A 57671-nucleotide genomic window follows, 5' to 3' on the forward strand; every position below is an offset into this window, starting at 1 on the left:
TTGATTAGCGTCCGGATTATCAATGATTTGTGCATCTTCTACAAGAGATTGGTTATAGTTGATCTTTAAAGTCCAATTTAGTTTTGTCTCATTTTTAGGGTCCTGTACTCCTGACTTGGTAACATATTGATCATTTTTACCACCGTTTGGAATGCTAACTTCACTTTTCAAATCTTTTGATACAGGCACACCATTGTCAGACAGCTTAGCTGTATTGTAAATCGTTCCATTCTCGACCACTTGATCCTTTAAGCTGGTGCTGAATTTAATCAAATAAGGCTTAGCAATTTTTTCATTAAAGCTTATTTTCAACAATTTAGTCGTTTTATTGTAATCTACAGAATATAGTTTGGGATTAGAGCTGGCAGTAACAGTGACTTCTTTTCCTACTTTAGGGTTACCACTGCTTTCTATCGAAAGTTCATAAACCTTTATAGATCCCTCTATCAACTGCTGTTTATCTTCTAACGTATCAACAAGCACAGCTTTATCAAGCTCTTTGCTATTGTAGTTAATCCCTATTTCCCAAGAAATCTCTTTGGTTTGAGCGTCATAGGAACCGTTTTTGTAGCCATTATTCTTTGCTTTTGAATCAGGATAGAATGTATCCTCAACCGTGATGGTTTTCGTTTCTGTAGGTTTGGACGGGTCATTCCATACAACAGAAGCTCTATTCAAAAATTTCACTTCGTTCTTAACCCAATCATATACAGTCCCATTACTATTCTTCAACCAATCATTATTGAAATACGTTTTGTAAGTAATTGTATAAGTCTTATCTATTGATGAGTTGAATTTCACGGTAAAACCTTCTGTAGGTTTTGAATCATCAAGAGTATACATAGAAGAGTCCACTAGTTTACCGCTATCATCTTTGATAACAAACCCAACATCAGTAAATTTCAAACCTCTGTTAGGGAAGGTATCCGTAATCACTACATTATTCATTACTTTTTTATCACTATTAATTTTTATTGTCCAGCTTATAGTTTTATCAGCGTAATTAGCCTGTCCAACCTTCTTGGAGATAATATCTTGATTAAGTGTCCCGCTCGCAGGCTTGTCATTAGTAACACCATTAACTATAGTAGTAACAGTATTTGAAACCTTTGTTGCTTCTTCGATGCGATCTTTCGCCCGGGTCTGATACTCGATCTTGTAAGCATTCGAAATATTATTATTAAATGATAATTCGAAATTTTTCAGCCCTGCTTTCGGAGCTAAAGTATTCTCAGATACTGTGTAGTCAGTTACTAAAACTTTATCAGGATTATCTTTAGACTTAGTGAAATCTAATTTATATACCTTCAGAGAGCTAGGTACAAACTGTTGAGAGTCCGTATAATAATCGAACAATTTGGCATCTGCTTTAGAGATCGATTTTTCACCATAATTGTACTCAATCGCCCAATAAGTGTCCTGTGTCACGGAATTATAACTGAGAAAAGATTTCTTCAATAATGCTCCATGATTAAGAGATACACTTGCATTATCTGAAAAAGGTCCTGTATTATTCCCCTTGAAAGTTGCCGTGTTTACAAAAGTGGTTTTAGTATCATCAATAACATCCGTAACGTATTCAATACGGTATGCTTCCGTAATAGGTGTATTAATATCAGGGGTAATAAACTTTACCTCTAGGGTGTTCCCCACTAGAGTTGCAGAATATTGACTATTGTTTAAAGGAGCACCCGGAGATACAGTACCGTTTAACGCTACATTAAGCTTACTGACCTTGATATCACTTATATCAGTTAAAGCTAAACCCGTAGGGATTACATCAGTTACAGCAGCTCCATATACACTATCCATAACTTTGTTCACATCAACAGTCCATTTAATCTGTTTGGCATTATAATTTCCTTGATTAGTGCCTACCGCAACTCCATCTTTGTCAATAGTAGAACTAACCTCAGGTTTAAATTGAACTGTAAACTCCTGCTCTGCACCACCATTTATCGGAAACTTAATCGTATAGGGTATAGTATCCGTAAACTTTGTTGTGTCAAAACGAGTCTCCACTTCAATTGCACCTTTGACATCGAAATATTCTCCGACTTCACCGGTGAATGTTAAGGTAACTTTGTTAGGACTCCCTTTTATAATGTCGTAATGCCCCAGTTCTTGCCCTTCAATCATAATCTTTTTATTCAAAAAGTCTTTCTCGAGCACAAACCCTTCTGGTAGTTCAAATGTAAAAGTATCACCTGCAACATAATCACTTCCATCTGGAACCGCCCAGTTATAGTTCAACTTCACGGTGGAGCTCAGCTTGTAAACAGAATCTGTGACCTGTACCCCATTCTCATATACAGACATCGTCACACTTGTAATGATATTAGCACTGTTCTCAATCGCCTTTGCTTTGACCTGAGAATCGAAGCCAAAAGCATTGAAAAACTGCGTACTAAGAAGTATTACTACCATCCATAAACCAATTTTCTTTTTCCACATAAAACGAAAGTCCTCCTTCTTCCTATAAAAGTACTTACTCGACTATTTCTAAGTTGTTTGTTCTCCAAATACTTCAATAATCTCCCTTCGATTGTAATTTGCCGACATGAACAATTTCTGAACAGATCTGAAATTTCGCCAGAATTGGCTCAATTAGCAAATTTTTTGAATAACAAAAAAGCCCTGACAGTGAGTTCACTGTCAGGGCTTCCTCTAAGTATTAGTAAATTTCTGCACAATATAATTTCACTTATATACTTGCGTGGTCACGTTTGGTGTAAGTTTTACGCTTCTCTAGAAGCTTGTTAAGCGCATCAATATAAGCACGGGCACTCGCTTCCAGAATATCGGTACTAAGTCCACGGCCCTGTGCAGCAACTTCACCCTGCGACAGTACTACATGAACCTCGCCCTGTGCATCTTTACCACGGGAGACGGATTTAATGGAATAGTCCCCAAGGGTAACTTCCTCACCCGTGGCTTTATCAATAGCATTGTAGATGGCATCTACAGAACCATTGCCTTCTGCCTCTGCTACAATAGGCTCCGCTTCCGGACCATCGATAATCACCTTAGCAGTTGGAACAGCTTTATTACCGTAAGTAACGTAAATCGTCTGAAGTCTGAATACTTCTGGCGTATCAATTAGTTTCTCTTCAATTAATGCCAAAATATCTTCATCCGACACTTCTTTTTTCTTATCCGCCAAGTCTTTAAACCTTGAAAAAGCTGTATTAAGCTCTTCTTCAGATAAATCATACCCTAGATCACTTAGCTTATCGCGGAAAGCATGGCGTCCAGAGTGCTTACCAAGTACCAGTTTGCTCTCTTTAAGTCCAATGGTCTCCGGTGTCATGATCTCATAAGTGGTTTTCTCTTTCAGCATTCCGTCCTGGTGAATACCCGATTCATGAGCAAATGCATTAGCTCCTACAATCGCCTTATTCCCTGGGACTACCATACCTGTCAACTTGCTGACCAAGCGACTTGTGCGAGAAATCTCGGACAAAGTTAAGGATGTTTTTGCGCCAAAGAATTCAGCGCGTGTCTCCAGCGCCAATGCCACTTCTTCAATCGCTGTGTTCCCGGCACGTTCACCGATACCGTTGATCGTTCCTTCGATCTGATCTGCACCATTCTGAATCGCAGCCAGCGTATTTGCTGTAGCCATGCCAAGATCGTTATGACAATGAGCACTAAGCTGTACGCGTTCAATATCAGGCACATTCTCTTTTAGATATTTAAAGATAGCTCCGTACTCCGAAGGATTCAAGTAACCTACAGTATCCGGGATATTAACAACATTAGCCCCTTCCCGGATAGCCATGCCGACCATTTCAGCCATGAAATCATACTCCGTACGGCCCGCGTCTTCTAATGAAAACTCGAGCTTAGGGAAATATTTCTTAGCGTATCGGATAGCAGACTGTGCAGTTTCCAACACCTGAGCCTTATCCATCCGCAGCTTATGCTGCCGGTGAATAGGAGATGTAGCTAGAAAAATATGAATACAAGGGTCCTGCGCTCCCTGTAGTGCTTCTTTTACAGCATCAATATCTGTCTCTCTAGAACGAGAAAGGCCGATTACCGTGACGTTCTTCACAGCTCTTGCCACCGCATTAACAGAAGCTAGATCACCTGGAGAAGCTGCAGGAAAACCCGCTTCCATGCGATCAATTCCCAGCTTCTCTAACTGGTAAGCGATCTCCACTTTCTCACGCGTGTTGAGGTTCACACCTGGTGACTGCTCTCCATCTCGCAGTGTCGTATCGAACACATAAATTTTCCGCATGCTAAGCACCTCCCAAAGATTGTGCTGAAACTCTCAAATGCGGCTCGCAAAGTCACGGCCGCATTTGAAGGTAACACTATTTAATCATAAGTATGAATATGATTATTTCTTAATCCAGTGCATCATTTCACGCAATTGGCTACCTACAACTTCTACTGGGTGAGCAGCTTCGTTGCGGCGAGTAGCGGTAAGGAAAGCACGTCCGGATTGGTTCTCAAGGATAAAGTCACGAGCGAATTTACCTTCTTGAATATCTGTCAGAACAGCTTTCATTGCTTTTTTAGTATCTTCAGTTACAATGCGTGGTCCAGTTACATAGTCACCATATTCCGCAGTGTTACTGATGGAATCGCGCATGCTGGACAATCCGCCTTCGTATACCATGTCAACGATCAGTTTCAATTCGTGCAGACATTCGAAGTAAGCCATTTCAGGAGCATAGCCTGCTTCTGTCAAAGTTTCGAATCCAGCTTTGATCAGTGCGGATACACCACCACAAAGTACTGCTTGTTCGCCGAACAAGTCGGTTTCGGTTTCTTCGCGGAAAGAAGTTTCGATAACTCCTGCACGTGTACAACCAATACCTTTTGCATAAGCAAGACCGATTTCTTTCGCTTTACCTGTTGCATCTTGTTCGATAGCAATCAAGCCAGGAACGCCGAAGCCTTCAACATAAGTACGACGAACCATGTGACCTGGAGATTTTGGTGCTACGAGCAGCACGTCCGCATCTTTAGGAGCAACGATTTGTCCGAAGTGTACGTTAAAGCCGTGGGAGAACATCAAAGCTGCGCCTTTTTTGAGGTTTGGTTCCACTTCATTTTTATATACGGATGCTTGAGTTTCATCTGGCATTAAGATTTGCACAACATCTGCACGGGATACTGCTTCAGCTACTGGCAATACTTCAAAACCGTCATTTTTCGCAGTTTCAAAAGATTTACCTTCACGAAGACCGATGACAACTTGAAGACCACTGTCACGTAGGTTTTGTGCTTGGGCATGTCCTTGGCTTCCGTACCCGATTACCGCAATTGTCTTTCCTTTTAATACACTAAGTTCTGCATCCTGTTCATAGTACGTTGTAACTGCCATTGTCAATATCCTCCTTTAATTTGAGACCCATCATAAAGAGCGGGTGCTTCAAGAGAACTGGATTCGTCGATTAGATCAAGCTGCTCCTCAAGCTCCCGCTCTTTAGCGGGAATGTCATTCATATCATATCAGATTAATGCAATCAAGCAGTAATCCGTTAAAGTCGCAAAATAAACTATTTAAGAGTTGCCACGTACCATAGCCGTAACACCTGTGCGAGACAGCTCTCTGATTCCATAAGGCTTCAATAGCTCGATCATCGCGTCAATCTTCTGTGTCTCCCCAACTACCTGCACCAGTATAGTGGTGCTGCCGATATCGACAACTGAAGCACGGAAAGTCTCAACTACACCCAAAATTTCCGGACGCTCACTTGGATCAGCATTCACTTTAATCAGAGCCAGCTCGCGTGCAACCATCGGCTTAGCTCCAAGATCAACAACTTTGATAACATCAATTAGCTTATAGAGCTGCTTCTCGATTTGTTCAAGGGTATGCTGGTCGCCAAGAGTAACGATAACCATCCGGGATAATCCAACCTCTTCGGACTGGCCGACTGTAATACTCTCAATATTAAATCCACGGCGACCGAACAAGCCTGACACCCGCTGAAGCACACCTGGCTGGTCATTTACGAGTACAGAAATCGTATGTCTTGTCACTGTTATTCATCCCCCATCAGCATATGATCGATGGTTGAACCTTGAGTTACCATCGGGTAGACATTCTCGTCTTTTGGAACAACGAATTCTACCAATACTGGACCCGGTGTTTCCAGAGCTTTCTGCCATGCATCACGTGCTTCTTCCTTATTCGTCGCCCGTAGACCTTTTACACCATAGGCCTCAGCCAGCTTAACGAAATCCGGACTACCTGCAAGGTCTGTATAGCTATAACGTTTGTCATAGATAAGATTCTGCCATTGGCGAACCATTCCAAGCACTTGATTATTAATAACAACGATTTTGACAGGTATATTGTTAATCGCACAAATCGCCAGCTCTTGGGAACACATTTGCATACCGCCATCCCCGTTAATCGATACTACCAACCGTTCAGGATGTGCCATTTGCGCACCGATAGCTGATGGGAATCCGAAGCCCATCGTTCCAAGACCACCTGAAGTAATCCATGAACGCGGATGATTGAACTTGTAATATTGTGCTGCCCACATTTGATGCTGGCCAACGTCCGTAGTAACAATCGCTTCACCATTAGTGGTGTCATTAATCATTTCAATAACCCATTGTGGTTTAAGCTCTGTCTCCGAATCTTTATACCGAAGTGGCTGATCAAGCTTCGACTGCGCGATATGCGTTCTCCAAGCATCAGCCTTAGATGCACGGCCAACCTCAGGAATCAGCATTTCCAGTACAGTTTTTACATCTCCAACGATCGGAATATCAGGCGATACATTTTTTCCGATTTCTGCAGGATCGATATCGATATGCACGATCTTGGCTTTTGGCGCGAAGCCGTCCAGCCTACCCGTAACACGGTCATCGAAGCGGGCACCGATATTAATGAGCAGATCGCATTGCTGAATCGCATTGTTTGCGGTATATGTGCCATGCATACCTGGCATTCCCATCCAAAGCTCTTCAGCACTTGGGAAGGCTCCAAGTCCCAGCAAGGTTGTAGTTATTGGAATCTCTGTCCGTTTCACGAATTCGAACATAGCCTCATGTGCTCCGGAATAGATAACTCCACCACCTGCAATGATAATCGGACGTTCAGCAACCTCAATCGCACGAACCAGTTTATCAAGCTGCAGTTTGTTTGGAACTGTACAAGGGTTGTAGCCACGAAGATTTACGGTCTTCACTGGTGTGAACAACGTCTTTGCTGCCGACACATCTTTCGGTATATCGATCAATACTGGACCTTTACGACCGGTATTCGCCACATGGAAAGCTTCATGTATTACGCGAGGGAGATCCTCAACATCTCTTACAAAGTAGCTGTGTTTAGTGATTGGCATCGTGATTCCAGTAATGTCTGCTTCCTGGAAAGCATCTGTACCGATCAGGCTTGAGAAAACGTTACCTGTGATTACGACCAATGGAGTGGAGTCCATATATGCTGTAGCAATACCTGTTACAAGGTTTGTTGCGCCAGGACCCGAGGTTGCGATACACACCCCTGGTTTGCCACTTGCTCTAGCGTAACCGTCAGCTGCATGAATCGCTCCTTGCTCATGACGTGTTAACACGTGATTGAAATCCGTAAAACCGTACAATGCATCATAAATGTACAATACAGCTCCACCTGGATATCCGAATACTGTGTCTACACCCTCCAATACAAGGCTGCGGAGTAGTATTTCCGAACCGGTAATAACTTCCGGCTCCATCCATTTTTCTTTTAGCTGCTCTGTAGACCGTAATTCCGGTATTTGCGCGCTCATCAGTATTCCTCCTCCGATATTTAACATTCATTATGCAAATGACGGACCGTCCTCTATACATCAGCAAATAGTTATTTATAAAACAAAAAAACCTTCCGCCTCCCACGCACAGTATTAGCGCGTGAGGGACGAAAGGTTGATCTTCCGTGGTACCACCCATGTTTGCATTACATCTCGCGATGCAACGCCTTATCAGGTATACAAAAATCCATCGATGTAGGCAAGGGCCCTAATCTCTGTAACCTGAAGTCCGTAACGCGGACTAAACGATTCCCCCTAATAATTCCACCACTCTAGCCAGTGGACCTTTCAGGGAAACAGCTCCGAGGTGAGCTCGTATATAAGGGATTTCGGTGGAGGTTGCAGCAAATCCTCACACTCTCTGAGCAAAAGAGCCCTTAAAACTTCGTCCTCATCATTGCCGATACATGTATGTTCGTTAAAATGTTTAGACACATTATATGATTCCTATCACGGATAGTCAATACCCTTATTTTTAAAATCGTCACAACTCCTGCTTCTACCCTCTCGGAACGCCTGCCCCTCTCCCAACATATGATGTACGACAATGCGTGGAAAGGGGACGCTCTATGATTCGTTATCGTCGACCGAAGCAGGATGACGTTGTTATTTTTGATTTAATCGAGCGACAGCTCGTTCCATTATCTCATCTGCCGCAAACTGAAATCACTAAAATCAAAAAGGATTTACCCCGTCGTCTAGGACACGGAATCACACTTGTCACCTGTCCCGACTATGAAAGCGATCCAAACGGGTTTGTCCATTTCTTGCTGCATGGTGATTTACTCTACATCGATATGCTAGCCATTGCACCAGATGCTCGGCGAAAACACTTGGGAAATATGCTTATGGATCGGGCAGAAAGATTTGCACTTTCTCGCGGTTGTCATCGTTCTAAGGTATCTGTCGATCTAGGGAATGCAGCAGCGCTAGCCTTTTATCGAAAATTGGGCTACAGCGTAGCCCGTTATCAATCGCTAAGTTTTTGTTACGAGCTTGAGAAACGATTCTCCTAGCCAAAGCAGCACTTATCGGAACTCAAAAGAATCCAAAAGGTGAATATGGTGTGCCTCCGTACCCATAACCTCCATAAGGAGTTCCATATCCGTAACCGCCACCATAAGGTGTAGCTCCACCATAGCCTCCTCCATAGCCACCGCCATAACCTCCACCATAAGCATAAGGGGCAGTACCAATGGCGAGCAAATCAAACAACACTAATGGAATGATTGCTTTAGTTTGTACTTTTTTACCACTTACACGTTGCAAAATAAGACGATTTCCTGATACACGAAGCAACTTTCCTGTAACCTGTGTGCCATCTTTTTTCACAGCGATGATCTGTTTACCTATGAGCCTCATAACCTGCTTTTTCGTAACTGGCTTAGTCATAATATCCCCTCCAAAAAGTTTTGCATGCCTCTGATTCCCGCCATCTTCAAAACAGTTTATTCGCACAAAAGTACCTTCGCCTGTACACTTGCCCTTACCTCTTAATGTTTATCCATATCGATCCTAACAAAAAAAGCCGTATCTCCGGAAAAGTCCGGAAATACGGCTTGATAATGATATAAGCAAAAAATCGAAAAGATCTAGCGTTTACCAGGATCGTAAGGCTGACCTAATGCCTTAGGAGCAGCGGAACGACCTACAGCACCCACCAATACAATGATCGTTAATACGTAAGGAATCATAAAGATAAACTCTTGTGGAATGTCCTTTGACCATTCAAACAATTGTACGTAGTTACGGATCGCTTGAGAGAATCCGAAGAATACAGCAGCGCCAAAGGCACCAAGCGGATTCCACTTACCAAAGATCATCGCTGCAATAGCGATAAAACCTTGACCTGAAATCGTATTATGTCCAAAGGTTCCGGTTGTAGTTAGAGTGATTGTAGCACCACCGATACCAGCCAGCAATCCACTCAGCATTACGCCGATATATCTCATCCGCTTCACCTTGACCCCTAAGGTGTCTGCAGCACTAGGATGTTCACCTACTGCGCGTAAACGCAGTCCAAATGGCGTTTTAAACAAAACGAAATAAATAACAATAACCAGCACAATGGCCAGATAAGTGGTCGGATAGGAATTAAATATCCCTTCACCGATCACTGGGATTTTGGAGAGTCCAGGAATTGAAACCTTGTTAAACCCATCGATTAGTGGAGTTTCAGCAGATCCATCAAACAGCAGCTTTACCATGTAGAGCGTACTGCCTGCGGCTAAAAAGTTAATAACCGTACCACTGATCGTCTGATCCGATTTAAAGGTAATAGCTGCAACTGCATGAATTAGTGAACCAATTACCCCGACGGCCATAGCACATAGTACGCCAATCCAAGGAGCCCATTCACCCATCCCAGCATCTTGAGCATAATAACCGCCCACTGCTGCGGCAAAAGCACCAAACATCATCAAACCTTCAAGTCCAATATTTACGACACCGGAGCGTTCAGAGAAGATGCCGCCAAGTGAGGCAAAAATAAGCGCTGTGGAAAAAACAAGCGTTGTATTAAGCAGTTGACCTAACGTCTGCAGATCCATCTATAACACCTTCTCTTTCTTGCGCTTGAAGTAAAAGGGCTTAAGCACCCAGCGCACAATCCCTTGTGCCGCAATAAAGAATATGATTGAACCTATAACGATACGAATAAGCTCTGGAGGAACATCTGCAGCAAAACTCATTCCTGCAGAACCATAAGTCAACGTACCATAGAGAATCGCAGCAAGAACAACACCAAGTGGATGTGTTAAACCAAGTAGAGCCACTGCGATACCATCAAAACCATATCCTGGTGATGCCGCGAACACAGATTGATAATGGAATACACCCAGTACCTCCCCTGCTCCGGCCAACCCTGCAAATACTCCACTTATGAACATTGCTTTTACAACGTTACGGCCAACATTCATACCTGCGTACTCGGCAGCATGAGGATTGTAACCAACAGCACGCATTTCATATCCTTGCTTAGTCTTCCATAAGTAGACATAGAAGAATACTGCTGCGGCAAGGGCAATAGCTGTTCCCCAGTGCAGACGTGCATTGTCAAATAACGAATTCAAGAACGTCATAGAAAGTGAAGCTGGAATATCCTCGGAACGATTCTGTCCCGGGAGTAACAGAAATGCTCTTACAATATAATTCGACAAGTACAGAGCAACCCAGTTTAACATGATCGTGGTAATAACTTCATTAATCCCACGTTTGGCCTTCAAGTAGCCAGCGATACCAGCCCACAGACCTCCACATAACCCTGCTATAATAACAGCAAGCGGAACCAATATGAATCCTGGCAAGGCTGCAAATTTAATGCCCACCACGGTTGCAGCTGTCATACCAATCATCACTTGTCCGTCTGCCCCGATATTAAACATCCCTGAACGGAATGCAAAGGCTACGGCTAAACCAGTGAGCATTAATGGCGTCATTTCGCGCACGGCTTCACCAAAGTTGTACAAGTTACCAAATACACGTGAGAACAGTGCGGAGTAAGCAGTTATCGGATCATAACCACCCATAAGCATAACTATTGCTCCCACAAGAAAACCAAGTACGATGGCGACAAGAGGAACGATATAGCTGTCAGTTGTGAAGATTTTTTTGAACTTATTCAACTGCCTTACCTCCCCGCTTCAAGCTGCCTGCCATCATAAGACCCAGTTCCTGGTCATTCGTATCCTGCGGGAACACTTCACCGACAATTTTGCCTTCATAGATAACAGCAATTCTGTCTGATACATTCATAATCTCGTCCAATTCAAACGAAATGAGCAATACAGCTTTTCCTTGGTCACGCTGTGCGATAAGCTGCTTTTGAACAAACTCGATAGCCCCAACATCTAGACCGCGTGTTGGTTGTGCTGCAATAAGTAATGTCGGATCTTTATCTATTTCCCGAGCAATAATCGCTTTCTGTTGATTTCCGCCGGATAGAGAACGTGCTTTGGTCTGAATTGAAGGTGTACGCACATCAAATTGCTCCACAAGACCTTCAGCATATTTATCAATGACATCATTTTGCATAAAGCCATTTTTGTTATATGGACTCTTATAGTAAGTTTCCAAAACCATGTTCTCACTTACTGAGAAATCAAGCACCAAACCATGCTTATGACGGTCCTCTGGAATATGAGACACATTCATCTCCGTAATCTTACGCGGGGATAAATTAGCTATCTCGTTCCCAGACACCTGAATAGAACCAGAATCAATTTTACGCAGACCTGTAATAGCCTGAATCAGTTCACTCTGTCCATTGCCATCTACACCAGCTATTCCGAGAATTTCTCCGGCTTTCACATCAAAGCTAAGGCCGTCCAGCACTGAGACACCATCTTTACTCTTGCTGTTCACATCCTTCAGCTCGAGTACAGTTTTGCCAACCTCAGGAGCCTTCTTATCTACCTTGAAGGTTACGCCACGTCCAACCATCTTCTCAGCTAGTTCATTCGGATTAGTCTCTGCGGTATTTACGGTATCGATTACTTTCCCGCGTCTAATAATGGTGACCCGATCAGATATTTGCATAATTTCTTTAAGCTTATGCGTAATCAGGATAATAGATTTTCCCTCTGCAACAAGCCGCTTCATAATCGCCATCAATTCCGTAATTTCTTGAGGCGTAAGTACTGCAGTCGGCTCATCAAATATGAGAATATCCGCTCCGCGGTACAGGGTCTTCATAATTTCTACCCTTTGCTGCATACCTACAGAAATGTCATGAATAACGGCATTTGGATTCACTTGCAGGCCATATTGCTCCGATAGCTTCCGAACCTGTTCCGCAGCGGATTTATAGTCAATTTTAAGGCCTTTCTTCGGCTCCATCCCAAGAACAATATTCTCGGTAACCGTAAAAGGTTCCACGAGCTTGAAATGCTGATGCACCATACCAATACCAAGCTCAATCGCTTTATTGGGATTATCAATTATAACCGGTTTCCCGTCGATTTCAATACTACCTTCGTCCGGTTGATACAATCCAAACACGATATTCATTAGGGTTGATTTACCTGCACCATTCTCACCGAGCAATGCAAGAATCTCACCCTTTTTTAAGGTTAAGCTAATGGAATCGTTAGCAACAATACCAGGAAATCGTTTTGTGATTTGCTTCAACTCTACGACAGGAGCCGCAGCACTCATGGAATCACCCTCATCACAGAATATATAACTACCATGCAGACACGGATGTACCGCCCTTTTCAAGACGGTATAACTGTGTCCAACTTATCATAACCAGTGCTTTAACAAGGAATAAGGCCAGCACATAACCGGCCTTATTCTTTGTTGCTTATTGTAATCCGACAAATAAAAGGGAGATCTTACTCGGTAGGAACTGTAATTGTTCCATCAATGATTTGTTTTTTGTAATCTTCAACTTTAGCCAAGATCTCTTCAGAAACGTTAACTTTAGATGTATCAGAGATACCTACACCATTGTCTTTCAAACCAAGAACAGTTGTAGTACCACCTTTGAAAGTACCATCGATTACTTCTTTGGAAACCTTCTTCACAGCTTCGTCAACTCGTTTGATCATGGAAGTCAAAGTTACGTCCGTACCAAATTCAATGGATTGGTCTTTGTCTACACCGATAACCCAAACTTTTGCACCGCCAGCTTTGTTACGGGATTTAGCTTCGTTAAATACGCCATTTCCTGTTGCACCAGCAGCAGGGAAGATGATGTCATTACCATCGTTATATAATGTAGCGGCAAGAGATTTACCAGTATCTGGCTTGTCATATGCACCTGCATAAGTAATTGTAACTTTAGCGTCAGGCTTAACTGCTAATACACCAGCTTTAAAGCCTACTTCAAAACGTTTGATTACTGGGCTTTCCATACCGCCGATAAAAGCTACCTTGTTAGTTTTTGTAGTCAAACCAGCAACCACACCAACCAAGAAGGAACCTTCGTTCTCAGAGAAAGTAACGGATGCTACGTTAGGAGCATCTACAACGCTATCAATAATTGCCAAGTTAGCATTTGCGTTCTCACCAGCAACCTTTTTAATTGCGTCGCCAAGATCAAAACCAATACCCCAAGTCAAGTTGTAGCCATCTTTAACGAATTGGTTAAGGTTTGGCTCATAGTCAGCGTTTGATTTACTTTGCAAATATTTAACGGAAGAACCTGTTTCTTTTTCAAGAGCTTGTAATGCTTCCCATGCGGATTGGTTAAACGATTTATCGTTTACGCCTCCGATGTCAGTAACCATACCAAATTTGAAATCAGATTTTGCGGCATTTGTTCCGCCATTTGTTCCTGCATTAGTCTCGCCATTTGCAGCATTCTTAGCGTTGTTGTTTCCGCAACCGGCCAATACTACTGTGAATGCCAGCAACATTACAAGAGATAGCTTGAAAACTTTTTTCATTGAATGTGATCCCCCTTAAAATATTGGATGTCATCTGTGTTCTACTTGGACATTCCATAGATCAAATTATAACTGCAATAAAATCTAAAATCCAGTCCATAAATGACCTCAGGTCAATAAATATTTGTACTTTTTCGTAAGTAACCGCTTTCCATGACACGACATGTTATCATCATGTTTGAATGATGTTAGAAAACCTTATTTTACTTTGTATAGTATTCCAACACATTACAAATATTATTGCACACTTATGTGTTTTCTATTATTATGATTGCTTAGTATTTGCACTGAAAGGAAGTTATCAGATATGACCGATGAAAAAAATCCACAAACGATGCCGGCTTTTAAATATTGCCGTGAATCCCGTGTCTTCAAAACCGGACGCGTTTTCCCTAATGATGTTAATAATCACAAAACATTGTTTGGCGGTAAGCTTATGAGCGGCATTGATGAAGTAGCCTCCATCTCAGCTATGCGCCATTGCCGTGCTAATGTCGTTACAGCCTCTACAGACTCTGTTGACTTCTTGAGGCCCATCCGACCTACAGACTCCGTATGTTTCGAATCCTTCGTTTCTTGGACCGGACGTACAAGCATAGAGGTATTCGTAAAGATCATTTCAGAAAACTTATATACGGGTGAGCGCGCCGTCGCCGCCACTTCATTCCTTACCTTTGTTGCAGTTGGGGAGGATGGTACTCCCACTCCAGTTCCTGCCATAATCCCAGAGACCGATGAAGAGAAATTGATCAGCGAATCAGCTAATGAACGTTCTGAGCTACGTAAAGCAAGAAGAACCATCAGTAAAAAGCTCGCTGCCGAGCTCAATACTGTGAAGTACTGGGAATAACTCTGCATTAAGCAGAGTTTTTTTCTCGTTTTTTTACGGCAGAGAAATCATTTCCTTATTTTATATACTTCATACCACACAAAAAAGCACCGCTGCATGGGCAACACGCAGGCGGTGCTTTTCGATTATATTACAACACTTACGCGTTGATTTTCTCTTTGGCAATACCAGCCAAGGAGTTGAATGCGTTAAGATCATTTACAGCCAGATCAGCCAGCATCTTACGGTTAACTTCTACACCAGCCAATTTCAGGCCGTATACAAGCTTGCTGTAAGAAAGACCGTTCAAACGAGCTGCTGCATTAATACGAACGATCCACAGTCTGCGGAAGTTACGTTTAGTTTGACGACGGTCGCGGTAAGCGTAAACCATCGATTTCATTACTTGTTCTTTAGCTGTTTTAAAAATGCGGTGTTTAGAACCGAAATAACCTTTTGCCAATTTCAATACTTTTTTATGTCTACGACGAACTACAAATCCGCCCTTAACTCTTGCCATATTAATAAACCTCCCAAAAATGTGTGATAAACTATTTCAAGTTAGCCAATCCTTGTTTCAAACGTCTTACATCCCCAGGGGCCATTACTGGATTACCGTTCAGAACGCGCTTAGCGCGTTTAGATTTGTGGGACAGCAAGTGGTTTTTGTGAGCTTTGTAACGTGTTACTTTACCAGTTCCGGTAATTTTGAAGCGGCCTTTCAGGCTGCTATGTGTTTTCATCTTAGGCATGGTGTTTCCTCCTTGAATATTATGCGGCGCCAAATTGCATGTAAGCAAGTGACTCCAGATTTATTGGGCTTTAGGAGCCAAGATCATAATCATGCTGCGACCTTCCAGCTTAGGCTGGCGCTCAACAACAGATATATCAGCCACTTCGTTCTTAACACGCTCGAGGATTTTCTGGCCGATATTCGCATGTGTAATCTCACGTCCGCGGAAACGAACGGAGCACTTTACTTTATCGCCTTCACCCAAGAACTTGATCACATTGCGGAACTTGGTTTGATAATCATGTTCCTCAATGTTAGCACGGAACCAGACTTCCTTGATATCAACGACCTTCTGGTTCTTACGGGCTTCCTTCTCTTTCTTCTGCGTTTCATAACGGAACTTGCCGTAATCCATGATGCGGCATACCGGCGGCTTAGCCTGTGGTGCTACATTGACTAAATCTAGATTAAGATCGATCGCCATTTGCAACGCTTCGCGGATCGGTTTAATTCCGATTTGTTCACCTTCCGCACCAACCAACCGTACCTCTTTGGCCCGAATTTCATCATTGATCATATGTTCCTTACTGATAACTCTCCACCTCCGGATCTTTTTAACAACTATACTGCCTTACTCCATAAAAAAGGGGTGCCGGTAACACCCGACACCCCGTGTTTGATCAACGTTCATGAACATTAACATTCATAAAGCATTGAGATCAAAACCAGCCGGCGAATATGCCAGTCAGGTGAGAAGCAGGTGCTTCTTCTTGCAATCCCTATGATTTGCGTACTTGAATACTATACACCACTCCAAACAGAGTGTCAATTCTTTTATTCAATATTCTTAAATATCTTATACCTGCTTGCTTTGCACTTCTTCAAGTCTTACGACACGTGTATGCTTGGTATGGCTCCATTGCTTGTTGTTCTGCGTGAAGAACGCATAGAACGTAATAGGATACCAAGAGATCAGGTAAATTGGGAAGAACACCAGATAAGCGTACACCTTCTTAAATTTAACCTTCTCCAAAGCCATCGCAATCCCAAAGGTCACCAGATTCAAACCGATCGCAAGAAAACCGAGCCAGACTGGCAAGCTGCCGTAAATATTAGCAATATTCGGTCCGTTAAAGAGGGCCATATCCACCCACATTACCGCCGTCATCAAGAAGGTGAGCAAAACAATGTACACATTTGCTCCGTAAAGCGCAAGGTCAAACTTCGTTAAGCTACGTTCTTTAATACTTTGCCAAAGTAATGGAAAAAAATAACGACGAGCTACAGTAAAGTGTCCTTGCATCCAGCGCAGACGCTGTCTTGAAGAGGCCTTGAAAGTTAGAGGCTTCTCATCAAATACCTTTGCGTCATAGTTGAACTTAGGATATACACCATGAGATGCACTGCGCATCGTAAACTCCAGATCCTCAACCAAGCTTGTAGCTCCCCAGCCCATCTCTTTAAGGAGATTGGTCTCGAAACACATTCCTGTTCCGCCAAGGAAGTTCGCCATATTCAAATTATGGCGTGAAAGTTGCCACAAACGGTTAATATACCAATACGACACACCATACGCTGCAGTAATCCAGGAATCTTCTGGATTCTTGGTGTCAATATAACCTTGAATAACACGCGCTCCTGAACAAAGATCATTATTCATCTCCATCAGGAATTCAGTATGTGCCAGATTATCGGCATCAAACATTACAACTGCGTCATATTGACGCTGCATGCCCCAAAGCTCCTTGAGCATCCATTCAATGGCATAACCTTTACCACGTAGATTCGGGTTAGTACGGACACAAGCGTTCATTCCGTGCTCTCTAACGATGCGAGCTGTGCCATCTGTACAATTGTCACAAATTACAAATACGTCAAACAGTTCTGAAGGATAGTTAAGCTGCTTCAGGTTCTCCATTAACGCGCCGACGACTTCTTCCTCGTTATGTGCAGCAACAAGTACTGCAAATGTTTTTTCTGGCTTATACTTTGTCTTTGTCTTTTTCTTGTGCAGACCAAATAACGAAAAGGTAAACTGATATACTGCGATTGCTGCCAAGATCACTTGGAGCGTAACAAACAGTGCGTCTGTCATGACCTTTTGATGCCCCCTTTTTTCACTCTCGGTGTTCTTTTTTTTCTCTCTAGCTTGCTTGACGTTCCTTCTGACCCTTTTGTTGCATCCCTTAACAATAGACCAAGAGTATTCTTATTCTAGGCAGACTTCACAATTTTTATATGTGTTGTTTAAAAGAATTGTATGGATTCCATTTATTTGGATCCTTATTTATCTCTTACCCTTTTAAACATGTTTAGTCCGCTTGAATCATTGTACGGCGTTAGCGGCTCTAAGTCAAAACTAGCAAATTTCTAGCAAAACTGAGCTTTTCCTTGAAATGGACTACCTTTAAAAAGTATGATTAAGATAGATCTAATGCTAAAGAACGGACTGCTCATAAGCACCTGTTATCGGTAGCCGACTGGCGGAGGGACAAGATATGAGACATTTATTCATGAAGCTACATCTCTGGGAGCGGCACCTTTTTAAATGGATCAACGGACGAATGCATAATCGTTTTCTGAACTTTTGGCTCTTCTATCTCACTCATTTGGGTGGAGCTACAAGCACAATTGTTATCAACATACTGATATGGGCATTTGCTCCTCAGCCATGGAGAACCGCTAGCCTGCAAGCAATGACGGCTCTAGCTGTTAGCCATTTGCCCGTTGCTGTCGCAAAAAAACTGTATCCACGTATGCGGCCTTATCTGGCGCTACCGGATACGAACACATTTCGTAATCCATTAAAGGATCATTCTTTTCCTTCTGGTCATACTACAGCTATCTTTGCTTCAACGGTCCCATATATGGTAGCATTTCCTGCCTTGATCGTTATTCTGCTGCCGCTGGCCTGTATTGTCGGGTTTTCACGCATTTATCTGGGATTACATTATCCATCTGATGTCTTTGCAGGCTTAGTGATCGGAACCAGTGTTGCAGCGGGCACTATAGCCTTATGGATCTGAAGTATATATGGTTAAACCGGGAAAACCTTTGAGAATAGGTGAATCAAAATTGCAAAAAAAAAGAATTTTAATACTCTCAGAAGGCTTTGGAGCAGGACATACTCAAGCAGCTTATGCGCTGTCGAGCAGTCTGCGCCAACTGTCACCTAATTTACAAACGAAGGTGCTAGAACTTGGGAATTTCCTTAATCCCAAAATGGCACCCATTATTCTGTCTGCTTACCGTAAGACGGTAACGACTCAGCCAAAGCTGATGGGGTACGTCTACCGTCACCAGAAATCATTTAATCGTCTTACCACGCTTGCCCTGCATCGTATATTTTATACGCATACAAAAAATGTTGTTATGCAATTGAAACCTGACGTTATTGTCTGCACACACTTCATTCCGGGTGCTGTAGTATCTCGTCTTAAGAGAGTGGATCCTACCCTAAAGATGCCACTCGTAACTGTTATAACGGATTATGACGCACATGCCAGTTGGATCAGTCCAGAAGTAGACCGTTATCTGGTATCAACACCAGAGGTTAAATCCAAATTGCGTATGCGAAACATTCCTTCTGCAAAAATTCAGGTTACAGGGATACCCGTACACCCTAACTTTTGGCAGCATCCTGGAAAGCAGGAGATTCGACAGCAATTCAATCTCAAGGATATGCCAACGGTACTAGTCATGGGCGGCGGCTGGGGGATCATGAACGATCAGGTTGTAAATGCCTGTCTGGCGGAATGGCGAGAGAAGATTCAGATTGTTTTCTGTCTCGGCAAGAATGAAGAGCTGCTTCAGGAAATGAAAGAAGACTCACGTTATAATCATCCTAATATATCCTTGATCGGCTTTACGCGTGAGATTGACAAGCTGATGGAGGTGTCCGATCTGCTCGTCACGAAGCCGGGTGGAATGACCTGCAGTGAAGGGCTTGCTAAAGGAATACCGATGCTTTTCTATAACCCTCTGCCCGGGCAGGAGGAGGAGAATTGCCGCTATTTTACCGCAGCAGGTTTCGGAGAGCCGATAGAGTCTTTAGACGTAGTCGTAATGTGGATGGAACGTCTATTAAACAACTACGAGGATGTGCAGAATAAGCGAAAACTTCATCTTGAGGAAATCGCCCGTTACCACCCATTGCAATGTGCTCAGAGCATTATCGAATTATTGGAATAGTTAATTTAAAAGCGGCAGCCTCCAAACCACTTGGAGGCTGCCGCTTTATTATTGAAGCACATCTTTTGGAGTAGTGCTTTGTAACTACAACCGATATTTGTCCAAACGGGTAGCTTGATACTGCTTGAGCGCTTCCGCACCTACAATGGCCTCACAACGATGGATATTCACGCCACGTCCGACAAATTTCGTCTCGTATTCCGTCATAATATGATCCACATTTATGATGCCGTCCGCATGTAGGTCTAACGAGATATTTTTCATCTGTAAACCAAAGTCCGCAAATGCATTTAATGAGAATTCAAATAGGCTTCGAGAATCTGTTTTCAAATGAATTTCACCTAAGTCGCTTAGCAGCCCCCGATATTTGTCAAGAAAACGCGGGTGTGTCAGACGACGACGAGCATGCTTACTCTTCGGCCAGGGATCACTGAAGTTAAGATAAATTCGTTCCAGCTCTCCTGGAGCAAACACTTCCTCTGCATAATCAATATTGGCGAGTGCCAATTTCAGGTTGGGCGGCGTCTCATGACCTGCCGGCTCCCATACTGCTCTAGCCTTATCTCCAGCACGGCGGATCAGCTCATCATACATATCAACGCCGATAAAATTGATATCGGGATATTTGAAGCTCATTTGGCTGATAAACTGTCCCTTGCCCATTCCGAACTCCACATGGATCGGATGATCATTCCCGAACAGCTTGGACCACTCACCTTTATAACTCCGAGGGTCAAGAATGACTAGATCGGTCTGTTCTTCCAAACTTTCACGTATTCCTTTTCTTCCGCGTAAACGCATAGGTATTCCTCCGATTATCTCTTATACGATAACTGTCACTTGCAATATTGTGCCGAAATTGTCCCGAAAAGTAAAGGGATTGGGGTAAAAAAAGAAAAAGGAATTCTCTGGCTCAGCTCTTAAATGAGCTATCCAGGGGAATTCCTTCGTTGTGTATATTTGGAATTAAGGCTCATTCTTGTCCGGTAGATTAGGATCTACTTTGTGTTTGAGCTTGTGGCAAATGTCTTTTTTTCGAATGCGCTGCGAATTTTACGCTGTGCATCTGTCTTGATCTTAGGGTTGCCGTTAAATTCCACACCTGTTAGTGCAAGGGCTTCATCTGGCGTTAAGTGGACTTCAATCGAATCTTTACCCTCAGCATATACCGTTTGAGAATTCATTGCTATCACCTCACGGTTATTATTATGGATCGGACGACACGAAATTATGAACTCCTGGCTGAATTTCTTTAAGCCACAGCAGCTTTTCACACTCTGAATATAACATACTATGTAAGCATTTTCAAGTTGAAAGCGCCTTACTTTCGGCCTATTTTTCATGCCAGTACCGGGAGTGAATGTTACGCCGAGCTCTGTTTTTTGATACAATGTATTGGATTATAAGAAACGGCTGTGTGTTCTTCTTTTATAAAGGATGCCATCCGTCTCAGAAAAATATAAGGATAAGGATAGTTATCCATGTTTATATTTTCAGAAAGGAGCTCCTCGTGTCTAATCTTCAATACACTACTCCTCCGCAGCTTTGGGGAGATAAACGTTTTCATACCTGGAATTACGAAATGCGTGAACATTTGAACACCAAGGTATTCAAAGTTATGCTTGATGCAGGCTTTACCTGTCCCAACCGTGACGGCTCCATCGCTAAAGGTGGTTGTACTTTTTGCAGTGCCAGAGGTTCTGGTGATTTTGCGGGAAGTCGCCGAGATGATCTCGTCACCCAATTTAATAATATCCGTGACAAGCAGCATCTAAAATGGCCAAATGCTAAATACATCGGATATTTTCAGGCCTATACGAATACGTACGCTCCGGTCGAAGAGCTTAGAGAATATTTCGAAGTGATTTTACAGCAGCCAGGTGTCGTTGGACTATCTATTGCTACACGGCCTGACTGTTTGCCGGATGATGTTGTCGAATATTTGGCGGAGCTAAACGAGCGCACGTATCTGTGGGTAGAGATGGGTCTCCAGACTATACACGACACCACTTCTGAGCTAATTAACCGGGCTCACGACAGCCAGTGTTATGTAGATGCTGTTGAGAAGTTGCGGCGTCACGGCATTCGTGTCTGCACCCATATCATTCACGGTCTCCCACAGGAGACGCATGAAATGATGCTTGAAACGGTATCTGCTGTGGCTCGCATGGATGTACAAGGAATTAAGATTCATCTTCTGCATCTCATGCGTAAAACACCAATGGTGAAGCAATACGAAGCCGGGTTGCTACGATTCATGGAACAGGACGAGTATGTGAAGCTCATTGCTGATTCACTCGAAATTTTGCCCCCTGAAATGATTGTACATCGTTTGACTGGAGACGCTCCTCGGGATCTCTTAATCGGACCGATGTGGAGCCTCAAGAAATGGGAAGTGCTAAATGCCATTGACGATGAGCTAGTTGCTCGTGATACTTGGCAGGGTAAGTATTGGAGGAAGAGCTAATGGGCTTTATGTCCGTTTTAAGCTTTGCTCATAAATTAATCTCTGAGCGGTTAACTTTAGGTGATCGTGCGATTGATGCCACTGTAGGTACTGGTGCTGATACGCTTTTTCTAGCCAAAACAACTGGAGCTCGCGGTGAAGTCTACGGCTTTGACATTCAAGCTGCAGCGCTGAACCTGGCTGAAGAGCGCCTGCGGCTTGCAAAAGAGGAAGCTCCCTCGCTCGCCACTGTCACCTTACTGGAACGTAGTCATGCCGAAATGGCTGAAGCTGTTCCAGCGAACTGGCATGGCACCGTTGGAGCTGTAATGTTCAATCTAGGCTACTTGCCTTCAGGAGATGCCGACAAGAACATCATTACTCAGCCGGGCAGCTCCATTGCAGCCTTGGAAGCTTCTCTCCAGTTACTGCGTCCAGGTGGGATCATTACGGCAGTTCTTTATCCCGGCCATGCAGGCGGAGATAAAGAAGCCGCTGCCGTTGAATCTTGGGCAGCAGCTGTTTCCCAAAAGGTAGCGCAAAGCATTGTTTATCGTCAGCTGCAGCGCACGGATTCACCTTATATGATTGCGCTCGAAAAGAAAAAAGGAATCCCCTCTTAAACTGTAAGCATCAAACTATTTTATATTTGGGAAGGAAGATGTAGCAATGACTCAACCATATCCTTTGAAATTTCAACCGGAGTTTAAAGAACGTGTCTGGGGAGGCCGCGCGCTGGAGAAATTCGGCCTAGATCTACCTGAAGGACATATTGGCGAAGGCTGGATGATCGCCGATCACGCGAATGGAACGTCATCGGTGGTAAACGGAGAGTTAGCCGGTCAAGGCTTAGATCAAATTCGTGAGCAGTTCGGCCATGAATGGTTCGGAAGCAAGGGGATTTCAGAAACGGGTGGAAGATTTCCTCTACTAATCAAATTGCTGGATTGCAACGACAATCTTTCCGTTCAAGTCCACCCTACAGACGATTATGAGGGATTGCCACAAGGTGAACTGGGCAAAACAGAGATGTGGTACGTGTTAGACGCCAAGCCAGGTGCCAAAATCATCTATGGTCTTAAAGAAGGCGTGGATCGTGAAACTTTGCGCGAAGCACTGGAGAAAGGCACCGTTATGGATAGCCTTCAAGAAGTATCTGTCTCTGCAGGAGACTCCTTCTATATTCCAGCCGGAACCGTTCATGCGCTATGTGCTGGTGTCGTTGTAGCAGAGATCCAGCAAAATTCCGACACTACATACCGCATTTATGACTATGACCGTCCAGGCCTGGACGGAAAACCACGTGAGCTTCATATTGAAGATTCACTTAATGTTACAGCTTATGAAGGCGCCGGGGCTACTTCGATGAAGACAGATAACGCAGTCCCTGGAGAGTGGCTGCAACTTGCCGCTTCGCCATATTTTATCGTTGAAAAAGGAATCGTAAATGGTTCATGGGACCTCACCACTACAGAAGACAGCTTCACTATTCTAGTCATCTGTGAAGGCAGCGGACATCTTACTTGGGATGGCGGCTCCCAACCTTATGCTGCAGGAGAATGCTATCTGATTCCTTCCAGTCTCGGCCGCTACGCTATCGAAGGTCATTCTACTGTGCTTCGCTCTCATTTACCATAAGTCGAGAACCTTTAGGAGGAATGGACCATGAAGGAAAATAGTTTTACCCTAACGGATCCCATAGGTGTAAATATCCATGTCTATGAATGGTTACCTGAATCCGATGTGCCAGTTAGAGGAATCGTGCAAATTTCTCACGGTATGTGTGAAACAGCTGTCCGCTATGCTCGTTTTGCGGAAGCATTAACCGGAGTAGGTTATGCAGTATATGTCAATGACCACCGGGGACATGGTAAAACCGCTGGTCAAGTTGATCTGCTTGGCGATGTTGGTGAAGACGGATTCTACTGGATGCGGCGCAATCTGCTCCAGGTGGCAGCCAAAGCACTCTCCAAACATGAAGGTAAGCCCATCTTTCTATTCGCTCATAGTATGGGTTCCTTTCTGGCTCAAAAGCTGATGTGTGAAGAGGGTAACGAAATCTATGCAGGATTTATCCTAAGCGGTACAAATGGTCCTCGCGGTATGCTGCGCCTTGGAGAATCTCTGGCTAGTGCACAGCTCAAGTTAAAGGGTGAACATCACCGAAGTGTACTACTGAACAGCTTAGTATTCGGCAGTTACAACCGTGCTTTTTCTCCCGTAAGAACTGCATATGACTGGCTGAGCAGCGATGATGCGGAAGTTGATAAGTACATTGCCGATCCATTCTGCGGAGCCATTTGTACAACACGCTTTTTCCGTGGTTTTTTCCACCTCCTAAGGGAGATCCATTCCGAGGAATCACTTAGGACATTATGTACAAGTAAGCCCATTTATATATTTGGTGGGGATAAGGATCCTGTAGGGATGAGCGGCCAAGGCATTCCTCGTCTTGCGGAGCTGTACAAGAAACGAGGGATATCGGACGTAGAGTATCGGCTCTATCCAGGTGGCAGGCATGAAATGCTTAATGAGGTGAACCGGGATCAAGTTACGGCCGATGTGCTTAACTGGTTAGAACAGCATTTCCCTTCTGAGGTTACGACTACAAGTTAAGAGAAAAACGTGGTTTATCAGTTTTATTAGACAGAAGAGCAGCGATCCTCCCGTTATTAGGGGATCGCTGCTCTTCGTTTTGGGTTGTGAGCAGCTTACATTACTCCTAGCTCCTTTCTTCCCCTCCGCTCCCGGACTCATCTGACGCTTTTGGCCAGCCATTCCTATCCCCCTTCATTTTCGGACTTAGAAGACTTTTATGGCCAATCATCACTTCCCTCCACCACTTGCGAATTCAGAAGACGCTTGCGCATGTAACAAAAAAAGACCGCCCCCAAAGGAACGATCTTTCCTCCCAACACAATCGCCTTATTACAAAGGCAACGTATAATACTGAGCGCGTTGGCTCTCGTTCTGCTGATACATTACGATTAGCAGTGTACGACCTTCGCGAACGGAAGGTGATTCAGCTACGGCTACAGCAGAGCTTGTGGTTTGGACAGACTCTTCTAAACTACTCTCTGTAACTCCCTGTATTAATGACTCAGGAGAAGGTACAGCCCCGTCGTTAGCATTGTCTGCTTCCTCTTCCTCTGAACCCCCATCCGCCCGTAGACCGCTGATGGATTCCAGCACCGCTTCAAGCGAGAACGGCAGCACTTCAAGCACCGTATATTTTTGCAGCTCTCTTTCACTGAGTCCGGCTTCTGCCAACTGCGCAGAGATTTGACCCGGATTAGCAGCGATATCCCTCAAGTAACTCGACCAATCCGACTTATCCAGCACGAAATCCCACCAGATTTTGCGAGGCTTATACTTGTGTCCTAGGAAATAATCAAGCTTCATTAGCCCAGTAATAATATCCATAGACGGAGTCCCACGATCTATCAAGAAGGACTGCAAACGGGTAAAGAGATCTTCTAGCTGATGCCCAATCTTTTGCCAGCCTCTCTCCTCCCAGTAGTCACCGAACTCCTGAAAGAAATCAAATGGTGAATCAAACACGTGACGGATCAAGTATTTGGCTGTATGGTCCATCCGGTGGCTGTTCCAGTATTTCTCCAGCACATCCTCAAGCCGCTTCAAACGAATAATATCCGAGAAGGTCATCATATGACTGCTAAGAATTTCGTAAGGGGCATGTTCCATATACGTATACTCATATTTTGCCGCCTGTGCACGCAGACCCGTCCCGCGAAGCATTTTGAGGAATCCAAGCTGCAGCTCTTCTGGCTCCATAACGAATACATCATTAAAGGTTTTGCGGAAGGTGGTGTAATCCTCCATCGGAAGCCCCGCGATCAAATCCAGATGCTGATCGATATTGCGACTTTCCTTAATCTTCATTACCGTACGAGAGAGCTTCTTGAAATTCTGACGGCGTTTAACAAGCTCGTTCGTCTCATCATTTGTAGACTGTACACCAATCTCAAATCTAAAGATGCCCGGAGGCGCATTGTTCGACAGGAAATCCAGAACTTCTGGCCGCATGATATCTGCTGTGATTTCAAACTGGAACACACAGCCTTGATGATTATCGATCAGGAATTGAAACATTTCCATCGCATAGTTGCGGTTGATATTGAAGGTGCGGTCCAAGAATTTAATGATTTTGGCACCATTTTCAATTAAGTAGAGTAAATCAGACTTCACTCGCTCAATATCATAGTAACGTACGCCTACCTCAATACTGGATAAACAAAATTGACAATTAAACGGGCACCCACGGCTTGTCTCAAAATAAACAATACGTTTGCTCAGATCTGGAATATCCTCTGGAAAACGATGCGGTGTAGGCAGCGTATTTAGATCGCTTTTGGGACGAGGTGGATTTACAATGATCTCCTCTCCCTTACGATAAGCAGCTCCGTACACAAAATGAAATTTCCGGTCGTCTCTCAGCTCCTGCAGCAGATGATGAAAGGTCTCTTCTCCATCTCCGTTGACGATGAAATCAATGCCGGCTTCTCTCTTCATCCAATGCAGCGGCTCATAAGAGACTTCCGGTCCTCCGAGAACAATCGTAACCTCAGGCATCACTTGCTTAAGAATTCCGATCAGCTTGAGCGTCTCTTCAATATTCCAGATATAACAGGAGAAGCCAATCACATCTGGCCGTTTCTGAAACAAGTCGGACACGATATTCATCACGGGATCTTTAATGGTGTACTCCACCAAATGAATATCTTTAAATTCATGCTCACTGTAAGCTTTAAGCAAACGGATCGCCAGTGAGGTATGGATATATTTTGCGTTTAGCGTGGTCAGAACGATTTTCAATGCTACACGACCTTTTCTACATTTCATTTTGAAAAAACTCTAGGAATGCCTTACCATACTTCCGGTATTTCACTTCCCCGACACCCTTTACCCTCAGCATTTCCGCTTCGGTCTGCGGGCAAACCACACTCATCTCACGCAGCGTGGCATCATTAAAAATAATATATGAGGGCACATGCTCTCGTCCCGCCAACTCTCGCCGGATCAGACGCAGCTGCTCAAAGACGGTCTCATTGACTGCCGAAGGTGACAGGTCATGCCCGCGACTACGAACTCGCGTACCAGATGCCGCACCTGCTCGTGATGGCCGCGCTACTCGCTGCATGACCTCACGCTGTCCGCGCAGTACCTCAGCAGCCAAAGGCTGGAGCCGCACTACGGGGTATTGTCCTTCAGACAAAGCAAGATATCCCTCAGAGATGAGTACATTGATGCTCTCTGAGATCTCCTTCTCTGTCCGGCTCGACATCGCCCCATGCGTTGGCAGCTTGTCAAAACCATATTGCATCACCTTCTGATTGCGAGAGCCTTTCAGCACAGAAGCCACCAACGCAACTCCATAACGTTCCCGCATACGGTGAATGCAGGAGAATATCTTCTGCGCATCTACGGTCATATCTACAAGCTCTCGTTCATCTGTACATGAGCTGCAAATGCCGCATAACTTGTCCTCATGCTCCTCCCCGAAATAATCCAGCTGGGCACTGCGCAAGCAGCGGGTAGTATAACAATAATCAATCATTTGCTGAAGCTTGCGATATTCGTTAGCTTTACGGTCCGTATCCTGCGGATTCTGCTCGATCAGGAACTTTTGCGTCATAATATCCTGTGCGCTAAAAAGCAAAATACATTCACTCGGCTCCCCGTCACGTCCAGCACGGCCCGCTTCCTGAACATAAGCTTCCATATTTTTTGGCATATTATAATGAATTACGTACCGGACATTGGATTTGTCAATCCCCATCCCAAAAGCGTTGGTGGCCACCATGACCCGGATATCGTCATATAGGAAGCCTTCCTGGCTATCTGCCCGCTCCTGATCATTCATACCTGCGTGATAGCGGCCTGCCGCTATTCCTGAAGCCTGCAGCCTTTGATATAGATCATCCACTTCTTTGCGTGTAGCCGCATAAACAATACCCGGCTGATGAGAATGCGTTGCTGTGTAATCCATGACGAATTCCCGCTTATTCTCTCCACGTAGCACAGACATCGCTAGATTATCTCTTCCGAGTCCAGTCATGAAAATACCCGGCTCGCGCAGACGCAGCAGCCGAACCATATCCTCCATAACCTCTGGTGTTGCCGTCGCTGTAAATGCAGCCAAGATTGGCCGTTCTGGCAGCTCGTTCACAAAAGGTGATACCGACAAATAGCTTGTACGGAAATCATGTCCCCACTGAGATACGCAGTGCGCCTCATCCACAGCCACACAGGAAATCGCCAGCTCAGCCATCTCCAGACGGAACCAGTCCAGCTCTAGCCTTTCGGGCGCAACATAAAGCAGCTTCAAATCGCCGCGACGGGCAGCCCGAATCCGCTCATTTACTTCTTTCCCGCTTAACGTGCTATTAATAAAGGCTGCCGGAATACCTGCCGTGGTTAACGCATCGACCTGATCCTTCATCAGAGAGATCAATGGTGAGATCACTAGTGTTAGCCCAGGAAGCAGCAGTGCGGGAACTTGATAGCAAATCGATTTCCCACCTCCCGTAGGAAGAATACCGAGTGTGTCGCGACCTTCCAGCAAGTTCTGAACAATCTTCTTCTGACCATCCCGAAAATCCGGATAACCGTAATATTTTTGCAGCTCAGCCTGCGCCTGTTCAATAGTAGGTGCTTGCATCATCATATCTCTCATAACCCCTTAAGCGTTTCTATCTTTAGTTTAGCGGTCAAAAGTGTATTGAGCAACACTCCTTAACTATGGTCACCATGTTCTTCCTTTGAAATATTTACATAAAAGGCCTTCTTTTAAGCCAAGCTTTAAGAAGAGAGATTTCATAGAAGGGTGGAGCGACCGTGCAAAATTGGAAACAAAAATATACCTCTTTTAAGCATAAGCCTGCACGCAAAGAGTCCTCTGCCCAGGACAATCGTCCGGTAAAGCCACTGGATTCCAGCCTGGAGAGCAATATAAGCTTCATTCAACAAGTCTTTGGAGAAGACAGCGATCTTATAGTCCGTAACTTCAAGGTGTACGGTAGACATGATGCGGCTATTATCTTTTTTTCTTCTGTGGTGGACCAGAATCAAATTCAGAACTATGTTTTAAAGCCATTAATGAATGTTTCCTCTGATCTCTCAGAAATTCCAAAAGCTCTAAAGGATTTACCTGATTACATCTGGAGTATGACGGTACAAGTAACACAAGGTAACCGTACTAAGGATCTAAATACTCTAGCCTCTATCTTGCTGGAGGGAAATGTAGTTCTAATCATAGATGGAATGGATCAGGCACTTTACTTCAATCTGCGTAAAATTGAGCATCGTAGCATTGAGCAACCTCAAACTGAACAAGTCATACGCGGTTCGCGTGATGGGTTTATAGAGAATTTAGAATCCAATATCTCTTTGCTTCGCTATCGACTGCAAACACCGGATTTTCGTGTAGTAACTGCCCCTCTTGGCATACGGACGCGCTCAAAAGTATCTGTTTGTTATATCGAAGGAATAGCCGATCCAGGGCTAGTTCAAAAGGTGATGAAGCGATTATCAGCAATAAATGTAGACGGCATCCTTGATGCGGGGTATATCGAGCAATTCATAGAAGATCATCCCCTTTCCCCGTTTCCACAGGTTCAGCCAACCGAACGTCCGGATAAATCTATAGCCTCTTTATTAGAAGGACGAGTCATCATCCTTGTAGATGGCTCACCATTCTGCCTCATCGTCCCGGCGCTTTTCAATCAGTTCTTTCAGACGATGGATGACTATACAGAACGTTTTGTTGTAGGAAGCCTCCTAAGAATGATCCGCCTGATCGCATTATTATTTTCCCTTTTCTTCCCAGCCTTATATGTATCCATTATCTCTTTCAATCCTGAGCTATTGCCGACAGAGTTCGCCGTAGCAATAACTGGTGCAAGAGCTGGCGTACCCTTTCCAGCCGTATTGGAAGTTCTGATTATGGAAGTCTTCATGGAGGTGCTGCGCGAAGCAACCATTCGCCTACCGCAAATGATTGGCGGGGCTCTTTCTATTGTAGGTGTGCTTGTCATTGGTCAGGCAGCCGTAGCAGCAGGTCTGGCGAGTCCCACTACCGTAGTTGTTGTTGCTATAACGACTATAGGGTCTTTTGCCACACCCGCTTACAATGCTGCTATCTCTTCAAGAATGCTTAGATTTCCATTGATCATATTGGCAGGCTGCTTTGGCCTGTACGGAGTAATGCTTGGCACTATTGTTATTGTTAACCACTTATTATTCCTGGAATCCTTTGGCGTTCCCTACATGACACCCTTTGTGCCTACGATTTGGAAAGACCTCAAGGATAGTATCGTTCGGGTACCTTTATGGTGGATGCGAAGTCGCCCAAGCTTTCTCAATACACCTGATCCTGACCTTCTTGCGAAGGATATCCCCAAAATGCATACCGATCTGATTTTTAAGGAGAAAAGTGAAGCTGATGAATAGTAACCGCCCCATAACAACGATCCAAGTCATGGCTGTAATCATCAGTACGATTATAGGAATAGGAATCTTAAGTATTCCTCGTTATATGGCTGAAGCCGGAGACAGTGGTGCACCGCTCGTAACTGCTTCTGGCGTACCTGTTGCTTTTTTGGGTTGCTGGTTTACAGCGGTTGTCTGCCGAAAATTCCCTAACGAAACGTTGTTCGTATTCAGCCGCCGCCTTCTCGGAACTTGGCTCGCAGATATTTTCTCCATGCTTATTACTTTGTTTTTTGCTTTCTCTGCCGGGATCACCATGCGCCAATTCGGAGAAGTATGTGTTGCGGTTGTCTTTAAAAAGACACCAATCGAAGCAGTAATTCTCTTAATGCTCCTACTGGTTGCCTTATCAATCCGTAGAAATATTGTAAAATTCACTTATGTACATGTTTTTTATTTACCCTTTATTCTATTATCCGTTATCGCAATTATATTGGTAGCTATGAGAAATGTTGATGTTCTGAACTTGCTACCCCTCACCGGAAATTACACCACCTTTTCAAGCTTTTCCAAAGGAACGATTACGTCCGCTGGCCTTTATCAAGGCACATTTGTCATCATCCTGCTGGTTCCTCTAATGAAAAAACCTCAACAGATCCTTAAAGCAGGCACTATTGCGCTTGGTATCATTGGATTCATTTATGTAATGATCGTTTGGGTCACTCTAGGCATGTTTGGAGCTCAGGAAACCAAATTACTGTCCTATCCAACCCTAGAAGCAGCTCGCTCCATATCCATCGGCGCAGGACTATTAGAACGGTTTGATGCTCTTTTTATAATAATTTGGGTGATTTCTATATTCACTACCATCTTTACGAACTACTACTTAGCCGCATACTCTCTGCAACAAGTGCTGCGGCACAAGGATCACCGCCTAATATCCAGTTTCTTACTTCCACTTATCTTCACTTTTTCACTTTTGCCGAGAAACATATTTCAGGTCTATACATTTGCTAGCATTACAGCGATAATCGGTTTGATTTTTTTGACTTTCTATCCTCTTTTATTATGGTTAGTCTCTTTAATCCGAAATAAAGGAGCCATTTCTCATGAATGAAAAAATTTATAAGCGTGTAGTTCTTATTTTTATTCTCTCACTCTTGTCTGGATTGCTCGCAGGTTGCTGGGACCAGCTCGAAATTGAAGATCGTGCATTGGTGCTAGGGTTATCCATTGATTCCGTCCCTCCAGACAGCAAAACAAATGATGACCAAACCACTCATCTTAAAAGCGCAAATATTAACCTACCCCAAATTCGAGTAACTGCCCAAATTGCGGTTCCGGGAAGAGTTCCACTGGGACCAGGCAGTGGGGGTGAAGGCGGAGGCGGAAATCAAAATCCAGTTTGGGTCGTAGAAGTATACGGGTACACATTAGATGACGCCATGAACAATTTGCAGCAGCAAATTTCTGATCCACGTTATCTAATTCATTTACGAGTGATTATTATTAGTGAGGACATAGCAAGAAAAAGCATGGATGACTTAAATGATTATTTGCGGCGAAATCCAGAAGTTCGTCGCCGGACCTGGCTGCTAGTGTCCGAAGGGGAAGCTGCCAAATTCATGAATATTAATCCTCCACTGCAGCGAGTGCCGACCCTTTACATCCTCTCTACCATGGAAAAAGCAGTGACATCGGGGAAATTTCCCGCTGATTATATAGGTGTATTCTGGTCAGCAGATTCCAAATGGGGCGAAAGTGGTTATCTGCCTTACGTCTCATTACATCAGGAAGACAATATCATGATTAAAGGCCTAGCTTACTTTAGTGGTGGAGTGATGGTCGGTTCGACGATTCCGATTGAGATTGGCGCATATATGTCCATGAAGGGCATTAATCCCGGGGGATACTCCGATCTTTTTTATGCTGATGAATTCGGTCCGGTGATGCTCAAGGTCAACGACCGGTTCACGAGGGTGAAAGTTCAATTCAAAGAGGGCAAACCTCTCATCACCTATAACCTCTCTTTAGAGGCGGCTCTAGATGAGCATTTACGTAGTAATATCCCTATCGATTCCAGCCGTTCTTTAGAAAAGATTGAGGATATCTTTCAAAAGAGAGTGATCGGTATTTTCAACCACCTTATCGAAGAAACTCAACAAGCACATTCCGATGTCTTTGGCATGGGTGAATATATTCGTGCATATGCTCCCTCCTACTGGAAAGCCCATGTTCGTGACAAACATGACTGGGAGCAGCAGTATTCCAATCTCAGTATTGAAGTTAAGTTGAAAACTCACATCGACAGAGTAGGTCTTAAACAAAATTAAATGACGTTTATAGGAGGCTCTACTATGCTCTATCACCAGCTAACCTACGTAATTGTTGCGCTGCTGATCTCCAGTGTTCTGTTGCTTACTGTGGATACTAAAATATATGCAGTCAATGCTATGCACCGGGAAAAGAAATACGCTAATGTGATCGGTTGGATATATTTCAGCTTATTCCTGGTGATAGGACTAGCTCAGCTATTCTATCTATAAATCGAATTCGTTTCTTGCTGCCCTTCACATAGTATTTCTTAACCGCCCATGGTATATTGAGGAGTACAATATTAAAGGACGGAGAATGCAGTCATGAACACAAGAAGAAATCCTAAAGAAACAGCCAAAAGAGGTACTCGTTCCCACAGCAATTCCCACAGCAAGCCAAATGGCAAGCTTAATCATAAAGCTAAAGCACCCGCAGCGCCCAAGTCTTTTACAGTAAATGAACCTTCTGAGCTGTTACCCTTCTTACTCCTCCATATCACAGGCCGTGGACGAAATGCTATTAAATCTATCCTCTCGCGTGGACAAGTAGCAGTAAATGGCAAAGTAGTCACACAGCATAATTTTCAATTGCATCCGGGTCAAACTGTGACGATTGATCAAGAGAAGCCTGTACAAGTAGCGGAAATGATCGGACTCACCATCGTCCATGAAGATGATGATCTAATCATTATTCAGAAGGATGCTGGACTGCTGTCGATTGCCACTGCGGAAGAAAATGAATTAACAGCTTACCGCCAGCTTATGGAGCATGTCCGCATCAGCAATCCTAAGAATCGAATTTTTGTCGTGCACCGCTTGGACCGCGATACATCTGGGGTAATGATGTTTGCCAAAAGCGAACGGATCCAGCAAGCACTGCAAACTACGTGGAAGGATACCGTGAAAGAACGTTCTTACGTAGCTCTAGTCGAAGGCGCCGTTAAAAGACCTGAAGGTACAGTGAGCTCTTGGCTAAAAGAAACCTCTACCCTGAAAATGTACTCCAGTCCTCATGAAGGCGATGGTCTACATGCGATCACACATTATAAGCTCATTCAGGCGAACCGCCACTTCTCGTTGCTTGAGGTAAAGCTTGAAACTGGACGCAAAAATCAGATTCGTGTTCATATGGCAGATATCGGCCATCCGATCGCAGGAGACAAGAAGTATGGTGCAGAGACCAAAACGGTAGGCCGTCTCGGTCTGCATGCTCGTGTACTTTCTTTTATTCATCCTACTACAGGAGAGTTAATGACCTTCGAAAGTCCAATTCCGAAGACATTCCTGAAATATACCGCACCTGCACCTACGAACTAACAAGATCACAGTGAATACCCATTCATCCTAAGGGGGCTGATTACAGTGGAGCTTACTACACTACAATCGCTACAATAACTTAACAAAGAATGGGTGATTAGCTATGACAACAGCACATCATTATGAATGTATTGAACGTTTACCCACGACTGAGGAGCATGCCTCCTTATGGGAAGCTGTCGGTTGGGGGAACGTGAATACGGAAATGACCGCAGCCTCTCTGGCTCATTCGGTGTATGGTATGGTCGTTGTACAGGAAGACAAGGTTATCGGTATGGGGCGGATCGTCGGCGATGGGCACATGTATTTCTATATACAGGACGTAGCCGTGCTTCCCGAATTTCAGGGCCAAGGCATTGGTAATGTCATTATTGAGCAGCTAATACACTATATTCGATCTCATTGTTTTTCTGGCGCGTTCGTCGGACTTTTCGCATCACATGGGAATGATACCTTTTACGAACGATACGGCTTTCAGAATCACGCCCCCGGTATGACGGGCATGTTCAAGGTCATGGAGTAACAAGCGAAAGATGCCCGGTCCATATGGTCCCTGGGCATCTTTTTCACTTCTATTTAGATCATGTTACAATATTAATAAACAAAAGAAGGTGCCATTATTGTTCCATCCTACTGTCTTCGATAATATTAAAATTGCTTTTGAGAACCAAATCTACGATTACGATAATTTTGACGGAATTCTAGTAGTTACGGATCGTTCCGACCTTCTGAATATGGCATTGATGTCCAGAGAATTTAGCCTTTCCTTCCAATTGACGGCCGGCAGGAGCGTAACCGCCGAAGTCTTTCTTACTTCATCTGTGAAAGATCTTAGCGATGAAATATTGGAAGTGCCTAACACGGATCCCGGTTGCAATCTTTCGTTACGTTTTTATATGGAGATCGAAGATATCCCTGCTGAATGTCAGGCGATCGAGAGTATTCTCAAAGCGATCTGGGGGCCTGAATTCCAGCCTGTGCAATCTTTAAGCTTCATTTATGGTCAAGAAGGTGAAACCTACAACAACTGCATCGAGCTGCGATTCAAAAGGCAAATCACAGAGGAGCAGATGGAGGACATTCCGAACCTGCTGAATCATCTGCTGCAAAGTGTAGAAGAACTGGAATCTTTCTCCGTATAATCTCTACTGTACACCGTTCGTACTTTGGAAAAAGAGGTGAGCCAGAAATGAAATTCCTGCCTGCAACTAAAAGTAACCGTTGGTTTATCTGGATGGCTGTTTATGGTGTTTTTCTGTGGCTGCTTTTTATTCTGCACAGATTCGTTATGATGGCTCATACATTGGATGTCACACTCTTGCTGCGCTTCGCACTCTTTTCCATTGTCGTATCTGGTATCGTTAACGTCTTAGCATGGTTCGGAGCTCGTCTACTCTGGTTAATCACTACAACAGGAATAATCATCGGTTCAGTAATTATGCTAAGCTACACCTATAGAGAGATGTCCGGTTGGGAGGATCTCGCGGGACTCCTTGCTTTTTTCTTTTTTACATGTGGAGGATTTGCACTCGGTTTATTGGCGGAAGCAATTCGTCTGCTGGTTAAGCAGTGGCCGAAAGCTTGAACGGAGGAGATGATCGATCGTTGTCCAATTCTTTTCTAACCAAAAATGCATTGTCCCATTCCTTAAAAGAACTAATGGAACATACGTCGCTCAATAAAATTACAGTCAAACAGCTCGTGGACCATTGCGGACTAAATCGACAAACCTTCTATTATCATTTTCAAGATATATTTGATTTACTCGGTTGGATCTATAAGACTGAGGCTGTAGAGAGCATCGCCCAGTATCGTAGCTACAGTACGTGGACGGACGGTTTTTATAGAATCTTCTGCTATATCGAACGAAATAAAACCTTTTGCTGCAACACCTTGAACTCACTGGGCAGAAATCATCTGGATGCGTATCTATACGAAGTGACGAATGATCTCATTATGGGTGTCATAAACGAACTGTCCGCCGGGATGGAGGTTAGCCACGAAGATAAACATTTCATTGCTAACTTCTATACACTGGCCTTCACAGGCCTTGTCATTCAGTGGATGAGAGACGGGATGAAGGAGCATCCGGATCACATTATCGAGAAGCTAAGTGTACTCATTGAGGGGAATTTTCTAAAAGCTTTGCACAAATATGAGAACAAACCGTTGTAACCTTTGGGTTCAGCGGTTTTTTTGTCTAAAAACTAGACACATAGACCGTAATGACTAAAATCCATACACTCTAAAAGGATTGATTATACCTTCAAAATTGGAGTTGGTTTACATTAAGAGTGTGATTATTTCAACAACAACTTGGAGGCGACCATTGTGAAAAAAGAGTACGGTAATAAACAGGTTTATTTTGTCGGTGGCGGAATTGCATCCTTAGCGGGCGCGGCTTACCTGGTCAGAGACTGTGACTTTCCGGGACAGAACATTCACATTATTGAAGAGATGAAGATTCTCGGTGGCAGCAACGACGGCGCAGGTGACGCTGAGCACGGTTATGTCATTCGCGGTGGCCGGATGCTCAACGATGAGACCTATGAGAATACATGGGATCTACTCATGTCGATTCCCTCCCTCGACCATCCTGAGAAATCCGTTAGAGAAGAGATTATAGAATTCGATACCGCCAATCCAACACATGCTAACGCTAGACTCGTTAACCGCAACGGTGAGGTGGAAGATGTATTATCCATGGGCTTCGATATGGCTGACCGGCTTGCGATGGGTAAATTGATTATTACACCAGAAGAAAAAATGGGAAAAGCTCGGATTAACGACTGGTTTGGTCCACACTTTTTCACCACGAACTTCTGGTATATGTGGGCTACTACTTTCGCCTTCCAACCTTGGCATAGCGCGGTAGAGCTTAAACGATATATGATTCGCTTCGTTCATGAGTTCCCAAGAATTCAAACCCTGGAAGGCGTAACCCGCACTCCATATAACCAGTATGATTCCATCATCTTACCTATGCACAAATATCTCGAAGGCTTTGGTGTAGACTTTACATTGAAATGTACAGTTACTGACCTACAGTTCAAAGACGGAGATGGCATTACCGTAACCCAAATGAACGTCCTGCGCCAAGGTGTCCCAGACGTTATTAACATAAGCGAAGACGATATCGTAATCGTCACGAACGGCTCCATGACTGAAGGATCAAGCCTTGGATCCATGACCTCTGCCCCACGTCTCAATGGAAAGGGTAGCTCATGGAAGTTATGGGAGAACATCGCTGCCAAAAAACCAGGTCTCGGCAATCCATCCTCCTTCGATGATCATATCGATGGTTCGAAATGGGAGTCCTTTACCGTGACCTTCCAAGATTCCAAATTCTTCGATCTTATGGAGAAATTCACTCGTAATCGTGCAGGCACTGGCGCATTGGTTACCTTTAAAGATTCGAGCTGGTTAATGTCCGTTGTCTTAGCTTTCCAACCGCATTTCCGCAATCAACCAGAGCATGTAAAAGTATTCTGGGGTTACGGTTTGTACCCTGACAACGTAGGAGACTTCGTGAAGAAGAAAATGAGCGAATGTACCGGTGAAGAAATTATGGAAGAATTAATCGGTCATCTTCATTTCGAAGAACATAAGGACGAGATCATGGCAACTGCTAATTGTATTCCATGTATGATGCCTTATATCACTTCACAATTCATGCCTAGATTAAATAGCGACCGACCTAAAGTAGTGCCTGAAGGCTCCACTAACCTTGCCTTCGTTGGCCAATATTGCGAAATTCCAGATGATGTTGTATTCACGGAAGAATACTCTATCCGAGCAGCAAGAACTGCAGTATACACATTGCTCGGCATTAACCGGCCTATCGAGCCTATCAATCAACATCAGTACGATGTCCGCACCTTGTTCACAAGCTTTATCACTTCTTTTAGATAAACACATCATAAAGAGACAAGCGCTCCCGGATAGATTCGGGGGCGCTTGTCTTTGTAGTGTGTAAAACAGAGCAGAGTTTCGGAATTAAAAAAGGAAGAAATGGAAACTTCTCCATCTCTTCTTCTCTACACTATACAAACTTTATATATTGCAAGATCCGTCCGCGCAGCCATCATCCGTGGATACTTCGGATTTTCCATTGCCAACCACCTGCAGCGTTGGTCCTGCTTGCTCCTCCGCCCACACGGTATCCAACACCTCTGTAAATACAGGTCCTGGCTGTGCACCAGATAACGCATATTTATTATTGAACACGAAGAATGGTACACCGGTAATATTAAGACGGCTTCCTTCTTCGATATCGCCTTTCACTTCAGCTGTGTAAGCATCTGTCTCCAGCATTGCGGCAACCTCTGCCTGATCCAACCCTACCTCAGCAGCAAGTGTGGCAAGTACACTACGATCTCCAAGATTCAATGAATCCGTAAAGTAGGCACGTAGCAAACGTTCGGACATTTCTGCACCTTTTCCTTTTGAGCTTGCAAAGTGACTCAGGCGATGACTATCGAAAGTATTCGTATGCTTCATCGTATCGAATTGGAAATCCAATCCCACATCTTGGGCTTGCTCAGCTAACTGAGCATTCATTGCTTTTGCTTTTTCAATCGTCATACCGTATTTGGAAGCCAGCATCTCATGAATACTCTGAGTCTCATTCAATTTTGCATGAGGATCCAGTTGAAAACTACGGAATACCACCTCTACTTGATCTCTGTTCGGGAACTGACTCAGCGCATTCTCCAAACGTCTTTTACCAATATAACAAAATGGACACGCATAATCGGACCAAATATCTATTCTCATGAAAAAAACCTCCTAATATTATTGTTCATTTGTAACTGCTGAATAAGATTGATAACTAAATATTCGTCGCTTACTATTATATAGTTAAAAACCGAAAAATACAAACTTAACTTTTATTTTCAAAAAATCTCATTAGACCTGAACCCCAACTAAAAGTATACGAAAGTGGTATATACGCTCTTCTTCAGGAACGATAGAATCAAGGTAACCATTTCGCCGGAAGACTACATTCAGATTAGCGGACGAAAGAAGTCCTGAAGGGAGATTCAAGAAATGTATGATCTATCTATAGTGATTCCTACCCGTAACCGAATTGACGACCTTACGGTGTGCATAGAGTCCATTGGCAAGCAGACACAGCTTGAGGACATCTCCATCGAGCTATGGATTGTGGACGACGGTGAGATCCCTGAGGACAGATTAACCTATTATCGTGAAATACTAACTGGGTTACCGCAGGCTAAACTACATTATCATCGCAAAACTAAGCCTGGTCTCTGGCTTTCCCGTTACGAAGCGCTTGGACTGATCCATGCAGAAATTATGCTCCACTTAGATGATGATGCAGAATTAGATGACTCCTTATATATTCGACGACTGCTAGATACTTATGCAGCCGATGATTCCATAGTTGGTGTAGGTGGTGTAGCCAAAGGCATACATAGTAGCATGCCAAGCAGGCTATTCGGTATGCTAACCGGACAAATGTCCGGATCACCAGGCAGATTGTCGGCAAGTATGTTTGCAGGCTCGCAATTCCTTTGGGGAGAGAAGAAGCATGTATTTGAAACTGATTTTTTTCACGGCTGCAATATGTCCTTCCGGCGCTCGGCACTACGTGATATTAAACCCTATCCATGGATGACAAGCTATTCCATAGCCGAAGATATTTATTTGTCTCATTTGGCCAGCCGCTATGGCAAGCTTGTGATTAATCCCGCCATGAAAATCATCCATCATGAGTCGCCAGGCTCTCGCGATAAGGCAGGCGTTGTAGCACATGCTACCGCCATCAACCACTACTATCTGCTCAACTTGCGTAAAGCTCCTTTTATGAATTATGCTGCCTTGATCTGGACACTGACTTGTCTGACGGCTAAAGCAACTCTAAAACGGAATTTCAAAGCTGTTAGCGGATATGCCAAGGGTATCCTCTTCGTATTAAATCCTCGCAAGAATAAATATAGTGAATATATGCTCGATTAAGTAGCGTCGTTTACTTCTAAATCTGTAGCACCGCTCCGAATCAGGATACGGGGCTTTTTTCTATGTCGCCCGATTATATCCCTAAATGTGTCATGAAATTAATTTCCATCAACTTGTTATCTGGGGTATGATATAAATAATGTGTTTTGTTTTAGAAACTAACTTTATGGATGGTGGAATATGTTCAAGAACAAAAAAACGACGCTGATCCTCGTTGTAATCGTCATCGCCCTCATAGCTGTCGGCGCTTGGCTAATTACTAAGGATAAGGACGATAAAACAGCGGGAACTACGGGTAGCGCAACAACATCCGGAAAAGGAGAGGAAAAGTCTCTCTCTCAAACCTTTTATATTTATGACACTGTTGTGAATATCAAAGTGTTCGGTGCTACAGTAGAACAGAAAAATATGGATGATATCCAGCAGATGCTGGAGCGAATGGATATGGAGCTTAGCCGCACCAAAGAAGGTGGTGAGACTTACGCAGTCAATCAGGCAGCAGGAAAAGAAGCGGTTGTTGTTTCTGACGAGACCCTGGATGTAATTAAACAATCCATACAATACGCAAAAGAAATGGACGGGCTATTTGATCCTACAATCGGTCCGTTAATCGATCTTTGGAATATCGGTAGCGGTGGAGATAAGGTCCCTCCCCAAGCTGAAATTGATAAAGCGAAGAGCCTAACCAATTACAAGGACGTTGAAATTGATGAAGCTGCGAAAACTGTAAAGCTGATGAAGGAAAATATGGTGCTAGATCTGGGCGGCATTGGTAAAGGTTATGCTGCTGACCGTATCGCTGATTATTTGAAAGAGCAAGGTCTAAATAGCGCTATGATTAACCTCGGAGGCAGCAGTATTATTGCTCTCGGTAAGAAGCCAAACGGAACGGAATGGAATATCGGATTGCAGGATCCAGATCAAAGCCGTGGCACACAGCTAGGAACCATTAAAATCTCAGATGAGGTCATCGATGCTTCTGGTGTTTACGAACGGTATTTTATGCAGGACAATATTCGTTACCATCATATCCTTGATCCACGCACAGGATATCCTTCACAGAACGGTCTCAAAAGCCTTACCATTATGAGCCCGAATGCAACAGATGCGGATGCCTTATCCACTGGGGTATTCCTGATGGGAATCGAGGAGGGCATGAAATATCTTGAATCTTTACCTGATGATGTTGAAGCTTTCTTTATTACCGACGACAACAAAATCTATGCCACTAAAGGCATAAAAGAAAGAATGAACCTGACAGATCCAACGTATAGCTTCGCAGATTAAACGAAAAAAGCTTGTCCCTTTGAGCCGAAGCTGGCTTTCTAAGGAGCAAGCTTTTTTTGGATAGAAGGAGCGAGATTTATGAACCTTGTGAAACCCCTACCTTCCATAGCGGCGGGCTATCGTCATACCGCCCTCCTTAAATCAGACGGCACGGTGACGGCTGTGGGTGATAATAAATATGGCCAATGTGATATAAGCGGGTGGCGGCATCCAACTACCTGGAAATTAGTTATAAAAAAATGAAAGCCATGCGCAGATTTCTCTCGCATGGCTTACTAATATCTCTGGAGGACTTGTTCTCTCACACAAGAGGAAGCTCGCCAAATTCCTTATAATTAGTAAAAATATAACTAGGCTTATGATCCGTAGCCGGTTGTCTGCCTCTCGGATTGTACCAGCAAACCTTCCATCCAGCCGCAAGTGCTCCAACTACATCGTTAGCCCAAGTATCCCCTATATAAAGCGAATTGTCCGCCATAGTACCCGTCTTTTGGTTTACGTGTATGAATATTTCCGGGTCCGGTTTAGCAAGACCTACAGCATCAGAAATAAAGATCATGTCCTCGGGAATAATCTGATCTAAGCCTAGTCCACGAATCTTACTCATCTGATGATCCTTCGGTCCATTCGTAATAATGCCTACCTTATGACCAGCCGCAATAAATCGTTCAAGATGCTCACGCACGCCATCAATCATCTGAATCGTATATTGACGTCCAATATATGCCGCTTGAACCGCTGTGGCTTGATCACGATCAATCTGCAAACCATACTCGGCAAAAGCAAGCTCCAAACGGCGCACTCTCGTCTCTTCAAGCGGAATCTCACCGCGCAAATACATTGGCCACAACACATCGCTATGATGTCTCACTTTATAAAATAATTCAGCAAAGTCCAGACTACTCTCATCTGGGCTGAGCACTTCCCGTACCGCTTCTTTAAATGGTACCAGATGATCATACAACGTATCATCGAGGTCAAAAAAGATTGCCAACTTATGACTTGTTTCCACTTTAACGCCCCTTACTCGTCTTTCTCTCTAGCTGCTTTAGAAAAAAAGGTTATAGGTAAAAAATTCATCATCCCGAATGTAGCCATGCGCTTCATATAACCGCTGCGCCCCCACATTCTCCGTCATCGTTGTCAGGGATAAGCCCTTCGTATTCGTAGAGACCGCATAATCTCTAGCACTTTCCATCAGCATAGCACCTAGCCCTTGCCCTCGGGTTTCTGCAGTAACGAACAAATCATTCAGGATCCAGAGGCGCTCCATCGTAACCGATGAAAAAGAAGGATAGAGCTGTGTGAAGCCCCGCGCGCGTTTCTCATCGCCTTCCCCCTCAACCACCATAAGGATCACAGATTCATTCAGCTTTAGTCTGTCGGCTAAGAAGGCGCGTGCACCTTCCCGATCTGAGGCTGCTCCATAAAATACTCGATACTCATCAAATAATGGGATGAGCCGTTCTAAATCATCCAGAACCACTCGTTCTATTCGATAATTGTTCATCATCAGCGCTCACTTTCCGGCTTCGCCCGTTTTAACCTCATTGTAAATGGTTACCGAGCCGTTCACCATGGAGAGAACGCCGAATGATTTGGACAATTGAGCCTTATTCCTTTGAATCATAGAACACATGCCGGGCACTAACTTTACCCGCTTCGATATCTAAAATTCCGAAAGAATACAATTTCTCACGCCGCTTATCTGTAGGAGAACCTGGATTAAATAGCAGGATACCATTCTCCTCTCTTAGCAAGGGCTGATGTGAATGACCAAAGAGAATACAATCCACCTCATCATTCGCAAAAGCAAGCAGTGCATTCCCATCCGTTCCTTTACGGGAATGTGGCGTATGTCCATGTACCATGCCAATCCGGATTCCTTCAAGGGTAATGATCTTGCGCTCTCCGAAACGCGCAATGATCTCATCGCCATCATTATTTCCGGCAATCCCCTCTACCGGTGCTAGTTCTGACAGTAAATCATAGATTCCCATACTCACCCAATCACCGAGATGCAAGATTAAATCCACATTTTTAAACTCTGCTATCAACGCCTTTGGCAGAGACTTAGCCATTCTTGACATATGTGTATCAGATACGACTCCTACTTTCATAAATCTCAGCTCCTAATCTATCATCCTCAACTTTGGTTATCATACTTATTCATAAATCTAATATTCAAATAATTGTACGATTTGCTTAAGCGAGAAGCAAGTTCTGTGACTTCCTCCACTCCGCAGCTAGTTCTCCCGATCCTGCCAATTCCACAGCCTTACTTCCCCAACATGCATTCTGCTGACCCATGTTTCATCCTTCAGCTTGAGCAGTTCTTTCACCGGACCGGTTACAACAGCTCCATAGAGCTTAACTCCATTCTTCTCTATATAACTAATGGAATCATCCAGATCAATGAATGGAATCACCCTTTTGGAGATGGATTTATACTCCTGCATCAAGTGCAGCGTCTTGAGGAAGTTCGCATTACGCAGTTCACCATCCCCATATGACTCAACAGATGGAGAACTACTTGAACGACTAGTTACCCCTCCAAACCATCCTCGCTTCTCCCTCGATTCCTGCGTCACTTTCATATCATCCGCATGCCAAATTGGCATATATGGAAAACCTAATGGATCATTAACTACTGGCTGTCGTGTCCGTGGACCTGTATCTGCCGCAAACCACAAAGGCTGAAGATTCTTAGGCTCAAACTTCTTCAACAGCTCATCTGTCGTAAATAATTGGTCAAAAGACAAGTACGCTTCCGCTACCGTCCCCTCAGGGAGCTTCTCTAATCTCTCCCACTCACTGCTATCATCCATACGATTTGCCGCATCCTTCTTCCCCTGTGGATATACAAAGTAATAACCAACACTTCTACTCTCATTTGTCCAGGAATAGTTGTAGAGCCTAGCCCAGCCAAATAGAAGCTTCATTGAATAATCTCCGACAGTGATTTGTTCATCTCCCACTTGTTTCTCTATCTTACTTGTCAGATTCATACTAAAAAATGGACCGGTACCACTGCTCAAATGTACAATCGTATTCGGCTGTGAGACAGCAATAGCGGAAGAAACAACATCACGGTATTTCTCTACTCTCTCCCCAGTACCATAAAATATCGCACTGATAATACTGCAAATAATCATGAAAATTAAGAACGCAGAAATTACCGTTAAAGTATTCGATATACGGGCTCTCCATTTACCGCGGCGGATGATCTTTTTTTCCTTGCCAGGTCTGTCTCTTTTACTCTTTCCGTATTTTATGCTCTTATCCTCACTTGAAGCCGGCTTTTCTTCACCCATGAGTTCATCCAGATAAGCCTGATAAGCTTCCATCTTCTCCAGTTCGCGCTCTACTACATCCCTATCCTCGTCAGCAAGGGTACCTTCGCCGTACCTTCTTAACTTCTCCTTGAACTCCTCACTCATGTTCATTCCTCCTCCGCTCTGCTTCACGCAGCTTCTGTCTAGCTCGAAAGATTAAGATCTTATATTGGGACAGACCCACATTCATAATGTCCGATGCCTCCAGATAACTAAGACCATGAAAATCATGTAGCAGCAGTGCATGCCTCTGATTGTCCGGTAGCTCACCTATCGCAATCCTCATTTCTTCCCAACGTTCCTGCCGAAGCAGCGTGCTTTCCGTGGTATCTGGATGGGCGAGCTGTTTAAAAAAATCCTCACTCTGAACAGTACTGCGTCCTTCCTTTCGCTTATAATCTACGAAGGCATTGTACGCGACACGGAACAACCACGGCTTAATCTTCTCGTCTTTACAATCCTCCAAATATAAATAAGCACGGTAAAAGGTCTCCTGCATTAAATCTTCGGCCGCGTGATGATCACCACAAAGGGAGCGCAAATAGCGGTAAATATCCATCACATACATCTGATATATATCATCCAGTGAATTTCGCTTCATGCACTCCCCCCTTAACCTAACCACGTATACTCGCATAAAAAGTTACAGCTAAATTTAGCAACTAGTATGAATATACCAGTATTTCTATGGAAGAATGCTAAAAAAAGCCCGCTGACAAGGAGGTTAACTCCTGCCAACAGGCTTGTTAATAATTATCTGAATATTCATTGATCATTCAATTCCCCAGGTTACTCTGCTTACAGAACAACCTCAACTTCTTTGAGCATTTCACTAACAGAGATTAAACCGCCACCGGACAAGTACCAGTAGTTAGGATCAAGGTAAATGATTTTACCGTTTTTAAAAGCATTTGTGTTCTTCACGAGATCGTTCTCAACTGCATCCTTCGCTGAACCGGATTTGCTGCCATCACTCTTCACAGCCGCATCTCTATCTACTACGAACAGATAATCGGGATTCTTGTCGGCTACATATTCGTAAGATACGCTTTGACCGTGAGTGGATACTTCGATTTTATCATCCGCTTGTGCAAATCCGAATACATCATGGATAATACCAAAACGTGAACCTGAACCATAAGCACTGATTTTTCCTTCATTGGCAAGAATAATAAGAGATTTTTTACCATCCGCTTTAGCTTTCTCATTCAGAGCTTTAACGGAGTCAGTAATAGTCGCAAGCTCAGCTTCTACTTCAGCTTCCTTGCCAAAAATTTGGCCCAGCGTCTTCACATTTTTCGTGAAGGATTCCATGTAATTCGCATTATCTACAGCAACGTACAATGTAGGTGCAATTTTGCTGAATTCATCATAAGAATCTTGCTGTCTGCCGGAAATGATGATCAGATCAGGAGAAAGACTATTTATCTTTTCGAAGTCAGGCTCTTTCAAACCACCGACATTCTCATATTTGGCATCGCTATATTTAGAGAGATAAGAGGGTACATTGCTTTGAGGCACTCCAGTCACCTCTACGCCCAGTTTATCCAAAGTATCGAGTGTACCGAAGTCAAATACAACGACTTTCTGCGGGTTACTCTTAATCGTAATTTCTCCAAGTTCATGCTTAATAGTAAGCTCTTTGGATTCTGTATTCGGTGCAGTAGTAGCCTCTGTATTGCCTGCCGCTGCTGTATTATTATTTGAAGTTGCTGCATTATTGGAGCCACAGGCCGCCAAGATTACGGCAAGAAACACTGTCATAATTAGTAAAGATACGTTCTTCTTCAAAATATTCACCCCTATAATTTATAGTCAAGCTATTTGAATTATTCGCGTATACGTCAAGAAGCTGGCGCCTATCACTTCTAGCGTTACGTCATAATAATTTCCGAAATATAAGCGGAGTCTTGTTTAAAAATAGACACCAATTTTACGACCACCTATTGTTTCTATAGGGATATCCATGTCATATACATCCCTAAGCACTGCTGTATCAATAATTTCATCCACCGTACCCGATGAAGCTACCCGCCCATTCTTGAGCGCTACAATATAGTCAGAGTAACAAGAAGCGAAATTAATATCATGAATGACGAGCACAATCGTCTTGCCCTTCTCTTCTACCAATCGGCGTAACACCTTCATAATTTGTACAGAATGCTTCATATCCAGATTGTTGAGTGGTTCATCGAGCAAAATATACTCAGTGTCCTGAGCCATAACCATCGCAATATACGCTCTCTGACGTTGTCCACCGCTAAGCTGATCAATATATTTATCCTGCATCTCTTGAAGGTCCATGTAAGCAATCGCTTCGTCAACGAACGCTCGATCCTCAGGTGTGAGCTTCCCTTGTGAATAAGGGAACCTTCCGAAAGAAACAAGTTCCTTCACGGTAAGGCGTACGCTGATATGATTGGACTGCTTTAGCACCGATATTTTACGAGCAAGTTCATTACTCTTACAGCTGCCAATTTCCTTCCCTTCGATCAGTACTTCTCCCGCGTCTTTGGAGATAAGTCTACTGATCATGGAGAGCAACGTGCTTTTACCAGCTCCGTTAGGGCCGATAAACGAGGTAATAGTACCCTTTTTAATGGATAAAGACACATCGTCAACGACGGTAATTCCGCCATAACGCTTGGTTACATGCTTAACTTCTACCACGACTTATTCTCCTTTAACAGCAGATAGACAAAGTAGACGCCACCTGCAAAATTAATGATTACACTAACCGTAGTAGTGAATCCAAACACACGTTCAACTAGAAACTGTCCCCCGACAAGAGCAATAATGCTTAGCAAAATCGTGCCGGGAATCAGATAGGAATGCTTATACGTACGGAACAACTGATGCCCCACATTGGCTACTAGTAAACCCAAGAAAGTGATCGGTCCTACTAAAGCCGTTGATATCGAAACGTAGATGGATACAATAACTAACAGCCTTTTGACTACATAGTCATAATTGATCCCTAAGTTAATGGCTTCATCTTTTCCTAAAGAAATAACATCTAAGTACTTCACAAATCGCATGAAATACAGCGTAGTTAACGCTAGAACAACTGTAGACAATATCAGTAGATCACTGCTGACGTTGTTGAAGCTGGCGAACATTTTTCCTTGTAGAATCAGGAATTCATTCGGATCAATGAGCACTTCCATAAAAGAAGATGCACTCTGGAACATCGTCCCCATAATAAGTCCTACGAGCAGCAGGAAGTATATGTTTTGACCCTCTCTTCGGAACATTAGCTTATACAGCACACCTGAGAACAGAACCATGATGCAAGCTGAGAACAAGAAATTCACATTTTTATTCATAAACGTCATATTTGATGAGCCTAGGGCGTATACACCGAACGTCTGGATCAACATGTACAAAGAGTCTAGCCCCAGAATACTAGGTGTCAAAATCCGATTGTTCGTAATGCTTTGAAAAACTACGGTAGAGACAGCTATCACCGCTCCGGTAATTAAAATGGCCGCCAGCTTTCTCCCCCGACTGGGTAGAACATAATCCCAATTTCCCATAACATGATAGGTCATAAACAAGACGATGAGAGCAACAGCGCTTAAGGATAATATAGTTAGTTTCGTCTTCATCACTAATTCGCCTTTCTTCTCATCAGCAAGTAGATAAATAGACCACTTCCGATGACGCCTACCGTCAGACTGATGGATATTTCATATGGATATATAATGAGCCTGCCCAGAATATCGCAGAACAGGAGGAACACCGCACCGAGAATGGCAGTATGCGCCAGATTTTTTTTCAAGTTATCGCCTATGTATAGCGTTACTATGTTAGGTACAACAAGACCCAGGAATGGAATCGTACCTACGGTTAAAATAACAACTGAAGAGATTAACGCTACAATCACCAATCCTACGTTCACTACCGCTTTGTAGTTCATACCGAGATTGACGGAGAAATCCTCCCCCATACCGGCAACGGTGAACTTATTGGCGAAAACATACGCGAGAATGACAAGTGGAATACTGATATAGATTAATTCGTATTGACCCTTAATAATCGTTGAGAAATCGCCAAGCATCCAAGATGAGATATTCTGAACCAAATCATTTTTGTAAGCAAAAAATGTAGTAATCGAGCCTACAATGTTCCCGAACATGAGTCCGACCAGCGGGATAAAAATACTATCCTTGAACTTGATCCGATCTAAGATTCTCATAAATATAAATGTTCCCAGTAGGGCAAAAACAAAAGCAACGAGCAGCTTCTGCATCGGTGTCGCACCTGTGAACAGCATCAGGGACACGAGGATACCGAATTTCGCGGAATCCATCGTGCCCGCCGTAGTGGGAGAAACGAATTTATTCCGTGATAATTGCTGCATAATTAATCCGGCAATACTCATGCTTACACCAGCTATAATCAGTGCAGCTAAGCGTGGAATCCGGCTGACTAACAGAGTCTGCATCTGAGATTCTGTAAGCGAAAAAAGATCCAAAGGTGAAATGTCTTTTACGCCTATAAACAAAGATATAAATGAGAATACTATTAGAAGTAGGGACAAATATTTTAGTTTCATGAGTTGTTCCTTATCTGTTTAATAGTTAAATAGTTTGAAAAATAGATGATATTATCGGTATTGATAATGATTTTCATTTGCACTATGTTCGATTATACCTAAGCCCACTTTGAGGGTCAACCCTTTCGTATAGTAAAATTTAAAACAATTGAATTTTATAAATAACATTAAAAAAGAGACACCCTAATAGGCATCTCTTTATCACATGATCTATTTCCGCTAGCTATAGCAGTTATTTATACTTGTGCCAATCCTGATTACTGTTCTCCAACAGATGTGCAAAATCATTCTCAAGCCGCTTTTGCTCAGCTTTTCGCTGATCTTCAACCGCTTTACGAGCAGCTTCCTTGCGGTCATTCTCTTCCGCTTTCAACGCATCAGATTGCGCCTTCAGCTTTCCAAGAACATCACTGCTCAACAGGTCTTTTAGCGTAGCTGGTGCATCGGTCGCAGCAGGACGCGGAGTGGTAGGCATTTTCTTTTTTTTAGCCACTGTCAATCATCCCTTCTAGTTATGAATTAAATTGGAATTTGTTTAAATTATTGGTCTTTTCGTTTATAATGTTCACTAAGAGGTGAGCCATATGAAGTCCACTGATTTATGTCCCCAGCTACAAAAAAGTATGGATATTATCGGCAGGCGTTGGACAGGTTTAATTATCTACCAGCTCCTCCAAGGACCGCAACGTTTCAATGTGATTGAAGCAGCCTTGCCCATCAGCGGAAGATTGCTCTCCGAACGACTTAAAGAGCTGGAACTGGAAGGGATTGTCCTTCGAGAAGTATTCCCTGAGACACCTGTGCGAATCCAATATTCCTTAACGGATAAAGGACTTGCCCTGGAGACAGTTATCCGGGATTTGCAGCGTTGGTCAAAAATATGGATTGATTGTGACACAAATAGCGTAAGCTCAACACTCAAAATGTAAGCGTTTCAATTATGGCAATTAGATTTTAAGTCCAACAATCACTAAATCACGTTCTATACCATCTAATTCAGCTACACCGGGTAGTAATCCCCACTGCTTAAAGCCGAATTTTTCTAGCAAACCAAGGCTTGGATCATTATGTCCGAACACAAAACCAACTAGATTCTTAATGCCGAGACTAGGTGCTTTCTCAATGGCCTCTTTCAAAAGAATTCTACCGGCTCCACCACCACGGAACTTTTCACTCACATATACACTAATTTCTGCTGTTGCATTATACGCTGGACGACCATAGAAGGATTGAAAGCTGAACCATGCCGCAATCTCATCTCCCTGCCTAAGTACCCATAAAGGACGATGGTGGCTGTTATGCTCATTGAACCATTTTTCTCTGTCTGCAACAGTAATAGGTTCCAGATCCGCAGTTACCATCCGTCCAGCAATCGTTGAGTTATAAATCTCCACAATTGCTGCTAAGTCTGTAGGTTTTGCATCTTCAATCCTGCTATTCTCCCAATTCATCCCTTGATTCCTCCAAATGTGTTAATTACCTCAGGCCGACCTGCTCCTGGCTCCATTGCCACAGCCGCTGCGCCTCTTGTTTATTCTTCGCTCTGGGAGTCAGCTCCTGATTCTTTCGTCGATAATAATATTGACCGGTTACCTCTTGCAAATCCGATTCTGTAGCCAAATAGATCGCTGTATCGGCTCCTTGTTCAGGAGTTAAAAAGAAGTATGACAGCAGCTTAAGGATCGACTTGCCAAAGCCTGTCTCCCGGTTAACACCTATATTTGTGCCCACTGCTCCTGGATGCACGCAATTCACCGTTACTCTTGTCCCTTGCAGGCGTGCTGCCAACTCTTTCGTGAACAGTATATTGGCTAACTTGGATCGAGCATAGGCTTTTGCGGGATTGAAACGGCGTGCGAGAGTTGGATCTTCATAGTGAAGTGCACCTATTTTGTAAGCACCGGAAGCAACCACAACGATACGGCCTTGCTCTGCTGCTTTTAAAGGCTCCAGTAACAGATTCGTGAGCAAAAAATGACCCAAATGGTTCACGCCAAGATCCATCTCAAAGCCGTCCTTCGTAAGCTGACGCTTAATCGTGACTACCCCAGCGTTATTGATGAGTATATCTAGAATCGGATATTTCCGGGTGAATTCCTCCGCAAAACTGCGAATGCTCTCCAGCGAGGCCAGATCACACAACATCAGCTCAATATCCTCGGAGTGGCTCTTTTGCTTGGCGGCAGCCAGTGCTTCCTCTCCACGCTGGCGATTACGGCATACCATAATTACTTTGGCTCCCTTGCGAGCCAGTTCAACTGTCGTCGCTAGCCCCATACCAGAATTTGCTCCAGTTACAAGTGCAATTTTACCTCTCATCCCAAGAATCACTCCTCTCTCAACAACCGTACCCCAATAAGCTTCCGCCTAACCTTACGAGAAGTATATTTAAGATTATGTTACACCAACTAGTAGGCTCAAGAAAAGCTTCTTGTCAGGTTTTAAAAGTATAGATGATCAAATATGCATCCTTGTTTACGGAAAGCTTGCGAATAGGCATGTTATGATTAGCCAACGATAGATGTAGTTCGTCTCGTGCGTCTAGTCTATTTTTGATCTATAATAGGAATATTGCAGTTCTAATCGTGAAGTTGAAAGGGGAACACCAACTATGAATAATGCTCTGACAAGCCTAGAGCAGCAAATGGCGGGCGAAGGCCTTGATGCCCTGCTCGTAACAGATCCCAAACATGTCTACTATTTAACCGGATTCGCCAGCGATCCGCATGAACGTTTTCTCGGTCTGCTGTTGATACGCGGAGAAGAGCCAATGCTCATTCTACCCGCACTAGATGCAGAAGCGGCTCAAGCAGCTTCTTCGGTCACCAAAATCCTAACTCATAATGACACCGATAATCCCTATAACCTGCTTAAAGATTGTTTCGGCAGCAGTAAGCTAGGTACTCTTGGTATAGAGAAGGAACATTTCTCAGTAGCCCGTTTTGAGCATCTGACCGCAGCAGTTCCAGCAGAACGTTTTAGTGATATAGGTCCATTGCTGCGCAGCATGCGCTCCAAAAAGACCCCAGATGAAGTTAAACGCATGAAACATGCCGCTGAGCTAGTTGAGGAAGCTTTGCGCCGCGTGCTTACCCATGTGAAAACAGGCGTTACAGAAAACGATTTAGTAGCGGAACTGGAATATCTAATGAAAAAGGTTGGCGCTTCCGGCCCTTCCTTCGACACTATGGTGCTTTCTGGTCCGAAAACTGCTCTGCCTCACGGTGTTCCAGGCAACCGGGTCATTCAGCCAGGTGACTTCCTGATGTTTGATATTGGGGTGTATGCTGATGGTTATGCTTCTGATATTACACGTACCTTTGCTATTGAATCCGTGGACGACAAGCTAATCACGATCTATAACACCGTGCTGGCTGCCAACGAAGCTGGGATCGCTGCTTCCAATCCTGGAGCTCCTTTCGGTTCTGTCGACAAAGCTGCTCGTGATGTGATTGAGGAAGCCGGATTCGGAGAATATTTCTTGCACCGTGTCGGACACGGACTCGGTATGGATGTTCATGAATATCCATCTCTCCATGGACAGAACGATGACATTATCGAGATCGGCAATGTGTTCACCGTCGAGCCAGGGATTTATGTGCCGGGACTAGCGGGTGTGCGTATCGAAGATGATCTGATTATTACAGCTGAAGGTGCGGAAACCTTAACAAGCTTCCCTAAGGAACTGACTATTCTTCATTTGTAGAAAAGAATTATAGACGTAGTTCATGTGTGCCCAATATTGATGCCAAGAGTATCCGAAAGATATTAAAATAAAAGAAAGCCCATCCCTAATAAGTTGGAAAAGAATCACTTTCAACTTATTGTGATGGGCTTTCTCTTTTTCCCGCAACATATTCGACTTGTTCAGACCTTTTCAAATCTATAATCCCTTTCAACCTTACAAACTCTTGTTTTATAAGTGAGTTTCAACATTTCATCTGCCATTTCCGCATTATATTAGCGCTTGAATAGAAACGAGCTGTTCAGTGAAAATAAAGTATCAGACTGGAGCTGTTGATTTAGCGTGGTTTTTGAATTGAAGAATCGCCAGCTTTTGAAAAATAAGTAGACTGCTGCTATTGTCATTGAACTAACGTTTCCCGTTTGTTCAAAAACTTTGTGTTAAAATACATTCCTAACAACTGCAGTTGTATTTTCCAGAATTCTCTCTCAGTTATAAGTTTTCTAATCCCCAATCGCTGTAGGTGTATTTTTTATTATGATAAACGTGTTTGAAATCTCTACAAAAATTCAGAAATTTTCGGCTTCTTGTTTCAAAAGATCTATCACATGTCACTTATGGTAAGGTTCACCGTAACGGGGCTAGCGGCGAAAAAAGTAAAAAGAGCTGCCGCGGCATGCTCCTTCGCTTAACGCTCTTAATACTTCGATCGTCTTCTCAAGGTTTTTTGACGTGGTATGCAAATTTGCAAATGATCTTCACACAGGATAGCCTCCCTATCGTCAAGCTTGTTCCGCTGCCTTTAGCAATCGAAGCAACAGCTCCTTACGCGGTTCCTGCGCCTTTCGAGCCAATGCAGCCAGCTTCTCCGCCTTGCCCAAAATCGGATACAGCACTCGTTCGGCCTCGTAATCCTCCAAAGCCTCGACATGCTGCACCAATAGCGATAGCTTGTCTTCACTTTCCAGTTCAGGCTGAATCCTCAGCTTCAGCGAATCATGAGAGCAACGCAGGCAAGCGATCAAGGCGGGCATTGAGCGTTCGGTTATGCCATGGGTCTCGGCGAAAACAGCCGTGAACTTGTCCTGCACCAGCTGATGCTCCTCGTCTACAAGGGCCATGTAGGTCTCTACCAACGGAAAATAGCGCTCGTCCGCGAGTCCCAGCCCGAATACGGCATAACTGCCCGGCATGACGCTTTTCTCACCTTCCGTATCCTCGTACCACACAAACTCTTCCATCGCCTCACGAGCGTATTCCTCCAATAACGGATACAGCTCGGAATAGGCCAGTGCATTTGCGAAAAAACGATGCGTATCCGATTTGGCAAGTCCTTTAATGGGTAATGCCTCTCTCACGCTGGATTTTAGCTTGATTTTGTAGCTTTTTGGGAAACCCTTCCGGAGTAGGGAGAGAATGAACGAAATCGCCCGTTCGTACGCACCAGCCTCTTCTTTACGAATAACGACCGTAATGATGGAAAACACATCGTTAGCCTTGCATTCAGTCAACTCGTCACGCAGATGAACGTCTTCTCGCGCGAAGGTGTCGCTACCTTCCTTCAACATGCGTCCGGCTTTGCCGCTGCCCAGCTGCCTCGCAAGCTCCAGAAAAGTCATGCCCTTGGCTTTACTGTAGCTTGGCTCGTAACGAAGAATCATCACAGCGCCGTACAACAGCAGATCGATAGGCTGGTTCGGCTCATCCATATGCTTGAGAGCCTTATCCGGCTTGATTCCATTTTCATTGGTTCTGTATTCGGAAAGCGTAACATCATAGTGACGTGGCAGGAATACTTCCTCGGTCCAGTGGGTTAAAGCTCGAATGATATCGCTTCGATGCTCCCTCAGCGCTTGCGCCCGTTCTTTATTCAATGCCTGAATCCGGTCAAATATAGCAATCGTCCGTCCGACGTCCGGTTCGTTGAACAAATACGGGTCCAACAGATGGCGTGTCAAAAAGAAAGTTTCTAACGGCTTTGTCGGGTAAGCGCCCTTCTCCAGTTTTTGCTCGATATAGGACTCAACCCGCTCCAGAAGCTGCCGCTTTTTCTCTTCATATATGATATCAAACACCGTTAATCTCACGGGCCCGTCTGCCGTTGCGAATCTTCCCTTCAAGGTAAATCGGTAATCGATAAGGGCCGACGTATGCAACTTGTCCAGCTTCTCCCTTACGATGCTCGTCAAACGGGGCTGCACCTCATGCAAGACCTCCTCCTGCGTAAAAGGAGATGCCTTCATCGACTTGCGCCCTGAAGCATTCCTTCCAAAATCCGAACTGCCAACGCTAGTCCTACCCGGTCGATAATCCAGCACAATGTCGTTAAAAATACCCACTTGCAGCGTGGTACGCTTGACAGCGCCCTCCACGTCCTTTCGTTTCTCTTGTTCCTCAAACCACTCATAAATTGCCGCTTTCATCTCTTCCAGCGCTTCTTCCTGTAGTTCGTTCATGGTCTCCCGCCTTTCCACATATTTCTTCGCTCATCGCATCCAAAATATCGGCTACTTCTTGCGCAATATCCGTTTCTGCCAAAGTCACTGCTACCACAAAATCCGATAGCATATAAAAAAAGCTACCTCAATCCACCGTTCAAAATCCGCCTAAGACATTACTTTAGGATCCGTGATCACTCCTGCATAGTAAATAGCGTCGTAATTCCCTGTAGCATAGAGCAGCCAAGTTGCTCCTCATTAAATCACATATATATCACCTAGCTTTATCCCCGCTATTCAACCTGTTATGTACATGAAAAGTTACCTTTGTCCCTGTACCTAACGTACTTGTGATATGGAGTCCTGTTCCAAAGTGCCGTTTTAATCGCAGATCCGTATTAATCAATCCGACGCCTGAACGACTATCTGCTTTCCTTTCTAATATTCCTTGCAATTGGACCTCGTCTATTCCGTCCCCATCGTCTTCAACGGTTATCTCTGCATGCGTCTCATAGACAGAAATCCGAATAAGAATCGTTCCTCCACGATTGCGCTTCATTATGCCATGTCTTATCGCATTTTCAACGAGAGGCTGGATCGTAAGAAATGGGACTTTTATGTCTCCACTGTCATCTGTCTCCCAAATAACCTGTAACCTTTCTTCAAACCGAACCTTTTCAATATATAGATAAGAACGTACTAGACTTAACTCCTCTTCTATCGGAACAAGCCTATCCATGTTTTGAAATTCAAATTTATTCCTCAGAAAATTGCTGAATTCATCGAGCAAAATACGCATCTTATCCAAATTAATATCACTTAAAGCTGTTACAGCATTCAACGCATTAAATATAAAATGAGGCTGGATTTGCGCTTGCAGCCATGCAGCTTCTAATCGCAGTTGTTCTCGAACGGATTGTTTAATCGTAGCTAACGCCTCAATCCGCGATTTTATTTCTATTGCTTCCACTGGCTTCGTCACATAATCGTTTGCCCCCGCTATAAAGCCGCTCTGAATATCTTTCGGTTGGCTTCTTGCGGTAAGGAGCAATACAGGGAGCTCCGTGAGTGTAAACCGCTCACGAATCATTCGTGTCAGCTCATAACCGGACATCTGTGGCATCATGATATCGGAGATGACCAGATCCCAATCCTTAGTGTCCAGTACAGCTAATGCCTCTTTACCGCTCGTTACCATCGTTAAATCATATTCGTCTGGTGGTAGTATGGCTTCAAGTACTTGAAGGTTGACAGGATCATCATCAACAACTAATAGAATCGGACGTTCACGATTCATTTCTATTAAAGTTGTTTGATTCGTAGCTGGCGGAATTTTCACTTTTTCCATATACACTGAGGAGGCTATTTCTTGAATCGGCATGGATTGTAATGGTTCAAATGAGTTGGTCACATCATTCTCTTCCTCCGCGTCCAAACCTGCTAGCCTTAATGAAAATGTGAATTTTGAGCCCTCTCCTAAAACAGAGGACACTACTAACGTACCTCCATGAAGCTCAACCAGTTGTTTGCTTATACTTAAACCCAACCCAAAGCCACCATCAATCATAGTCTCATTCGTGCTGGCTTGCTCGTACGGACGGAATAGGCGCTTAAGCATGTTCTCATCCATTCCTATCCCGGTATCAGCAATAACGATATAGGTTCGTCCATCTTTTACAAAAGCTTGAATCGAAATGACCCCATCATTCGTATATTTCACAGCATTATGAAGTAAATTGAAAACGATTTGAACAACCCGGTTCTCATCCGCATATACTGGAGGAAAATCTTCAGGAATTTGATTTGCAATTTTTACAGACTTCACATCTGCATTTAATTGCAGCATATCAAGTACTCCGGTCACAATTGGCTGAATAAATATGACTCTTTTGTGTATGCGCGGATTGCCTTCCCGTAAACTCATCACATCAATCAAATCGTCTAAT

55 protein-coding genes and 2 pseudogenes (2 of these 57 running past the window's edge) are annotated in these 57671 nt (G+C 43.9%); 23 read left to right on the forward strand and 34 right to left on the reverse strand.

Features of this window, described 5'->3' with window-relative positions; genetic code table 11:
• The 5 genes from MKY52_RS02600 to ilvB form a co-directional block, all read right to left on the reverse strand.
• Positions 1-2454, reverse strand: the 5' portion of a protein-coding gene (locus tag MKY52_RS02600) for a collagen binding domain-containing protein (protein ID WP_341049669.1). 1464 nt of this gene lie to the left of the window's left edge; 2454 of the gene's 3918 nt are visible here — the first part of the coding sequence; it begins with the start codon at positions 2452-2454; its stop codon lies off the left edge, out of view.
• Between the two features lie 250 nt (positions 2455-2704).
• Positions 2705-4246, reverse strand: a complete 1542-nt coding sequence (locus MKY52_RS02605; protein ID WP_042125095.1) for a 2-isopropylmalate synthase — start codon at positions 4244-4246, stop codon at positions 2705-2707.
• A 102-nt stretch (positions 4247-4348) separates the two neighbouring features.
• Positions 4349-5341, reverse strand: a complete 993-nt coding sequence (ilvC, locus tag MKY52_RS02610; RefSeq protein WP_036679485.1) for a ketol-acid reductoisomerase — start codon at positions 5339-5341, stop codon at positions 4349-4351.
• A 179-nt stretch (positions 5342-5520) separates the two neighbouring features.
• Positions 5521-6009, reverse strand: a complete 489-nt coding sequence (ilvN, locus tag MKY52_RS02615; RefSeq protein WP_170880323.1) for an acetolactate synthase small subunit — start codon at positions 6007-6009, stop codon at positions 5521-5523.
• A complete protein-coding gene (ilvB, locus tag MKY52_RS02620) occupies positions 6006-7748 on the reverse strand; it encodes a biosynthetic-type acetolactate synthase large subunit (protein ID WP_042125091.1) in 1743 nt (580 codons plus the stop codon). The genes ilvN and ilvB overlap by 4 nt, the downstream gene beginning before the upstream one ends.
• A 590-nt stretch (positions 7749-8338) precedes the next feature.
• Here ilvB and MKY52_RS02625 point away from each other — a divergent pair.
• Positions 8339-8785 (forward strand): GNAT family N-acetyltransferase, encoded by a 447-nt coding sequence (locus MKY52_RS02625; protein ID WP_042125089.1) that lies wholly within the window; start codon positions 8339-8341, stop codon positions 8783-8785.
• Between the two features lie 22 nt (positions 8786-8807).
• On the opposite strand, the gene MKY52_RS02630 is transcribed toward MKY52_RS02625, so the two are convergent.
• The 5 genes from MKY52_RS02630 to MKY52_RS02650 all read right to left on the reverse strand — a co-directional run bounded on the left by MKY52_RS02630 (position 8808) and on the right by MKY52_RS02650 (position 14158).
• Entirely contained in the window at positions 8808-9161 is a 354-nt protein-coding gene (locus MKY52_RS02630; protein ID WP_042125087.1) for a hypothetical protein, read from the reverse strand.
• Positions 9162-9361: 200 nt separating this feature from the next.
• Positions 9362-10318: an ABC transporter permease gene (locus tag MKY52_RS02635; RefSeq protein WP_042125085.1), complete on the reverse strand. Its 957-nt coding sequence runs from the start codon at positions 10316-10318 to the stop codon at positions 9362-9364.
• Positions 10319-11392 (reverse strand): ABC transporter permease, encoded by a 1074-nt coding sequence (locus tag MKY52_RS02640; protein ID WP_042125082.1) that lies wholly within the window; start codon positions 11390-11392, stop codon positions 10319-10321. It lies immediately after the preceding gene.
• Entirely contained in the window at positions 11385-12923 is a 1539-nt protein-coding gene (locus tag MKY52_RS02645; RefSeq protein ID WP_042125080.1) for an ABC transporter ATP-binding protein, read from the reverse strand. Before MKY52_RS02645 ends, MKY52_RS02640 begins: the two co-directional genes overlap by 8 nt.
• Positions 12924-13102: 179 nt before the next feature.
• A complete protein-coding gene (locus tag MKY52_RS02650) occupies positions 13103-14158 on the reverse strand; it encodes a BMP family lipoprotein (protein WP_042185713.1) in 1056 nt (351 codons plus the stop codon).
• Between the two features lie 307 nt (positions 14159-14465).
• Here MKY52_RS02650 and MKY52_RS02655 point away from each other — a divergent pair, with 307 nt between their 5' ends.
• On the forward strand, positions 14466-15008 hold the full coding sequence (locus MKY52_RS02655) for an acyl-CoA thioesterase (protein WP_341049671.1): 543 nt from the start codon (positions 14466-14468) through the stop codon (positions 15006-15008).
• Positions 15009-15147: 139 nt separating this feature from the next.
• Here the strand turns inward: MKY52_RS02655 and rplT are convergent, their stop codons facing one another.
• The 4 genes from rplT to MKY52_RS02675 form a co-directional block, all read right to left on the reverse strand.
• Positions 15148-15507 (reverse strand): 50S ribosomal protein L20, encoded by a 360-nt coding sequence (gene rplT, locus MKY52_RS02660; RefSeq protein WP_042125073.1) that lies wholly within the window; start codon positions 15505-15507, stop codon positions 15148-15150.
• 31 nt (positions 15508-15538) lie between these two features.
• Complete coding sequence (gene rpmI, locus MKY52_RS02665; protein WP_036679507.1) at positions 15539-15739, reverse strand: 50S ribosomal protein L35; 201 nt, start codon at positions 15737-15739, stop codon at positions 15539-15541.
• Between the two features lie 60 nt (positions 15740-15799).
• Positions 15800-16297, reverse strand: coding sequence for a translation initiation factor IF-3 (gene infC, locus MKY52_RS02670; RefSeq protein WP_036679510.1), 498 nt, complete (start codon positions 16295-16297; stop codon positions 15800-15802).
• Positions 16298-16576: 279 nt separating this feature from the next.
• Complete coding sequence (locus MKY52_RS02675) at positions 16577-17815, reverse strand: glycosyltransferase family 2 protein (RefSeq protein WP_042185708.1); 1239 nt, start codon at positions 17813-17815, stop codon at positions 16577-16579.
• Positions 17816-18218: 403 nt separating this feature from the next.
• Between MKY52_RS02675 and MKY52_RS02680 the strand changes: the two genes are divergently transcribed.
• Complete coding sequence (locus MKY52_RS02680) at positions 18219-18746, forward strand: phosphatase PAP2 family protein (protein WP_341049672.1); 528 nt, start codon at positions 18219-18221, stop codon at positions 18744-18746.
• A gap of 49 nt (positions 18747-18795) precedes the next feature.
• The gene (locus MKY52_RS02685; protein WP_081382712.1) at positions 18796-19911 is read left to right on the forward strand and encodes an MGDG synthase family glycosyltransferase; all 1116 of its coding nucleotides are present in this window, start codon (positions 18796-18798) and stop codon (positions 19909-19911) included.
• A gap of 84 nt (positions 19912-19995) precedes the next feature.
• Here MKY52_RS02685 and trmB read toward each other — a convergent pair whose 3' ends face one another.
• Entirely contained in the window at positions 19996-20712 is a 717-nt protein-coding gene (trmB, locus tag MKY52_RS02690) for a tRNA (guanosine(46)-N7)-methyltransferase TrmB (protein WP_341049673.1), read from the reverse strand.
• Between the two features lie 197 nt (positions 20713-20909).
• Positions 20910-21095, reverse strand: coding sequence for a hypothetical protein (locus MKY52_RS02695; RefSeq protein ID WP_042125061.1), 186 nt, complete (start codon positions 21093-21095; stop codon positions 20910-20912).
• A gap of 326 nt (positions 21096-21421) precedes the next feature.
• On the opposite strand from MKY52_RS02695, the gene MKY52_RS02700 reads away from it, so the two are divergent.
• The 4 genes from MKY52_RS02700 to MKY52_RS02715 are packed head-to-tail and all read left to right on the forward strand — an operon-like array spanning position 21422 to position 24973.
• Complete coding sequence (locus MKY52_RS02700) at positions 21422-22378, forward strand: TIGR01212 family radical SAM protein (RefSeq protein ID WP_341049675.1); 957 nt, start codon at positions 21422-21424, stop codon at positions 22376-22378.
• Positions 22378-22980 carry a class I SAM-dependent methyltransferase gene (locus MKY52_RS02705; protein ID WP_341049677.1) on the forward strand — a complete coding sequence of 201 codons (603 nt, stop codon included), beginning with the start codon at positions 22378-22380 and terminating at the stop codon, positions 22978-22980. The genes MKY52_RS02700 and MKY52_RS02705 overlap by 1 nt, the downstream gene beginning before the upstream one ends.
• A gap of 46 nt (positions 22981-23026) precedes the next feature.
• Entirely contained in the window at positions 23027-23995 is a 969-nt protein-coding gene (locus MKY52_RS02710; RefSeq protein WP_341049679.1) for a type I phosphomannose isomerase catalytic subunit, read from the forward strand.
• A 27-nt stretch (positions 23996-24022) separates the two neighbouring features.
• A complete protein-coding gene (locus tag MKY52_RS02715) occupies positions 24023-24973 on the forward strand; it encodes an alpha/beta hydrolase (protein WP_341049681.1) in 951 nt (316 codons plus the stop codon).
• A 312-nt stretch (positions 24974-25285) separates the two neighbouring features.
• Here the strand turns inward: MKY52_RS02715 and MKY52_RS02720 are convergent, their stop codons facing one another.
• Together MKY52_RS02720 and recQ are read right to left on the reverse strand one after the other, a co-directional pair.
• Entirely contained in the window at positions 25286-27193 is a 1908-nt protein-coding gene (locus MKY52_RS02720) for a B12-binding domain-containing radical SAM protein (protein WP_341053328.1), read from the reverse strand.
• Between the two features lie 16 nt (positions 27194-27209).
• Positions 27210-29045: a DNA helicase RecQ gene (recQ, locus tag MKY52_RS02725; protein ID WP_076284133.1), complete on the reverse strand. Its 1836-nt coding sequence runs from the start codon at positions 29043-29045 to the stop codon at positions 27210-27212.
• A gap of 170 nt (positions 29046-29215) precedes the next feature.
• Here recQ and MKY52_RS02730 point away from each other — a divergent pair, with 170 nt between their 5' ends.
• From MKY52_RS02730 to MKY52_RS02775, 10 genes are all read left to right on the forward strand, one after another.
• Entirely contained in the window at positions 29216-30829 is a 1614-nt protein-coding gene (locus MKY52_RS02730; protein ID WP_341049683.1) for a spore germination protein, read from the forward strand.
• A complete protein-coding gene (locus tag MKY52_RS02735) occupies positions 30822-31925 on the forward strand; it encodes a GerAB/ArcD/ProY family transporter (protein ID WP_341049684.1) in 1104 nt (367 codons plus the stop codon). Before MKY52_RS02730 ends, MKY52_RS02735 begins: the two co-directional genes overlap by 8 nt.
• Positions 31918-33141, forward strand: a complete 1224-nt coding sequence (locus MKY52_RS02740; RefSeq protein ID WP_341049686.1) for a Ger(x)C family spore germination protein — start codon at positions 31918-31920, stop codon at positions 33139-33141. Before MKY52_RS02735 ends, MKY52_RS02740 begins: the two co-directional genes overlap by 8 nt.
• 24 nt (positions 33142-33165) lie before the next feature.
• Positions 33166-33354 carry a CLC_0170 family protein gene (locus tag MKY52_RS02745; protein WP_076119977.1) on the forward strand — a complete coding sequence of 63 codons (189 nt, stop codon included), beginning with the start codon at positions 33166-33168 and terminating at the stop codon, positions 33352-33354.
• A gap of 93 nt (positions 33355-33447) precedes the next feature.
• A complete protein-coding gene (locus MKY52_RS02750; RefSeq protein WP_076119978.1) occupies positions 33448-34440 on the forward strand; it encodes an RluA family pseudouridine synthase in 993 nt (330 codons plus the stop codon).
• 103 nt (positions 34441-34543) lie between these two features.
• A complete protein-coding gene (locus MKY52_RS02755; protein WP_339269406.1) occupies positions 34544-34963 on the forward strand; it encodes a GNAT family N-acetyltransferase in 420 nt (139 codons plus the stop codon).
• A gap of 97 nt (positions 34964-35060) precedes the next feature.
• The gene (locus MKY52_RS02760; RefSeq protein ID WP_341049690.1) at positions 35061-35582 is read left to right on the forward strand and encodes a hypothetical protein; all 522 of its coding nucleotides are present in this window, start codon (positions 35061-35063) and stop codon (positions 35580-35582) included.
• 47 nt (positions 35583-35629) lie between these two features.
• A complete protein-coding gene (locus MKY52_RS02765) occupies positions 35630-36025 on the forward strand; it encodes a hypothetical protein (RefSeq protein WP_341049691.1) in 396 nt (131 codons plus the stop codon).
• Between the two features lie 20 nt (positions 36026-36045).
• A complete protein-coding gene (locus MKY52_RS02770; protein WP_042125036.1) occupies positions 36046-36615 on the forward strand; it encodes a TetR-like C-terminal domain-containing protein in 570 nt (189 codons plus the stop codon).
• 156 nt (positions 36616-36771) lie between these two features.
• Positions 36772-38352 carry an oleate hydratase gene (locus MKY52_RS02775; RefSeq protein ID WP_076284125.1) on the forward strand — a complete coding sequence of 527 codons (1581 nt, stop codon included), beginning with the start codon at positions 36772-36774 and terminating at the stop codon, positions 38350-38352.
• Between the two features lie 141 nt (positions 38353-38493).
• Here MKY52_RS02775 and MKY52_RS02780 read toward each other — a convergent pair whose 3' ends face one another.
• Complete coding sequence (locus MKY52_RS02780; RefSeq protein WP_341049694.1) at positions 38494-39216, reverse strand: DsbA family oxidoreductase; 723 nt, start codon at positions 39214-39216, stop codon at positions 38494-38496.
• Between the two features lie 273 nt (positions 39217-39489).
• On the opposite strand from MKY52_RS02780, the gene MKY52_RS02785 reads away from it, so the two are divergent.
• From MKY52_RS02785 to MKY52_RS02795, 3 genes and pseudogenes are all read left to right on the forward strand, one after another.
• Positions 39490-40422: a glycosyltransferase family 2 protein gene (locus MKY52_RS02785; protein WP_341049696.1), complete on the forward strand. Its 933-nt coding sequence runs from the start codon at positions 39490-39492 to the stop codon at positions 40420-40422.
• Between the two features lie 180 nt (positions 40423-40602).
• Positions 40603-41709: an FAD:protein FMN transferase gene (locus MKY52_RS02790; RefSeq protein WP_341049698.1), complete on the forward strand. Its 1107-nt coding sequence runs from the start codon at positions 40603-40605 to the stop codon at positions 41707-41709.
• A gap of 78 nt (positions 41710-41787) precedes the next feature.
• Positions 41788-41916: pseudogene (locus MKY52_RS02795) on the forward strand (RCC1-like domain-containing protein); the annotation flags it as partial.
• Between the two features lie 94 nt (positions 41917-42010).
• Here the strand turns inward: MKY52_RS02795 and MKY52_RS02800 are convergent.
• The 10 genes from MKY52_RS02800 to MKY52_RS02845 all read right to left on the reverse strand — a co-directional run bounded on the left by MKY52_RS02800 (position 42011) and on the right by MKY52_RS02845 (position 50077).
• Positions 42011-42721 carry an HAD family hydrolase gene (locus MKY52_RS02800; protein ID WP_341049701.1) on the reverse strand — a complete coding sequence of 237 codons (711 nt, stop codon included), beginning with the start codon at positions 42719-42721 and terminating at the stop codon, positions 42011-42013.
• 36 nt (positions 42722-42757) lie between these two features.
• Positions 42758-43222, reverse strand: coding sequence for a GNAT family N-acetyltransferase (locus tag MKY52_RS02805; RefSeq protein WP_341049703.1), 465 nt, complete (start codon positions 43220-43222; stop codon positions 42758-42760).
• A 100-nt stretch (positions 43223-43322) separates the two neighbouring features.
• Complete coding sequence (locus tag MKY52_RS02810) at positions 43323-43829, reverse strand: metallophosphoesterase family protein (protein WP_283910641.1); 507 nt, start codon at positions 43827-43829, stop codon at positions 43323-43325.
• Positions 43830-43955: 126 nt separating this feature from the next.
• On the reverse strand, positions 43956-45149 hold the full coding sequence (locus MKY52_RS02815; protein ID WP_341049704.1) for an anti-sigma factor: 1194 nt from the start codon (positions 45147-45149) through the stop codon (positions 43956-43958).
• Complete coding sequence (locus tag MKY52_RS02820; protein ID WP_341049706.1) at positions 45142-45645, reverse strand: sigma-70 family RNA polymerase sigma factor; 504 nt, start codon at positions 45643-45645, stop codon at positions 45142-45144. The genes MKY52_RS02815 and MKY52_RS02820 overlap by 8 nt, the downstream gene beginning before the upstream one ends.
• A gap of 197 nt (positions 45646-45842) precedes the next feature.
• Positions 45843-46835, reverse strand: coding sequence for a siderophore ABC transporter substrate-binding protein (locus tag MKY52_RS02825; RefSeq protein WP_341049707.1), 993 nt, complete (start codon positions 46833-46835; stop codon positions 45843-45845).
• Between the two features lie 123 nt (positions 46836-46958).
• Positions 46959-47714 (reverse strand): iron ABC transporter ATP-binding protein, encoded by a 756-nt coding sequence (locus MKY52_RS02830; protein WP_076298253.1) that lies wholly within the window; start codon positions 47712-47714, stop codon positions 46959-46961.
• Positions 47708-48652, reverse strand: coding sequence for an iron chelate uptake ABC transporter family permease subunit (locus tag MKY52_RS02835; RefSeq protein ID WP_042125012.1), 945 nt, complete (start codon positions 48650-48652; stop codon positions 47708-47710). The genes MKY52_RS02830 and MKY52_RS02835 overlap by 7 nt, the downstream gene beginning before the upstream one ends.
• Before the next feature lie 2 nt (positions 48653-48654).
• On the reverse strand, positions 48655-49602 hold the full coding sequence (locus MKY52_RS02840) for an ABC transporter permease (RefSeq protein ID WP_042125010.1): 948 nt from the start codon (positions 49600-49602) through the stop codon (positions 48655-48657).
• A 232-nt stretch (positions 49603-49834) separates the two neighbouring features.
• Positions 49835-50077 carry a YqkE family protein gene (locus MKY52_RS02845; protein WP_156113209.1) on the reverse strand — a complete coding sequence of 81 codons (243 nt, stop codon included), beginning with the start codon at positions 50075-50077 and terminating at the stop codon, positions 49835-49837.
• A 109-nt stretch (positions 50078-50186) separates the two neighbouring features.
• Between MKY52_RS02845 and MKY52_RS02850 the strand changes: the two genes are divergently transcribed.
• Complete coding sequence (locus MKY52_RS02850; protein WP_042185654.1) at positions 50187-50531, forward strand: winged helix-turn-helix transcriptional regulator; 345 nt, start codon at positions 50187-50189, stop codon at positions 50529-50531.
• Between the two features lie 18 nt (positions 50532-50549).
• On the opposite strand, the gene MKY52_RS02855 is transcribed toward MKY52_RS02850, so the two are convergent.
• Together MKY52_RS02855 and MKY52_RS02860 are read right to left on the reverse strand one after the other, a co-directional pair.
• On the reverse strand, positions 50550-51053 hold the full coding sequence (locus MKY52_RS02855; RefSeq protein ID WP_042185652.1) for a GNAT family N-acetyltransferase: 504 nt from the start codon (positions 51051-51053) through the stop codon (positions 50550-50552).
• Positions 51054-51078: 25 nt separating this feature from the next.
• The gene (locus tag MKY52_RS02860) at positions 51079-51921 is read right to left on the reverse strand and encodes an SDR family oxidoreductase (RefSeq protein WP_341049709.1); all 843 of its coding nucleotides are present in this window, start codon (positions 51919-51921) and stop codon (positions 51079-51081) included.
• Between the two features lie 292 nt (positions 51922-52213).
• Between MKY52_RS02860 and MKY52_RS02865 the strand changes: the two genes are divergently transcribed.
• Positions 52214-53308 (forward strand): M24 family metallopeptidase, encoded by a 1095-nt coding sequence (locus tag MKY52_RS02865; RefSeq protein WP_339245732.1) that lies wholly within the window; start codon positions 52214-52216, stop codon positions 53306-53308.
• 761 nt (positions 53309-54069) lie between these two features.
• On the opposite strand, the gene MKY52_RS02870 is transcribed toward MKY52_RS02865, so the two are convergent.
• The 3 genes and pseudogenes from MKY52_RS02870 to MKY52_RS02880 form a co-directional block, all read right to left on the reverse strand.
• Positions 54070-55743 (reverse strand): DUF6138 family protein, encoded by a 1674-nt coding sequence (locus tag MKY52_RS02870; RefSeq protein ID WP_341049711.1) that lies wholly within the window; start codon positions 55741-55743, stop codon positions 54070-54072.
• Positions 55744-55747: 4 nt separating this feature from the next.
• Positions 55748-55965: pseudogene (locus MKY52_RS02875) on the reverse strand (DNA alkylation repair protein); the annotation flags it as partial.
• A 34-nt stretch (positions 55966-55999) separates the two neighbouring features.
• Positions 56000-57671, reverse strand: the 3' portion of a protein-coding gene (locus MKY52_RS02880; RefSeq protein ID WP_445671009.1) for an ATP-binding protein. The gene runs 1454 nt beyond the window's last position; only the last 1672 of its 3126 coding nucleotides appear in the window; the start codon falls outside the window, past its right edge; it ends in the stop codon at positions 56000-56002.

The organism is Paenibacillus sp. FSL P4-0184 (genome assembly GCF_038004625.1).
Lineage (GTDB): Bacteria > Bacillota > Bacilli > Paenibacillales > Paenibacillaceae > Paenibacillus_AQ.

Excerpts from the sequence above, each read along its gene's own strand:
- MKY52_RS02675 (WP_042185708.1), bottom strand. The coding sequence starts at position 17,815 with ATGACAGACGCACTGTTTGTTACGCTCCAAGTGATCTTGGCAGCAATC.
- MKY52_RS02820 (WP_341049706.1), bottom strand. The coding sequence starts at position 45,645 with ATGAAGCGAAATTCACTGGATGATATATATCAGATGTATGTGATGGAT.
- MKY52_RS02635 (WP_042125085.1), bottom strand. The coding sequence starts at position 10,318 with ATGGATCTGCAGACGTTAGGTCAACTGCTTAATACAACGCTTGTTTTT.
- MKY52_RS02680 (WP_341049672.1), top strand. The coding sequence starts at position 18,219 with ATGAGACATTTATTCATGAAGCTACATCTCTGGGAGCGGCACCTTTTT.
- MKY52_RS02715 (WP_341049681.1), top strand. The coding sequence starts at position 24,023 with ATGAAGGAAAATAGTTTTACCCTAACGGATCCCATAGGTGTAAATATC.
- ilvC (WP_036679485.1), bottom strand. The coding sequence starts at position 5,341 with ATGGCAGTTACAACGTACTATGAACAGGATGCAGAACTTAGTGTATTA.
- MKY52_RS02765 (WP_341049691.1), top strand. The coding sequence starts at position 35,630 with ATGAAATTCCTGCCTGCAACTAAAAGTAACCGTTGGTTTATCTGGATG.
- MKY52_RS02625 (WP_042125089.1), top strand. The coding sequence starts at position 8,339 with ATGATTCGTTATCGTCGACCGAAGCAGGATGACGTTGTTATTTTTGAT.
- ilvB (WP_042125091.1), bottom strand. The coding sequence starts at position 7,748 with ATGAGCGCGCAAATACCGGAATTACGGTCTACAGAGCAGCTAAAAGAA.
- MKY52_RS02780 (WP_341049694.1), bottom strand. The coding sequence starts at position 39,216 with ATGAGAATAGATATTTGGTCCGATTATGCGTGTCCATTTTGTTATATT.
- MKY52_RS02740 (WP_341049686.1), top strand. The coding sequence starts at position 31,918 with ATGAATGAAAAAATTTATAAGCGTGTAGTTCTTATTTTTATTCTCTCA.
- MKY52_RS02630 (WP_042125087.1), bottom strand. The coding sequence starts at position 9,161 with ATGACTAAGCCAGTTACGAAAAAGCAGGTTATGAGGCTCATAGGTAAA.
- MKY52_RS02850 (WP_042185654.1), top strand. The coding sequence starts at position 50,187 with ATGAAGTCCACTGATTTATGTCCCCAGCTACAAAAAAGTATGGATATT.
- recQ (WP_076284133.1), bottom strand. The coding sequence starts at position 29,045 with ATGATGATGCAAGCACCTACTATTGAACAGGCGCAGGCTGAGCTGCAA.
- MKY52_RS02810 (WP_283910641.1), bottom strand. The coding sequence starts at position 43,829 with ATGAAAGTAGGAGTCGTATCTGATACACATATGTCAAGAATGGCTAAG.
- MKY52_RS02790 (WP_341049698.1), top strand. The coding sequence starts at position 40,603 with ATGTTCAAGAACAAAAAAACGACGCTGATCCTCGTTGTAATCGTCATC.
- infC (WP_036679510.1), bottom strand. The coding sequence starts at position 16,297 with ATGATCAATGATGAAATTCGGGCCAAAGAGGTACGGTTGGTTGGTGCG.
- MKY52_RS02815 (WP_341049704.1), bottom strand. The coding sequence starts at position 45,149 with ATGAGTGAGGAGTTCAAGGAGAAGTTAAGAAGGTACGGCGAAGGTACC.
- MKY52_RS02735 (WP_341049684.1), top strand. The coding sequence starts at position 30,822 with ATGAATAGTAACCGCCCCATAACAACGATCCAAGTCATGGCTGTAATC.
- MKY52_RS02835 (WP_042125012.1), bottom strand. The coding sequence starts at position 48,652 with ATGAAGACGAAACTAACTATATTATCCTTAAGCGCTGTTGCTCTCATC.
- trmB (WP_341049673.1), bottom strand. The coding sequence starts at position 20,712 with ATGCGTTTACGCGGAAGAAAAGGAATACGTGAAAGTTTGGAAGAACAG.
- MKY52_RS02785 (WP_341049696.1), top strand. The coding sequence starts at position 39,490 with ATGTATGATCTATCTATAGTGATTCCTACCCGTAACCGAATTGACGAC.
- MKY52_RS02840 (WP_042125010.1), bottom strand. The coding sequence starts at position 49,602 with ATGAAACTAAAATATTTGTCCCTACTTCTAATAGTATTCTCATTTATA.
- rpmI (WP_036679507.1), bottom strand. The coding sequence starts at position 15,739 with ATGCCTAAGATGAAAACACATAGCAGCCTGAAAGGCCGCTTCAAAATT.
- MKY52_RS02745 (WP_076119977.1), top strand. The coding sequence starts at position 33,166 with ATGCTCTATCACCAGCTAACCTACGTAATTGTTGCGCTGCTGATCTCC.
- MKY52_RS02865 (WP_339245732.1), top strand. The coding sequence starts at position 52,214 with ATGAATAATGCTCTGACAAGCCTAGAGCAGCAAATGGCGGGCGAAGGC.
- MKY52_RS02755 (WP_339269406.1), top strand. The coding sequence starts at position 34,544 with ATGACAACAGCACATCATTATGAATGTATTGAACGTTTACCCACGACT.
- MKY52_RS02705 (WP_341049677.1), top strand. The coding sequence starts at position 22,378 with ATGGGCTTTATGTCCGTTTTAAGCTTTGCTCATAAATTAATCTCTGAG.
- MKY52_RS02750 (WP_076119978.1), top strand. The coding sequence starts at position 33,448 with ATGAACACAAGAAGAAATCCTAAAGAAACAGCCAAAAGAGGTACTCGT.
- MKY52_RS02645 (WP_042125080.1), bottom strand. The coding sequence starts at position 12,923 with ATGAGTGCTGCGGCTCCTGTCGTAGAGTTGAAGCAAATCACAAAACGA.
- MKY52_RS02855 (WP_042185652.1), bottom strand. The coding sequence starts at position 51,053 with ATGAATTGGGAGAATAGCAGGATTGAAGATGCAAAACCTACAGACTTA.
- MKY52_RS02650 (WP_042185713.1), bottom strand. The coding sequence starts at position 14,158 with ATGAAAAAAGTTTTCAAGCTATCTCTTGTAATGTTGCTGGCATTCACA.
- MKY52_RS02870 (WP_341049711.1), bottom strand. The coding sequence starts at position 55,743 with ATGAACGAACTACAGGAAGAAGCGCTGGAAGAGATGAAAGCGGCAATT.
- MKY52_RS02605 (WP_042125095.1), bottom strand. The coding sequence starts at position 4,246 with ATGCGGAAAATTTATGTGTTCGATACGACACTGCGAGATGGAGAGCAG.
- MKY52_RS02805 (WP_341049703.1), bottom strand. The coding sequence starts at position 43,222 with ATGATGAACAATTATCGAATAGAACGAGTGGTTCTGGATGATTTAGAA.
- MKY52_RS02845 (WP_156113209.1), bottom strand. The coding sequence starts at position 50,077 with ATGCCTACCACTCCGCGTCCTGCTGCGACCGATGCACCAGCTACGCTA.
- rplT (WP_042125073.1), bottom strand. The coding sequence starts at position 15,507 with ATGGCAAGAGTTAAGGGCGGATTTGTAGTTCGTCGTAGACATAAAAAA.
- MKY52_RS02710 (WP_341049679.1), top strand. The coding sequence starts at position 23,027 with ATGACTCAACCATATCCTTTGAAATTTCAACCGGAGTTTAAAGAACGT.
- MKY52_RS02860 (WP_341049709.1), bottom strand. The coding sequence starts at position 51,921 with ATGAGAGGTAAAATTGCACTTGTAACTGGAGCAAATTCTGGTATGGGG.
- MKY52_RS02655 (WP_341049671.1), top strand. The coding sequence starts at position 14,466 with ATGACCGATGAAAAAAATCCACAAACGATGCCGGCTTTTAAATATTGC.
- MKY52_RS02695 (WP_042125061.1), bottom strand. The coding sequence starts at position 21,095 with ATGAATTCTCAAACGGTATATGCTGAGGGTAAAGATTCGATTGAAGTC.